This window comes from Sulfitobacter sp. M05 (assembly GCF_029285175.1).
In the GTDB taxonomy this organism is placed as follows: domain Bacteria; phylum Pseudomonadota; class Alphaproteobacteria; order Rhodobacterales; family Rhodobacteraceae; genus Sulfitobacter.
On sequence record NZ_JABEDH010000005.1, the window covers coordinates 107719 to 164731 of the forward strand.

Annotated in this window: 56 protein-coding genes and 1 tRNA gene (1 of these 57 cut by a window edge); 43 read left to right on the forward strand and 14 right to left on the reverse strand. The window is 57.2% G+C overall.

Annotation, left to right across the window (positions count from 1 at the left end; all coding sequences use genetic code 11):
- From HKX44_RS17125 to recO, 7 genes are all read left to right on the forward strand, one after another.
- Positions 1-168 carry the final stretch of a pyridoxine 5'-phosphate synthase gene (locus tag HKX44_RS17125; protein WP_276152585.1) on the forward strand. 594 nt of this gene lie to the left of the window's left edge, so the window shows 168 of its 762 coding nt (coding positions 595-762); the start codon falls outside the window, past its left edge; the stop codon is at positions 166-168.
- Complete coding sequence (gene acpS, locus HKX44_RS17130) at positions 168-578, forward strand: holo-ACP synthase (RefSeq protein WP_276152586.1); 411 nt, start codon at positions 168-170, stop codon at positions 576-578. Before HKX44_RS17125 ends, acpS begins: the two co-directional genes overlap by 1 nt.
- Positions 579-669: 91 nt before the next feature.
- Positions 670-1506, forward strand: coding sequence for a signal peptidase I (gene lepB, locus HKX44_RS17135; protein ID WP_276152587.1), 837 nt, complete (start codon positions 670-672; stop codon positions 1504-1506).
- Complete coding sequence (gene rnc, locus HKX44_RS17140; protein WP_276152588.1) at positions 1503-2189, forward strand: ribonuclease III; 687 nt, start codon at positions 1503-1505, stop codon at positions 2187-2189. The genes lepB and rnc overlap by 4 nt, the downstream gene beginning before the upstream one ends.
- A complete protein-coding gene (era, locus tag HKX44_RS17145; protein WP_276152589.1) occupies positions 2186-3112 on the forward strand; it encodes a GTPase Era in 927 nt (308 codons plus the stop codon). Before rnc ends, era begins: the two co-directional genes overlap by 4 nt.
- Before the next feature lie 64 nt (positions 3113-3176).
- Entirely contained in the window at positions 3177-3506 is a 330-nt protein-coding gene (locus HKX44_RS17150; protein WP_276152590.1) for a DUF1491 family protein, read from the forward strand.
- Positions 3506-4240, forward strand: coding sequence for a DNA repair protein RecO (recO, locus tag HKX44_RS17155; protein ID WP_276152640.1), 735 nt, complete (start codon positions 3506-3508; stop codon positions 4238-4240). Before HKX44_RS17150 ends, recO begins: the two co-directional genes overlap by 1 nt.
- Positions 4241-4301: 61 nt before the next feature.
- Here the strand turns inward: recO and HKX44_RS17160 are convergent, their stop codons facing one another.
- From HKX44_RS17160 to HKX44_RS17170, 3 genes are all read right to left on the reverse strand, one after another.
- Positions 4302-4709, reverse strand: coding sequence for an META domain-containing protein (locus HKX44_RS17160; RefSeq protein ID WP_276152591.1), 408 nt, complete (start codon positions 4707-4709; stop codon positions 4302-4304).
- Between the two features lie 4 nt (positions 4710-4713).
- On the reverse strand, positions 4714-5244 hold the full coding sequence (locus HKX44_RS17165) for a TetR/AcrR family transcriptional regulator (protein ID WP_276152592.1): 531 nt from the start codon (positions 5242-5244) through the stop codon (positions 4714-4716).
- 62 nt (positions 5245-5306) lie between these two features.
- Positions 5307-6995, reverse strand: coding sequence for an acyl-CoA dehydrogenase family protein (locus HKX44_RS17170; RefSeq protein WP_276152593.1), 1689 nt, complete (start codon positions 6993-6995; stop codon positions 5307-5309).
- A 144-nt stretch (positions 6996-7139) separates the two neighbouring features.
- Between HKX44_RS17170 and HKX44_RS17175 the strand changes: the two genes are divergently transcribed.
- Complete coding sequence (locus tag HKX44_RS17175; protein ID WP_276152594.1) at positions 7140-7904, forward strand: sulfite exporter TauE/SafE family protein; 765 nt, start codon at positions 7140-7142, stop codon at positions 7902-7904.
- A gap of 4 nt (positions 7905-7908) precedes the next feature.
- On the opposite strand, the gene HKX44_RS17180 is transcribed toward HKX44_RS17175, so the two are convergent.
- On the reverse strand, positions 7909-8268 hold the full coding sequence (locus tag HKX44_RS17180; RefSeq protein WP_276152595.1) for a helix-turn-helix transcriptional regulator: 360 nt from the start codon (positions 8266-8268) through the stop codon (positions 7909-7911).
- Between the two features lie 153 nt (positions 8269-8421).
- Between HKX44_RS17180 and HKX44_RS17185 the strand changes: the two genes are divergently transcribed.
- Positions 8422-9363 (forward strand): LysR family transcriptional regulator, encoded by a 942-nt coding sequence (locus HKX44_RS17185; protein WP_276152596.1) that lies wholly within the window; start codon positions 8422-8424, stop codon positions 9361-9363.
- A 100-nt stretch (positions 9364-9463) separates the two neighbouring features.
- On the forward strand, positions 9464-10180 hold the full coding sequence (locus HKX44_RS17190; RefSeq protein WP_276152597.1) for a hypothetical protein: 717 nt from the start codon (positions 9464-9466) through the stop codon (positions 10178-10180).
- Positions 10181-10240: 60 nt separating this feature from the next.
- Here the strand turns inward: HKX44_RS17190 and HKX44_RS17195 are convergent, their stop codons facing one another.
- The gene (locus HKX44_RS17195) at positions 10241-11839 is read right to left on the reverse strand and encodes a phosphoenolpyruvate carboxykinase (RefSeq protein WP_276152598.1); all 1599 of its coding nucleotides are present in this window, start codon (positions 11837-11839) and stop codon (positions 10241-10243) included.
- A gap of 360 nt (positions 11840-12199) precedes the next feature.
- On the opposite strand from HKX44_RS17195, the gene HKX44_RS17200 reads away from it, so the two are divergent.
- From HKX44_RS17200 to HKX44_RS17230, 7 genes are read left to right on the forward strand one after another with little or no spacing between them, the layout of a single operon-like run.
- Positions 12200-12901, forward strand: a complete 702-nt coding sequence (locus HKX44_RS17200; RefSeq protein ID WP_025043520.1) for a response regulator transcription factor — start codon at positions 12200-12202, stop codon at positions 12899-12901.
- A gap of 33 nt (positions 12902-12934) precedes the next feature.
- Positions 12935-14626, forward strand: coding sequence for a sensor histidine kinase (locus HKX44_RS17205; RefSeq protein WP_276152599.1), 1692 nt, complete (start codon positions 12935-12937; stop codon positions 14624-14626).
- Positions 14627-14629: 3 nt separating this feature from the next.
- Positions 14630-15067: a serine kinase gene (locus HKX44_RS17210; RefSeq protein ID WP_276152600.1), complete on the forward strand. Its 438-nt coding sequence runs from the start codon at positions 14630-14632 to the stop codon at positions 15065-15067.
- Positions 15064-15981: an RNase adapter RapZ gene (gene rapZ / locus HKX44_RS17215; protein ID WP_276152601.1), complete on the forward strand. Its 918-nt coding sequence runs from the start codon at positions 15064-15066 to the stop codon at positions 15979-15981. The genes HKX44_RS17210 and rapZ overlap by 4 nt, the downstream gene beginning before the upstream one ends.
- Positions 15978-16370, forward strand: coding sequence for a PTS fructose transporter subunit IIA (locus HKX44_RS17220; RefSeq protein ID WP_276152602.1), 393 nt, complete (start codon positions 15978-15980; stop codon positions 16368-16370). The genes rapZ and HKX44_RS17220 overlap by 4 nt, the downstream gene beginning before the upstream one ends.
- A 12-nt stretch (positions 16371-16382) precedes the next feature.
- Positions 16383-16652, forward strand: coding sequence for an HPr family phosphocarrier protein (locus tag HKX44_RS17225; RefSeq protein ID WP_276152603.1), 270 nt, complete (start codon positions 16383-16385; stop codon positions 16650-16652).
- A 51-nt stretch (positions 16653-16703) separates the two neighbouring features.
- Positions 16704-17576 carry a lysophospholipid acyltransferase family protein gene (locus HKX44_RS17230; protein ID WP_276152641.1) on the forward strand — a complete coding sequence of 291 codons (873 nt, stop codon included), beginning with the start codon at positions 16704-16706 and terminating at the stop codon, positions 17574-17576.
- A gap of 327 nt (positions 17577-17903) precedes the next feature.
- On the opposite strand, the gene HKX44_RS17235 is transcribed toward HKX44_RS17230, so the two are convergent.
- Positions 17904-18779 carry a 3-hydroxybutyryl-CoA dehydrogenase gene (locus tag HKX44_RS17235; RefSeq protein ID WP_276152604.1) on the reverse strand — a complete coding sequence of 292 codons (876 nt, stop codon included), beginning with the start codon at positions 18777-18779 and terminating at the stop codon, positions 17904-17906.
- A gap of 156 nt (positions 18780-18935) precedes the next feature.
- Between HKX44_RS17235 and HKX44_RS17240 the strand changes: the two genes are divergently transcribed.
- Positions 18936-19766, forward strand: a complete 831-nt coding sequence (locus HKX44_RS17240; RefSeq protein WP_276152605.1) for a DUF6473 family protein — start codon at positions 18936-18938, stop codon at positions 19764-19766.
- A 689-nt stretch (positions 19767-20455) separates the two neighbouring features.
- Here the strand turns inward: HKX44_RS17240 and HKX44_RS17245 are convergent.
- The 6 genes from HKX44_RS17245 to HKX44_RS17270 all read right to left on the reverse strand — a co-directional run bounded on the left by HKX44_RS17245 (position 20456) and on the right by HKX44_RS17270 (position 24675).
- Positions 20456-21382, reverse strand: coding sequence for an FAD-binding protein (locus HKX44_RS17245; protein WP_276152606.1), 927 nt, complete (start codon positions 21380-21382; stop codon positions 20456-20458).
- Positions 21382-22140: an electron transfer flavoprotein subunit beta/FixA family protein gene (locus HKX44_RS17250; RefSeq protein ID WP_276152607.1), complete on the reverse strand. Its 759-nt coding sequence runs from the start codon at positions 22138-22140 to the stop codon at positions 21382-21384. The genes HKX44_RS17245 and HKX44_RS17250 overlap by 1 nt, the downstream gene beginning before the upstream one ends.
- Positions 22141-22296: 156 nt before the next feature.
- On the reverse strand, positions 22297-22869 hold the full coding sequence (locus HKX44_RS17255) for a cob(I)yrinic acid a,c-diamide adenosyltransferase (protein WP_276152642.1): 573 nt from the start codon (positions 22867-22869) through the stop codon (positions 22297-22299).
- The gene (locus HKX44_RS17260) at positions 22869-23075 is read right to left on the reverse strand and encodes a twin transmembrane helix small protein (RefSeq protein WP_276152608.1); all 207 of its coding nucleotides are present in this window, start codon (positions 23073-23075) and stop codon (positions 22869-22871) included. The genes HKX44_RS17255 and HKX44_RS17260 overlap by 1 nt, the downstream gene beginning before the upstream one ends.
- Positions 23076-23134: 59 nt before the next feature.
- Positions 23135-23974 carry an SDR family NAD(P)-dependent oxidoreductase gene (locus HKX44_RS17265; RefSeq protein ID WP_276152609.1) on the reverse strand — a complete coding sequence of 280 codons (840 nt, stop codon included), beginning with the start codon at positions 23972-23974 and terminating at the stop codon, positions 23135-23137.
- Between the two features lie 74 nt (positions 23975-24048).
- A complete protein-coding gene (locus tag HKX44_RS17270) occupies positions 24049-24675 on the reverse strand; it encodes an SH3 domain-containing protein (protein WP_276152610.1) in 627 nt (208 codons plus the stop codon).
- Between the two features lie 195 nt (positions 24676-24870).
- Between HKX44_RS17270 and HKX44_RS17275 the strand changes: the two genes are divergently transcribed.
- The 7 genes from HKX44_RS17275 to HKX44_RS17305 all read left to right on the forward strand — a co-directional run bounded on the left by HKX44_RS17275 (position 24871) and on the right by HKX44_RS17305 (position 32621).
- Complete coding sequence (locus HKX44_RS17275) at positions 24871-27189, forward strand: DNA topoisomerase IV subunit A (protein ID WP_276152611.1); 2319 nt, start codon at positions 24871-24873, stop codon at positions 27187-27189.
- A gap of 11 nt (positions 27190-27200) precedes the next feature.
- Positions 27201-28553, forward strand: a complete 1353-nt coding sequence (locus tag HKX44_RS17280; RefSeq protein ID WP_276152612.1) for a DUF898 family protein — start codon at positions 27201-27203, stop codon at positions 28551-28553.
- On the forward strand, positions 28550-29644 hold the full coding sequence (locus tag HKX44_RS17285; RefSeq protein ID WP_276152613.1) for a M48 family metallopeptidase: 1095 nt from the start codon (positions 28550-28552) through the stop codon (positions 29642-29644). Before HKX44_RS17280 ends, HKX44_RS17285 begins: the two co-directional genes overlap by 4 nt.
- 96 nt (positions 29645-29740) lie before the next feature.
- On the forward strand, positions 29741-30307 hold the full coding sequence (locus HKX44_RS17290; protein ID WP_276153733.1) for a hypothetical protein: 567 nt from the start codon (positions 29741-29743) through the stop codon (positions 30305-30307).
- Between the two features lie 133 nt (positions 30308-30440).
- Positions 30441-31616 (forward strand): elongation factor Tu, encoded by a 1176-nt coding sequence (gene tuf / locus HKX44_RS17295; RefSeq protein ID WP_276152615.1) that lies wholly within the window; start codon positions 30441-30443, stop codon positions 31614-31616.
- 192 nt (positions 31617-31808) lie between these two features.
- The gene (locus HKX44_RS17300) at positions 31809-32351 is read left to right on the forward strand and encodes a hypothetical protein (RefSeq protein ID WP_276152616.1); all 543 of its coding nucleotides are present in this window, start codon (positions 31809-31811) and stop codon (positions 32349-32351) included.
- 194 nt (positions 32352-32545) lie between these two features.
- Positions 32546-32621 (forward strand) — tRNA-Trp (locus HKX44_RS17305).
- A 30-nt stretch (positions 32622-32651) separates the two neighbouring features.
- On the opposite strand, the gene HKX44_RS17310 is transcribed toward HKX44_RS17305, so the two are convergent.
- Positions 32652-33353 carry a YafY family protein gene (locus tag HKX44_RS17310; protein WP_276152617.1) on the reverse strand — a complete coding sequence of 234 codons (702 nt, stop codon included), beginning with the start codon at positions 33351-33353 and terminating at the stop codon, positions 32652-32654.
- Positions 33354-33456: 103 nt separating this feature from the next.
- Here HKX44_RS17310 and HKX44_RS17315 point away from each other — a divergent pair, with 103 nt between their 5' ends.
- The 14 genes from HKX44_RS17315 to HKX44_RS17380 all read left to right on the forward strand — a co-directional run bounded on the left by HKX44_RS17315 (position 33457) and on the right by HKX44_RS17380 (position 51391).
- Positions 33457-34296: a DMT family transporter gene (locus HKX44_RS17315; protein ID WP_276152618.1), complete on the forward strand. Its 840-nt coding sequence runs from the start codon at positions 33457-33459 to the stop codon at positions 34294-34296.
- Positions 34297-34350: 54 nt separating this feature from the next.
- Positions 34351-35112, forward strand: coding sequence for a hypothetical protein (locus tag HKX44_RS17320; protein WP_276152619.1), 762 nt, complete (start codon positions 34351-34353; stop codon positions 35110-35112).
- An 89-nt stretch (positions 35113-35201) separates the two neighbouring features.
- Positions 35202-35399: a preprotein translocase subunit SecE gene (gene secE / locus HKX44_RS17325; protein WP_276152620.1), complete on the forward strand. Its 198-nt coding sequence runs from the start codon at positions 35202-35204 to the stop codon at positions 35397-35399.
- Positions 35400-35596: 197 nt separating this feature from the next.
- Complete coding sequence (nusG, locus tag HKX44_RS17330) at positions 35597-36130, forward strand: transcription termination/antitermination protein NusG (RefSeq protein ID WP_276152621.1); 534 nt, start codon at positions 35597-35599, stop codon at positions 36128-36130.
- A 155-nt stretch (positions 36131-36285) separates the two neighbouring features.
- Positions 36286-37011: a sterol desaturase family protein gene (locus HKX44_RS17335; RefSeq protein WP_276152622.1), complete on the forward strand. Its 726-nt coding sequence runs from the start codon at positions 36286-36288 to the stop codon at positions 37009-37011.
- 211 nt (positions 37012-37222) lie between these two features.
- Entirely contained in the window at positions 37223-37648 is a 426-nt protein-coding gene (gene rplK / locus HKX44_RS17340; RefSeq protein ID WP_276152623.1) for a 50S ribosomal protein L11, read from the forward strand.
- A gap of 1 nt (position 37649) precedes the next feature.
- Entirely contained in the window at positions 37650-38348 is a 699-nt protein-coding gene (gene rplA, locus HKX44_RS17345; protein ID WP_276152624.1) for a 50S ribosomal protein L1, read from the forward strand.
- 182 nt (positions 38349-38530) lie between these two features.
- Positions 38531-39412 (forward strand): glycosyltransferase family 2 protein, encoded by an 882-nt coding sequence (locus tag HKX44_RS17350; RefSeq protein WP_276153237.1) that lies wholly within the window; start codon positions 38531-38533, stop codon positions 39410-39412.
- 384 nt (positions 39413-39796) lie between these two features.
- On the forward strand, positions 39797-40309 hold the full coding sequence (rplJ, locus tag HKX44_RS17355) for a 50S ribosomal protein L10 (protein WP_276152626.1): 513 nt from the start codon (positions 39797-39799) through the stop codon (positions 40307-40309).
- Positions 40310-40381: 72 nt separating this feature from the next.
- On the forward strand, positions 40382-40753 hold the full coding sequence (gene rplL, locus HKX44_RS17360; protein ID WP_093917763.1) for a 50S ribosomal protein L7/L12: 372 nt from the start codon (positions 40382-40384) through the stop codon (positions 40751-40753).
- Positions 40754-41020: 267 nt separating this feature from the next.
- Positions 41021-45160, forward strand: a complete 4140-nt coding sequence (gene rpoB, locus HKX44_RS17365) for a DNA-directed RNA polymerase subunit beta (RefSeq protein ID WP_276152627.1) — start codon at positions 41021-41023, stop codon at positions 45158-45160.
- Positions 45161-45254: 94 nt separating this feature from the next.
- Positions 45255-49502 carry a DNA-directed RNA polymerase subunit beta' gene (rpoC, locus tag HKX44_RS17370; protein WP_276152628.1) on the forward strand — a complete coding sequence of 1416 codons (4248 nt, stop codon included), beginning with the start codon at positions 45255-45257 and terminating at the stop codon, positions 49500-49502.
- 188 nt (positions 49503-49690) lie between these two features.
- A complete protein-coding gene (locus HKX44_RS17375; RefSeq protein ID WP_276152629.1) occupies positions 49691-50503 on the forward strand; it encodes a glycosyltransferase in 813 nt (270 codons plus the stop codon).
- 18 nt (positions 50504-50521) lie between these two features.
- Positions 50522-51391 carry a DMT family transporter gene (locus HKX44_RS17380; protein WP_276152630.1) on the forward strand — a complete coding sequence of 290 codons (870 nt, stop codon included), beginning with the start codon at positions 50522-50524 and terminating at the stop codon, positions 51389-51391.
- Here HKX44_RS17380 and HKX44_RS17385 read toward each other — a convergent pair.
- Positions 51377-52195, reverse strand: a complete 819-nt coding sequence (locus HKX44_RS17385) for a putative rhamnosyl transferase (RefSeq protein WP_276152631.1) — start codon at positions 52193-52195, stop codon at positions 51377-51379. The genes HKX44_RS17380 and HKX44_RS17385 overlap by 15 nt on opposite strands.
- Before the next feature lie 325 nt (positions 52196-52520).
- On the opposite strand from HKX44_RS17385, the gene rpsL reads away from it, so the two are divergent.
- From rpsL to tuf (HKX44_RS17405), 4 genes are all read left to right on the forward strand, one after another.
- The gene (gene rpsL / locus HKX44_RS17390) at positions 52521-52892 is read left to right on the forward strand and encodes a 30S ribosomal protein S12 (protein WP_025043561.1); all 372 of its coding nucleotides are present in this window, start codon (positions 52521-52523) and stop codon (positions 52890-52892) included.
- Positions 52893-52976: 84 nt separating this feature from the next.
- Entirely contained in the window at positions 52977-53447 is a 471-nt protein-coding gene (gene rpsG, locus HKX44_RS17395) for a 30S ribosomal protein S7 (protein WP_276152632.1), read from the forward strand.
- Positions 53448-53520: 73 nt separating this feature from the next.
- Positions 53521-55641 (forward strand): elongation factor G, encoded by a 2121-nt coding sequence (gene fusA / locus HKX44_RS17400; protein ID WP_276152633.1) that lies wholly within the window; start codon positions 53521-53523, stop codon positions 55639-55641.
- A 102-nt stretch (positions 55642-55743) separates the two neighbouring features.
- Positions 55744-56919: an elongation factor Tu gene (gene tuf, locus HKX44_RS17405; protein ID WP_276152615.1), complete on the forward strand. Its 1176-nt coding sequence runs from the start codon at positions 55744-55746 to the stop codon at positions 56917-56919.
- Positions 56920-57013: the final 94 nt, after the last annotated feature.

A 57013-nucleotide genomic window follows, 5' to 3' on the forward strand; every position in this document is an offset into this window, starting at 1 on the left:
CACGGGCTGACCTATGACACGGTGTCGCCCATCGCCGCTTTCCCTGATGTGCGCGAACTGAACATCGGGCATTTCCTGATTGGCGAGGCGATTTTTCTGGGGCTGGAACCCGCGATTGTCAAAATGCGCGCGTTGATGGATGCCGCACGGGCGGATGCGGCTGGTTGATGATCCTTGGCATTGGCACTGATTTGGCAAATATCGACCGGATCCAGGGCACCCTGGACCGGTTCGGGGACCGGTTTCGCGACCGTGTTTTTACCCCGGTGGAGCAGGCCAAGGCCGAAAGGCGTAAGGATGTCGCGGGCACCTATGCCAAACGCTGGGCCGCCAAGGAGGCATGTTCCAAGGCCTTGGGCACCGGTCTGCGCATGGGAATATCATGGCGGGACATGGCGGTCAGCAACCTGAAGACAGGTCAGCCGGTGATGGAAGTCACCGGTTGGGCCGCCGAACGTCTTGCCAGTATGACACCCGCAGGCCACGCGACGGTGATCCATGTGACCCTGACCGATGATCACCCATGGGCACAGGCCTTTGTTGTGATCGAGGCGCGCCCGCTGTCAGATGGCGAATAATCCACCCGTAACGGGCTGTCACTGCGCCCATTGCTTGACAGTACCGCCGCCCGCCCTCATGTAACCCCAAATCGCATAAAAGGGACGCCGCATGGCCGACAAGGAAAAATCCGGCAACGCCTTTGTCGAGACCATCAAAACAATCGTTTACGCGCTGGTCATCGCCGGTGTGTTTCGCACCCTGTTCTTTCAACCGTTCTGGATCCCTTCCGGGTCGATGAAAGAAACCCTGCTGATCGGGGATTTCCTCTTTGTGAACAAGATGGCCTATGGCTATTCTTATGCGTCCTGTCCGTCGTTGATGCTGCCCAATCTCGGCATCGAAGTGGATGCCCGTGATGTCTGCGGCAGCTTTGACGGCGACAACACCCGTCTATTGGGCGGCACGCCGGAACGCGGTGATGTTGTGGTGTTCCGCCATCCGGTCTCGGGGCGTGACTATATCAAACGTCTGATTGGTTTGCCCGGCGACACGGTGCAGGTGAAACAGGGGCTGGTCTATCTGAACGGTGAACCGGTCACGGTCGAAGACGCTGGCGTGTTTGAGGAAAAAATGACCGCGCAAGGCCCGCAACGCCTGCGCCCGCGCTGTGAAAACGGCCCTGTCGGCGAAGGCGGATCTTGTCAGAAGTCGCGCCAGATCGAAACCCTGCCCAATGGCGTCTCTCATCCGATCCTTAACATAGGCAATCAGCAATCCGACAATACTGGCGTCTATTCCGTACCGGCGGGCCACTATTTCTTTATGGGTGACAACCGCGACAATTCCGCAGACAGCCGTTTGGCCCAGCAGGTTGGCGGTGTCGGTTTCGTCCCTTACGAAAACCTGATTGGGCGTGCCGACCGGATCATGTTCAGCTCGGCCGGACGTTCGATGCTGTTTTTCTGGACATGGCGCGGTGACCGTTTTTTCAAAGGGGTTGAATGAAGCTGAGCGGCGATCTTCGGGCCTTTCAGGGCCGTATCGGGCATGAATTCTCCGATCCCGCGCTTCTGGTTCGTGCGGTGACTCACGCCTCGATGTCATCCGCCAACCGCGACGACAACCAACGGCTTGAATTTCTGGGGGATCGTGTTCTGGGGCTGGTGATGGCCGAGGCATTGCTGGCCGGTGACCGGCAGGCCACCGAAGGACAGCTTGCCCCGCGCTTTAACGCGTTGGTGCGCAAGGAAACCTGCGCCGATGTCGCCCGCGAGATTGATCTTGGACAGGTGCTGAAACTGGGCCGGTCGGAAATGATCTCCGGCGGGCGGCGCAAGCAGGCGCTGCTTGGCGATGCAATTGAAGCGGTAATCGCAGCGGTCTATCAGGACGCCGGTTTCGAAGCCTCCCGTGACTTGATTCTGCGGCTCTGGGGCAACCGGATCAATACCGTAAAAGATGATGCACGCGACGCAAAAACTGCATTGCAGGAGTGGGCACAGGCCCGCAAATTTGCCCCGCCGAAATATGTCGAAGTTGCCCGGTCCGGACCTGATCACGCACCGGTGTTTACGATTGCGGCGCGACTTGAAAACGGAGCCGAGGCACAGGCCACCGCCGCTTCGAAACGCAGCGCCGAACAGGCCGCCGCAACCTCGCTTTTGGCGCAACTGGAGAACAACAAATGAGCAGCCCTGACACCGCAGGACAAAGCGCCGGATTTATCGCCCTGATCGGGGAGCCGAACGCCGGCAAATCCACACTGTTGAACCGGATGGTTGGGGCCAAAGTGTCGATTGTGACTCATAAGGTGCAAACCACCCGCGCCCGCATCCGCGGCGTCGCCATGGAGGGCAATGCGCAGTTGGTCTTTGTTGACACACCGGGCCTGTTCCAACCGCGCCGCCGGCTGGACCGCGCGATGGTTGCCGCCGCATGGGGCGGGGCATCGGACGCTGATATCGTGGTGCTGTTGATCGAAGCGCACCGCGGCGTGACTGAAGGGGTGGAACGGATCCTTGAAGGGTTGGCCGAGGTCGGGCAGGGCCGCAAGGTGGCTTTGGCGATCAACAAGATTGACCGTGTCGAGGCACCGGTGCTGCTGGGGCTGACCCAGAAGCTGAACGAACTCTACCCCTTTGCCGAGACATTTATGATCTCTGCCGAAAAAGGCCATGGTGTGGACCTGCTGCGCAAATGGCTGGCAGGCGAATTGCCCGCGGGGCCATGGCTCTATCCTGAAGACCAGATCGCCGATCTGCCGATGCGGATGATTGCAGCGGAGATGACCCGCGAGAAACTTACCCTGCGGCTGCACCAGGAATTGCCCTATCAGTTGACGGTGGAAACCGAAAACTGGGAAGAGCGCCCGGATGGATCAGCCCGGGTGGATCAATTGGTCTATGTGGTGCGGGATGGTCACAAGGGGATCGTGCTGGGCAATAAGGGCGAGACGATCAAGGCCGTGGGTAAAGCCGCCCGCGAAGAGCTGGAAGCGTTTTTAGGTCGACGTATTCATCTGTTTTTGCAGGTAAAAGTGCGTACGAATTGGCTGGAAGAGGCCGAGCGTTATACTGAGATGGGGCTGGATTTCAAAGACGGGAATACCTGATCGGGCCTCGCGTCTGCCGGGGGACCCGAAGTGAGTTTAAAGGCAAGATGAAGGGGATACCGTTGTGCCAAGATTGACCGCACGGTTCTGGGTCGATGCCTATCTGGCCCGCTTGTCAGTGTATGATATCCCTGCGTTTGTTGTGGCCCATGGTGATGATACCGGCGGCGCAGTGCTGGTGAAACTTGCGACGCTGGACGGGCAGGCGGTGGTGTTCCAGCGTTCTTTTGATCTGATGAGCGGCACCCGCCAATGGGTCGAGCTGCACAAGGGTGATGAGCCCGATGTGGACGAGGCCATCAGCCGGCAGCGCGGGTTTGATCCGGACCTCTGGGTGATCGAAGTTGAGGACCGACAGGGGCGTCACCTGCTGGATCAAGATGGTCTAGAATGATGGAGTGGCGTGATCAGGGGATTCTTCTTCGGACGCGCCGCCATGGTGAAACCTCTGTTATCATCGAAGTGTTCACGCCTGAACACGGGCGACATGCGGGGATCGTGCGGGGCGGCACCAGCCGCAAGATTGCGCCAATTCTACAGCCCGGGGCGCAGCTTGACCTGATCTGGCGCGCCCGCCTTGAGGATCACATCGGCAGTTTCACGGTCGAACCTTTACGCAGTCGTGCGGCCACCGCCATGGCCAACCGCCAGACCTTGGCAGGGTTGAACACGGTGACGGCTTTGCTGTGTTTTTGTCTGCCGGAACGTGAACCGCATCTGCCGCTTTACGCCCGCACCGAAGCTTTGCTGGATTTGCTGGGGATATGGGAGGTCTGGCCATTGGCCTATCTACAGTGGGAAATGGCGCTGTTGGAGGAAATGGGCTACGGGCTTGATCTGGGCAGTTGCGCGGTGACCGGGGCAACCGAGGGGTTGGTCTATGTTTCGCCGAAATCGGGGCGGGCCGTCTCGGCGGCAGGGGCTGGTGAATGGGCCGACAGGCTGTTGCCTTTACCGGGCGTGTTGCGTGGCTGTGGGGATGCATCGGATGCGGATATTGCGCAGGGGCTGCATACCACCGGTTATTTCCTCAGTGCCCACCTGGCTGCCGATCTTGGCAACAAGCCCTTGCCGGAAGCGCGGGCGCGTTTTGTCGATGGGTTTAATGCGCCCGGCCTTAGACCGTAAGCATCTCGCATCCTCACTGTCCCGAAAACACGCAGCCTGGCAGGGTATTGGGGAGGCATGTTTAAGGTCGGGCGTTCCCGTCGTGGTGCCTGAACACCATCAGCGGGCGTTCTTCATCTGACAGCGTCAGGGTGCTGCCTTTGATCACCGCGACATTCACCGCACCAAGGGCTTGAAAAAATGCCTGTTCGGCTTGCAGATCGGGACAGGCCCGACGGGTGGCAGCGATTGGACCAATGTCGATCCATGGATAGGGGGCGGTGTTGTGGCTGTGATAGCGGTTGCACGGGGCTGTACCGGCGATCCGGTTGCGGCTGGGAAAAGTCAGGGTGGCGGTTGCATCAAAGGCCTGCCCGTTCAGGGTGCGCAGGTGCCATTCATGGCCCGCCCCGCCATAGCTGCGCAGGGTCTCATCTTTCTGGAAAATGGTCAGGGACAGGATGATGGCAAGGATGATATGTCCCGGCATGGCGTTAATCCAACGCCAGAATGGTGTCGACCAACGTGCCGAACGGGCCACCATCAGGGGGGGTGCCGGACGTGCCGTCCAACAGCGGTAGCCCGATCAATGTGGCCTGTAGGGCGCGGGCGAAATCGGGGTTGCCAAGACCCAGCGTTGTCAACAACCGCCCCAGCAGGTGCAGCCGCTCGGTGTCGACATCTGCCAGAACCTGTGCTGTCTGATCATTACTTTGCGCCCATGCCCGCAGTTTCGGCTCAACCGGATCGGCCAATACGCTTTGGCCGAAATCGCGCAGCCGTTTTTCGGCTTCGCCGGATGCACTCACGGCATCCATCACCTGTTGCAGAGCGCGGGCCTGCCAAGTGTCCAATAGTGCTGCGTGAAATGCAGGAACGTCTTTGAAATGCCAGTAGAATGACCCTTTGGTGCTGCCAAGGGCCCGCGCCAGAGGTTCCGCCGCCAGCGCAGCAGGGCCCGAGGCCACAAGGGCGTCAAAACCGGCAGAAACCCATTTATCAGGGGAGAGGCGCGATTTGGTCATAGGGATCCGTATCGCCGCGCTGACAGGAGGGCAAGTGCAGGCCCTCCTGTCGGCAGACGGGTCTAGCCAAGGAGGCGACGTGCAATCACCTGTGCCTGAATTTCTGCCGCGCCTTCAAAGATATTCAGAATGCGGGCATCGCAAAGGACACGGCTGATCTTGTATTCCAGCGCAAAACCGTTGCCGCCGTGAATTTGCAGACCATTGTCCGCTGCGGCCCATGCAACGCGTGCCCCCAACAGTTTCGCCATGCCGGCCTCGACGTCACAGCGGCGGCCCTCGTCTTTCTCGAAAGCCGAGAAATAGGTGAGCTGACGAGCAACCATCAATTCAACCGCCATCATCGCGATCTTTGAAGAAACGCGCGGGAAGTTGATCAGCGCCTTACCGAACTGTTTGCGGTCCTGTGCATATTGCATCGACAGGTCCAGCGCGGATTGCGCCACCCCGATGGCACGGGCCGCGGTCTGGATGCGGGCGGATTCAAAGGTTTCCATCAATTGCTTGAAACCTTTGCCCTCTTCGCCGCCCAGCAGGTTCTCACCTTTGACGTTGAAACCGTCAAAGCCCAGTTCGTATTCCTTCATGCCGCGATAGCCCAGCACCTCGATCTCGCCACCGGTCATGCCCTCCGTCGGGAAGGGGTTGGCGTCATCACCGGGGGTCTTTTCTGCCAGAAACATCGACAGGCCCTTGTAGTCGGTCGTCGTGGGGTCGGTGCGGGCCAGTAGGGTCATCACATGTGTGCGCGCCGCATGGGTGATCCATGTTTTGTTTCCGGTGATTTTGTAATCATCGCCATCCTTAACTGCACGCGTGCGCAGCGAGCCAAGGTCGGAACCGGTGTTCGGCTCGGTGAAAACCGCCGTCGGCAGGGTTTCGGCGCTCGCGATGCGCGGTAACCATTTTTCTTTTTGTTCCTGCGTGCCGCCAGCAATAATCAGCTCGGCTGCAATTTCTGACCGGGTGCCCAGTGATCCGACGCCGATATATCCGCGCGACAGCTCTTCCGAGACCACACACATCGACGCTTTGGACAGACCGAATCCCCCGAATTCTTCCGGGATGGTCAGGCCGAACACACCCATTTCGGCCAACTCGTTGATCACCTCCATCGGGATCAACTCGTCTTTCAGGTGCCATTCATGGGCGAAGGGCTCGACCTTTTCGACCGCGTAGCGGCGGAACTGCTCGCGGATCATCTCAAGCTCTTCATCCAGGCCCGTGGTTCCGACAGTGATGTTTGCCGCTTGCTCCTGCATCAGCTCGACAAGCCGGGTGCGTGCCGCCTGAGTGTTGCCGCCTTGGGTCAGCGTCTGGATTGCGGGTTCCATCAGGCCGCGCATGTCGTCTTGCGACAGGCCCATATCCTGAAGCCGCAGAACCTCGCCCTGGTTCATCTGGATGCCGCCGTAGATCTGCCAAAGGTATTCACCAAAGGCGATCTGGTGGATCAGCTGTTCGGTCTCGCCGAACTTGCCGTCTTTCTCCAGCGTTTCGGCCCATGTCTGCATCTGGCGCAGGGACTGCGCATATGTGGCCAGCCACGCAAGGCCGTGGGCTGCTGTCTGATGTGCTTCGATCAGACCCGCCGAGACGCGCCCGTCCTTGCTGACCAATGCGCGCACGCTTGTTTTGGCCTTTTCCAGCAGGGCCTCAACCGGGGGCACCGCTGCCGCGCTCAAACCGAGCAGATCGTTCAGCAGGACCGGTGCCTGCTCCATTGCCATGTCCTGACCGTCATGTGCCATCGTGTCGTTCCCCTTATTGCTGCATTGCAAATAGCGCCTTCGCAGGTGCAGCACAACAAAGATACGTTTTGCTGCGTCATTTTGTTCGAAAGTTTCGCAGTGAATTTCGAGGTGCAGCAAAAAACTGAGGTGTTAAGGAGGGGCATGGAATCCACTTTTCCCTTTTTGACAACAATCGCCCTGCTGCTGGCTCTTTGTATCGCTTTTGTGGCGGGATTCGTCAAAGGTGTGGTCGGTTTCGCGCAGCCGCTGATTCTAATTTCGGGCCTGACCTTGTTCCTGCCGCCTGAAATTGCGCTGGCAGGGCTGATCATTCCGACGTTGGTGACCAATGCCATGCAATCCCTGCGCCATGGGCCACAGGCGGCATGGGCATCGGTCAAGGCCTACCGTGTGTTCTTGATATCCGGGGGCATCACGCTGGTGATTGCGGCGCAATTGGTGCGTGTGGTGCCCGAAGATGTGTTGCTGATAGCGATTGGTGTGCCGGCCTTTGCCTATGCTGCGCTGCAATTGGCCGGTATCGGGTTCTCACTGGCCCGCCGCCATGCCGCCATAGAGGCGTTGGTGGGGGGGCTCGCCGGGGTGATCGGCGGGCTGTCCGGTGTATGGGGGCCGCCCACGGTGATGTACCTGACGGCGCTTGGTACCCCCAAAGCGGACCAGCTACGGGTGCAGGGGGTGATTTATGGAGCAGGGGCCGTGGCGCTGTTCGGTGCGCATCTGACGTCCGGCGTGTTACGCGCCGAGACGATCCCCTTTTCCATATTGCTTATCCTACCTGCCGTTCTGGGCATGTGGGCAGGAGGCAGGGTGGTCGACCGTATTGATCAGGCGGTGTTCAAGCGGGCGACGCTGTTTGTGCTGTTGCTCGCCGGGGCCAACCTGATCAGGCGGGCCGTGTTCTAGGGGGTCAGCTGCGGCGGGCGACGGTAACCCCTGAAACGTCCTCGATGAAGGTCACGATACGTGATTTGACGTCTTCGTCTTTGATGGCTGCCAGAGCTGTGACAATCTCCATGCCAGCGTCCTTTACAGGGGCTTCATTGGTATTGTCGTGAAGGCCATCGAAGAAGAACGATGGCGGCACGTCCAGGATTTGGGCCAGTTCGAATAGCCGGCTTGCTGCGACGCGATTTGATCCGATTTCGTATTTCTGGATCTGCTGAAAAGACAGGTTGAGCTTTCGCGCGACGTCAGTCTGCGACAGCCGTCTAAGTGTCCTGATCTGTTTGAGCTTACGACCAACGTGGATATCGACAGGGTGTGACATATAGTGAACCTCAGGTTGTACAATCTGAAACTGTAGTCCCCCGATCCGCTCTCATATTCAATTGCATACATTTTCCCGTCAGAAGTGAATTTATCGGACAAAGATGGAGTATTTTTGTTGCTATAGTGGATGATTTGTTTACCAATCCGCTGCATGAATCATTCATCATCAATCAAAAGCTCGGGCGCGGACCGGGCCTCGGATGTGCCGCCAGCGCTGTTGTTCGAAATGATCCGTTCGTTTGTGACGCTTGCGGCAACCCTGAACCTCAGCCATGCGGTCAAGGAATTGGACAGTACCCGCCAGACCGTGCGCCGACATATCGCCCAACTGGAAGCCGCTATGGGCGCGCCATTGTTTCTCGTTGAGGAGCGGCGCTATAGCCTGACGTCTTTGGGGCAAAGTGTCCTGCCGGATGCGCAGGATATTCTGGCGCGCGGTAAAATCTGGTTGAGCGGTCAGTCCCGGACCGTTGGCGTGTTGCAGCGCTTGCAGGCGAATGTCGGCGATTGGGATTTCTATCAACAACAGCAACCGCTGGGCAAAGTGTGGAGCGATCCGTCATTACTGCTCCGAGAGACTTTGCGGGCCTGGACAATGGCTTGTGGCGAAATCGAAAGCCGGTGGTTTTCTCACGTGCGGCCTTACCTGATTATTTACCGTCAGTCCGATATCGGATGGATCTGTGTCGAATTCGGGGAAAAGTCGGTTTATGTAAAATGGTTTGGGCTGGATTACGCGCGTTCCAGTATTGGCCGCCCGATCAGTCAATTACCTGCCGGTATCGAATTCTCGAATTTGATTTATGAAGCCTTCGAAGAAGTGCAAGCCGCGCAAGTGCCACGCCTTGATCACGTCTTTACCCGAATGCCGCGGGGCGGTTCGGATGATTTGGCCCCAGTTGCCTATCAACGCTTGATTTTTAGCGGTTCGTTTCCTGACGGATCACCGGCGGTGATGTCATTGGTATTGCCGGTGCAAGAGGTAAATATTGCGGATTTGGATCCGAAAAATGACTTCGTTCTGGACGCAGTAGAACAATTCGAATTCCCGCCCGAAGAGGCCGTTTTTGAAAAGTTATTGGATGATAAATAATCCATCCATATGTTAATTTTGACGATATGATGTCAAAAGTCGGGTAATTGTTGGGCAATTGAATTAACCTTTCATCAGCATTTGTGAAAGGATCGAAACAATGACTCTTCAATTCCCCCGCGACGCAGCACCATTTATCGCAACGAGCCGCGACATATTGCGTGCGCATGGCATTGAGGTAACCATAGGTAGTAATTTCGAGGAATACAGTGCGATCATCAAAACCGAGCGCAAGGTGCAGAACCTCGGTGCGCCATTCGACTATGAGCAGTTCGACCTGAAGGAGAATCACGCGTTCTGGCTGACCGGGCGCAACGCCGAGGGTGACTTAATTCACACACAAGCGGCCAAACGGGTGCCGCTGAAAGGCAAGACGCTGGCCGGATATCTGCTGAACCACTTCCGTGATTTTCCGCCGCCGATCCCCGGCGTCGACTTCGAACGCTCGCGGTACCGTGCGACCCCGGGAGCGCATCGCATTCTGGGTAATGTGGTCTATCATGGCGAGGTCTGGATGGCCCCCGAAGAGGGGCGGTATCGCGGCTCTGGCCTGTCCACGGTTCTGGCGCGCACAGGGCTCTACGAGGTTATGCGCCGCTGGAATGCTGACTACATCTATGGCTTCATGCTGCGTCAGGTGGCCTTCAAGGGCTTCGCAGAGCGCATGGGGTACATGCACAACGAGCCGGGCACGCTGCACTGGCATGTCGCCGGGCGTGATCACCCACTTGAGGCCTTCCTGACCTATCTCAGTCAGGAAGAGGCGCGCTATCTGCTGGATATCCCGGTCGAAGACGTGATGTTTCAGGCAGCATAGTAAAAACGAAAACGGGGCCGTTGAGAAATCAACAGCCCCGTTTGCTTTGGTGTGATGGTCTTAGCCGATTGCGGCTGATTTCACATCATCGTCGATGAACGGCATGAAAGGCGCAAAGTTCTCAGAGAACATGCTGACCAGTTTGGCCGCCTGACGGTCATAGGCTTCTGGATTGTCCCAGGTGCGGCGTGGATCAAGCAGGATGTCGGCGACACCGTCCACGGAGACCGGTACTTCGAACCCGAAATTCGCGTCCTTGCGATAGGTTACCTCTGCCAGATCACCCTCAAGGGCGGCGGTCAACAGGGCGCGGGTTGCCTTGATCGGCATCCGGCTGCCTGTGCCATAGGCCCCGCCGGTCCAGCCGGTGTTGACCAGCCAGCAGGTTGCGCCATGCTGGGCAATCTTTTCGCGCAGCAGGTTGCCATAGACTTCAGGACGGCGTGGCATGAAAGGCGCGCCAAAGCAGGTCGAGAATGTTGGCTCGGGCTCGGTCACGCCGCGCTCTGTGCCGGCAACCTTGGAGGTAAAGCCGGACAGGAAGTGATACATCGCCTGTGCCGGTGTAAGTCGCGCGATGGGGGGCAAGACGCCAAAGGCATCGCAGGTCAGCATGATGATGTTCTTGGGGTGACCGCCAACCGCTTTTTCCGATGCGTTGGAAATGTAGTGCAGCGGGTAGGCGCAGCGCATGTTTGCGGTCAGGCTGTCGTCGTCAAAATCCAGCTCTTTGGTTTCTGGATCAAACACCATGTTCTCGATCACGGTGCCGAACTTGCTGGTGGTGTCGTAAATTTCCGGCTCAGCCTCGCGGCTCAGGTTGATTGTTTTGGCATAACAGCCACCCTCAAAGTTGAATGTGCCGTTGTCGGACCAGCCGTGTTCGTCATCGCCGATCAGGGTGCGGTTAGGGTCCGCCGACAGGGTCGTCTTGCCGGTGCCGGACAGGCCAAAGAACACGGCCGTATCAACCGGATTGCCCGTGGCGTGGTTGGCAGAGCAATGCATCGGCATGATGCCCTTTTCTGGCAACAGGTAGTTCAGCAGGCTAAAGACCGACTTCTTGTTCTCGCCAGCGTATTCGGTGCCGCCGATCAGGATCATCTTGCGGTCAAAGTTCATCGCGATCACGGTTTCGGACCGGCAATCGTGTTTTGCCGGGTCTGCCTGAAAGCTGGGGCAGTTGATCACGGTGAAATCCGCAGTGAAATCGTCAAGGTCTTCGCGTTCCGGGCGTCGCAACATTGTACGGATGAACAGCCCGTGCCACGCCAGTTCGGTAACCATGCGGACGTTGATGGCATGACGCGGGTCGGCCCCACCAACCAGATCCTGCACAAAATACTCTTTGCCCTGCATATGCGCGATCATGTCAGTATAAAGGGCGTCAAACCCTTCGGGAGACATTTCGGCGTTGTTTTCCCACCAGATCGTGTCAGTCACGCTGGGTGTCTTTACAACATGTTTGTCCTTCGGAGAGCGGCCAGTGAACTTGCCGGTTGTGACCAGAAAGGCACCACCGTTACCAAGTGTCCCTTCGCCACGCTTCAGCGCGGTCTCGACCAGCGCTGGCTCCATCAGGTTATAATAGACATCGCCCAGCCCTGTGATCTGTTGATCTTCAAGGCGGAACTGCGGGTTTACCCGTCCAAATGTCATGCAAATTCTCCTGTAGGCGCATAATATGACGGCACAGAGCAGACGTGAGCGCCCGACCCGGCCGCGACCCTTGCGGGCCATATCGCGCCTCTTAGCACGAGGGTTTGCGCAATGAACAGACGAGCGGAGGGAGTTAGCGCCATCATGCCAAACTTTGCCGTCAGAGCGCGACGTCACGGCAATCTTGCATGTCGAATCCGGTGAAAAGTGCGGCAATTTAGCCATTCCTAACCAAATTATGGCGGAAATGTGTCCGGCAAGCAGAGTGATTCGAAGTTAGAGATTGATTCGGGAGGGAAAAATGACGATCAATGTCACAAAACAAAAAAGCAAATATTGAGCAGTACAAGGAAACAGGCAATGTCAAAAATTGCATTGGTGGATGACGACAGGAATATCCTGACGTCCGTATCGATGACTCTTGAAGCCGAAGGTTTCGAGGTGGAAACTTACAACGATGGTCAGGCCGCGCTGGACGCGTTCAACAAAAAGCTGCCCGACATGGCCGTGCTGGACATCAAGATGCCGCGCATGGACGGAATGGATTTGTTGCAGCGCCTGCGCCAGAAAACCGCAATGCCGGTGATCTTTCTGACGTCCAAGGATGACGAGATTGACGAGGTGCTGGGGCTGCGGATGGGCGCGGACGATTACGTCAAGAAGCCGTTTAGTCAGCGTTTGCTGGTCGAGCGTATCCGCGCATTGCTGCGCCGTCAGGACGCGGTCGAGACCGGCGAGGTCGGGGATACCGAAGAAACCAAAGTGATGGACCGCGGTGATCTCAAGATGGACCCCCTGCGCCATGCGGTGACATGGAAGGGCAAGGACGTTTCCCTGACCGTCACTGAATTCCTGTTGTTGCAGGCGCTTGCCCAACGTCCCGGTTTTGTTAAGTCGCGCGACCAGTTGATGGACGTTGCCTATGACGATCAGGTCTATGTGGATGACCGCACCATCGACAGCCATATCAAGCGTCTGCGCAAGAAGATGCGCACAGCGGATGATGAGTTCTCCGCAATTGAGACGCTTTATGGTATCGGTTACAGATACAACGAAGAGTGATCTGATCCGGTGGCGATTGCCGAAAGGAATTTTGTGCGTGATCTAAGCACACCAGCGCGGGATGGCGATGTTGTTCTGGGCGACGATTGGGTCGCGCCGGACAATACCGGTTCCGATGAAATGCGCGTCCGCCGGGAACGGCGGGGGTGGTTTTCGCTGCGTGGCTCGCCGCTCACGCGCAAGATCATTACCTTTAACCTGATTGCATTGAATATTCTCGTGGCGGGTATTCTCTATCTGAATTCGTCACGCGATTCCCTGGCCGTACAACGGGCGGCGGGGCTGGTCTCCGAAGCGGAGCTTATCGCGGATGTGATTGAGGCCGGGCTGCCAAAGGACGCAGCCGTTGATCTGGCCACCGGCGTTGACGTCGCCGCCGTTCTTGATGGCATTGATTTGCGCAGTGGCATTGATGTTTTTGTGTATGACACATCCGAAACCCTGCTGGCCCGATCCAAGGGAGAGCTTGCCCTTGGATCATGGGACGATCCCGGTTCCCACGGCCGCACTGTCCTTACCGACGGGCTGAACTGGATTTGGGAACAGCTTACCGGTCTGATCGGCGCGTCAGAGCCACGCACTGTCCTGCCGCTGACCGAGCAATTCAAGCCGTTGGTCGCCAAAAGCCTGCAAAGTGGTCCGCGCATCGAGGAAACACTTGATGGCGAAGGGGGCACCCTTTTCACCGTGATGACCCCGATCACCCAGAACGGCACCAGCATCGGTGTGGTTGCGATTGCCTCGGCTGCTGGCGAAATCGACAAACTTGTGCGCGGCGAACGCGAACGTGTATTGCAGATGTTTGTCATCGCAACCCTTGTTTCTGTGGGGCTCAGCCTTGTCTTGGCCTCGACCATCGCCAACCCGCTGGCCGATCTTGCCGCTGCCGCTGAGCTGGGCCGTGACAAGGATGCCCGCAAGGTGAACCCGGGCCGTATCCGTATCCCCGATCTGACCGCCCGTCCTGATGAAATCGGGCGTCTGTCCGGGGCTCTGCGCGGCATGGTGTCCGCGCTTTACAACCGGATCGACGGCAACGAACAATTTGCCGCTGACGTGTCTCACGAGATCAAAAACCCGCTGGCCTCGCTGCGCTCTGCGGTGGGGACGTTGCGCATGGTGAAACGCGACGACCAACGCGAAAAACTGTTGGATGTCATCGACCACGATGTGCGCCGCCTAGACCGCCTAGTCAGCGATATTTCCAACGCGTCACGGCTTGATGCCGAGTTGGTGAAGGAAGAAGAAGAAGAATTCGACCTGCTGAATATGGTGGCAAACCTTGGCCAGTATCTGGGGGAAGATGCCAGAAAAAAAGGTATCGATTTCATCACCGATTTGCCTGAGGAGCCGATTACTGTGCTGGGCTTGGAGGCGCGTCTGGCGCAGGTGTTTGTCAACTTGATCACCAATGCGATTTCCTTTTGCGAAGACGGTGATGCGATCCGCGTTTGGGCGCGTAAACGGGAAAACCGTGTCCTTGTGGTAGTCGAGGACACCGGCCCCGGCATTCCCGAACAATCCTTAGCCAAGGTGTTCAAACGGTTCTATTCCCAACGCCCGGATGAGCATTTCGGCAATAACTCGGGCCTTGGTCTGGCGATTTCGAAACAGATCGTAGAGGCCCATGGCGGCGTGATTTGGGCCGAAAATATTCGCCCCACCGAGGCCGACATCACCTCTGATCCGCTTGGCGCGCGGTTTGTGGTCGGCCTGCCTACCTGAGGCATGTCGATACAGGCCCCTTCAACCACAATTCATGCAACCAGCGTCTGTCTGGACGGGCGCGCCCTGTTGATCTGCGGCGACAGTGGCACGGGCAAGTCGGCGCTGGCCCTGCAATTGGTCGCCCTCGGGGCCAAACTGCTTGCGGACGACCGCACCACACTTGACCTTGTCGATAACAGGCTACACGCCCGCTGCCCGCCCGCCATTTCGGGACTGATCGAGGCGCGGGGCGTTGGAATACTGCGTCTTCCAGCGGCAGACCCGGCCGCGGTGACGCTGGCCGTCGATCTGAACAGATCCGAAACCGCGCGCCTGCCCGCCCCCCACAGCACCAGCTTTCTGGGTACTGCGCTGCCCTGCCTCTGGGGCGCTTCCGGGTCACATTTTCCGGCTGCCGTCTTGCATTGCCTGCGCCATGGGATAAGTCACAATGTATGAGCGATTTCACGCCTTCATCCACCGCCCCGTTTCCCTTGCCGAAACGCCGCATCGTGCTGGTGACCGGCCCCTCGGGCGCGGGCCGTTCCTCGTCTCTCAAGGTGCTTGAGGACGCCGGTTTCGAAGCCATCGACAACCTGCCAATTCGTCTCTTGCCTGCCTTGCTGGACGGCGCGGGGCAGGAACGCTCAGTTGCGCTGGGTATTGACGCGCGAACCCGGGATTTCTCGTCCAGTGCGCTGATTGATCTTCTGGGCCAACTCGCCGCCCGCGACGACCTAAGCGCTGAACTGCTCTACCTTGATTGTGCGGCGGATGTTCTGTTACGGCGTTTTTCGGAAACCCGTCGCAGACACCCTTTGGCCGGGGGCGGGCCGCCGGTTGTGGGGATTGAGCGCGAACAAGATCTGCTGCGTCCCCTGCGCGCCCGCGCGGATGTATTGATCGACACCACCGGTTTGACCATTCACGAACTGCGCAACGAGGTCGAACATTGGTTCTCCCCCGGCGGGCAACACTTTCTTACCATTTCCGTGCAATCCTTCTCTTATAAACGCGGGCTGCCGCGGTCGATTGACATGGTCTATGACTGCCGTTTCTTGCGAAATCCCTATTGGGAACCTGCGCTGCGTGCGGCCAACGGACTGGACCCACGCGTGGCGACCTATGTCGGACAGGACCCCCGGTTTGATGCTTTTGCGGATCAGGTTTTCGGGCTCAGTGAACTTTTGTTGCCGGCCTATAAACAGGAAGGCAAATCCAATATTTCCATTGCCTTCGGTTGCACGGGCGGGCAACACCGGTCTGTGACATTGGCAGAAGATCACGCAAAGCGGCTTGCACAGTTGGGCTGGCAGGTGTCAATAAGGCATCGAGAGCTTGATCGGCAGAACGAAGTGAAGGCACAGATGTGATTGGTATCGTGATTGTTGCACATGGCGGTTTAGCGCAGGAATATCTTGCGGCGATTGAACATGTTGTGGGGTCGCAAAACGGTATGCGGGCCATTGCCATCCAGGCCGACCATGACCGCGCCGTCAAACAGGACGAGATATGCGGCGCTGCTGATGCCGTTGATCAAGGGGCTGGTGTGGTCATCGTCACCGATCTTTTCGGCGGCTCCCCTTCCAACCTATCCTTGCGGGCCTGCCAGCCAGACAACCGGCGTATCATTTACGGTGCAAATCTGCCGATGCTGATCAAACTGGCAAAGTCACGCCAGATGGACGTGCCCGACGCCGTGCGCGCCGCTCTTGAGGCGGGTAAGAAATACATCGACAGCCAGAATGTCAGCACCTCCTAAAGGCACGATTAAATGACCCAGATTTCCCTAGAGATTGTAAACATCAAGGGCCTGCACGCGCGGGCCTCGGCCAAATTGGTCGAAGTGGTGGAGGCATTTGATGCCCGTGCCGAGGTCAGCAAGGATGGCATGTCTGCATCAGGTGACAGCATCATGGGGCTTTTAATGTTGGCAGCGGCCTGCGGAAGCACTATTGAAGTTGTCACTTCCGGCCCGGATGAGGTGCCTCTGGCCGAGGCATTGACCGCGCTGGTGGCAGATAAGTTCGGCGAGGGCGACTGACGTCCGCATATGGACCTGTAAAGGGTGACTGTCTTGGCAAATGACGTACAGCTGGTAACGGATGACACAGGTGTCGCGCAGACAGGAACCGATGCGGCGGCGGTGAAATACGACCGCAGCAGCCTGTCTTATGCCTCTACTTTCGATGATCCCATCAAAGCGCGCATCATCAGCGCCATTGAGCTGCTGACTGGCAAGCTGACGATCCTGCGGCTGGTGCGCAAGTTCGAACGCGACGGTGCCCCCACCGGGCAGGCCTTCTGGCGGGGCGCACTGGACACCATGGGTATTGACCTTACTACACCACAGGCCCAGCTGGATCGCATCCCAAAAGAAGGCCCCGTCGTTGTGGTCGCCAACCATCCGCATGGCATGGTGGACGGGATGATATTCGCTGACCTGATTGGCCGTGTGCGCCCGGATTATCGCATCCTGACACGCTCCCTGCTGACCTCCATCGACGAGGTCGCAGGCAGTTTTATGATTCCGGTGCCCTTTCCCCATGACCCCGACGCGCAACGCAAAGGCGTTGAAATGCGGGCCAATGCGATGAAACACCTTAAGGAGGGCGGTGTTGTCGCGCTGTTCCCCTCCGGGGTTGTTGCGGCCTCGGACACATGGTGGGGCTCGGCCGTCGAAGCGGAATGGAACGTCTTCACCGCCAAGATGATCCGCCGCTCTGGGGCCACCGTGGTGCCGATGAAATTCCCCGGGCAAAACAGCCGCGCTTATCAGATTGCCAATAAGCTCAGCCCGATGTTGCGTCAGGGCCTGTTGCTGCACGAGATTGTCCACGCCTGCAACAAACCTCAGGGGCCGATCGTTGGCCACCCGATACCGCAGTCCGAGATCGAAGAGCGGGCCAATGATCCGCGCGGCTTTATGGCTTGGTTGCGGGCGCATACCTTGGGGCTGAAAGATTAAAGCGTCCAGCCTTTAACCAGAAGTATTTCATAGCACCAATGCCCCGAGAACACGCAGCGTGGCAGGATCATGGGGGCCTGACCTTAAACCAGCCACCAGTCTCCCCTCTTTTTGGCCTTAAATACTGTCCGCACTCACCAACGCCCACCGCTCGCCTGCGTGGGCCGAATTCTCGCGCGCCTCATCCCCGCGACCTTAACCTTAATGGTGACCTGCCAGTTTTCCGTCAGGCATGGCGTTTTCGAACATTGGTGAGGCGCGATGCATCAGGTCTAGGGCCAGACGCATTGGGGAATGCTTCCGGCCTTAGATATTTCGATACCCACGTTAGCGGGTCGGAACCGGCACGTCCCCACGGTAGTCGTAAAAACCGCGCTGTGATTTGCGCCCCAGCCAGCCGGCCTCGACGTATTTAGTCAACAACGGGCAGGGCCGGTACTTGGTATCTGCAAGACCGTCGTGCAACACATTCATAATCGCCAGACAGGTATCCAACCCGATGAAATCCGCCAGTTCCAGCGGTCCCATTGGATGGTTCGCACCCAGCTTCAATGAACTGTCGATTGACTGAACGTTCCCCACGCCCTCATACAGCGTATAGACCGCTTCGTTGATCATCGGCATCAGAATCCGGTTTACGATAAAGGCGGGAAAGTCCTCGGCAGAGGCGGATGTCTTGCCCAGTCTTTCCACCACATTCTTGCAAGCGTCAAACGTCGGTGCATCAGTTGCGATGCCGCGGATCAATTCGACCAGTTGCATCACCGGCACGGGGTTCATGAAGTGGAACCCCATGAATTTCTCGGGCCGGTCGGTGCGGCTGGCCAGGCGGGTGATTGAAATCGAAGAGGTGTTCGATGTTAAAATCGTTTCCGGCTTAAGATGCGGGATCAGATCTTCAAAAATCGCCTGTTTGATGGTCTCGCGCTCGGTGGCGGCCTCGATGATCAAATCGTTGGGGCCCAGCTCGGTCAGCACAGTTGTCGTGGCAATCCGCCCCATGGCTGCTTTCATCTCGTCTTCGGAAATCTTGCCCCGTCCGACCTGCCGCGACAGGTTGCCCTCAATTGTATTGACCGCCGCTTTCAGGGCATCCGCACTGATGTCGTTCATCGTTACGTCATATCCCGCCAGTGCCATCACATGGGCAATCCCGTTACCCATTTGTCCTGCGCCCACGATGCCGATTGTCTGAATATCCATCAGAAGTCCTTTCAAGAGTTACGCCACAATAGGGGCTGGAAGGGGCGGGCTGCAAGGGCGCGAATTGCCGAGAATTAAAAGCAAAATCATCGCTTAACATTATCGCAAGCTGCACAGGCCACTGTGAGCCTCGGGTGAATAAAAAAGGTGGGTGAAATGACCTATGATGTATTGGGGGCTGCGCCTCTCGACTATCTGCCGTGCCGTTATGGCGCGTCAAAACTTCTGTTTCGGGGGCCAAAGCGCGATCTGAAACTTCCCTATCTGGCCTTTGTCGGGGCCACGGAAACATACGGAAAATTTCTCGACAAACCGTTTCCCGCGCTTGTTGAGGAGACGCTGGGGGTGAACTGTGCCAACTTTGGCCAGATCAACGCGGGCATTGATGCCTTTACCGCCGATCCTTTTGTCATGGATGCCGCGACAGAGGCGCAAATCGCTGTGGTGCAGGTGATGGGGGCGCAAAACATGACCAACCGGTTTTATGCGGTGCATCCGCGCCGCAATGATCGCCTCGTCAGCGCCTCAACCTTGCTTCGCACGATTTACCGCGAGGTGGATTTTGCGGATTTCCATTTCAACAAACATTTGCTGAAATGCCTGATGGAAGTTTCACCGGAACGCTTTCAAACCGTTCGCGAAGAATTGCAACAGGCGTGGCTGGCGCGGATGCGCCTGATGCTTAAACGTGTTGCGGGCAAGTCTATTCTCTTGTGGTTCTCCGACCATGCGCCGCTGGAAAGTGGTGCTACGCCCGATGACATTGGCCGTGACCCGCTGTTCGTGACCCGTGAAATGATGGATGAAATCACACCACTGGCGACCGAAGTGATCGAAGTTGTCGCCACAGACACGGCGCTGGCGCAGGGCACGCAGGGCATGATTTTTGACGAGATGGACGTGATGGCTGCCTCCGAAATGCTGGGCCCGCTGGCCCACCAACAAGCGGCGGACGCTTTGATCGAGGTCATCGGCAAGCTGCGGTAACTGTCAACCATCAGATGCGTTTGACCTGTGCGGCAAGTGCCTGCCTTCCCCAGGAACCGGCTATGGTGCGAAATGCACCGGATGGCCGGTTCCGCAGGACAGACCTACATCCAATAGTTAACTTATGCCGTAAATCTTGATCTTGTAATTAGGAAGGCAAGTACGCAACCAAGAGCGCAGACGAATACTCTAAAATATGGGGATGCAGGTTCGAACGCTGAGAAAACGCTAGTTATGAAAACAAGGCCGAAAACGCGACCAGACTGCAAAAGCTTTCAAGGTAGGGTGCCTCTTTTGCTGGAGGCAGTTTGAATTGCCTTAGTTTCCATTTCCAAAATAGCCTTGCTACCAAACACCAGAGCGCAAGCCACCAGGCAATCGCGAAGAGAGATGACCTAGGACAAAGCAAGGTTGTCAGAAGCTCAAATTTGCAATTTCTTGAAGTGAGGCTTGATGCTTAATAAATCCCCATTCGAAATCTAAGGATTCTGGATTGAGAATGGGAACACTATTGGTTTCAATGATTTGCCCTTTTTCAATTTTTTCACGACACATCCCGTCAGGGACGTTCAGGTCATAAAACTTATCGCGCTATGGATGCGCGGCGTTGCGCATACGTGGGCTTGGTCAATGCAAAAGGCCCGCCATTGCGGGCGGGCCTTTCGAAATTCCAGATTGGACAGAAGCGCTTAAAGCTTGTCCATCAGCTCGGGCACGGCCTCGAAGAGGTCGGCAACCAGTCCAAAGTCGGCAACCTGAAAAATCGGAGCCTCTTCGTCTTTGTTGATCGCGACGATAACCTTACTGTCTTTCATGCCGGCAAGGTGCTGGATCGCACCGGAAATACCAACAGCGACATACAGGTCAGGCGCAACAACTTTACCGGTCTGGCCGACCTGCCAGTCGTTCGGGGCGTAACCAGAATCAACCGCCGCACGGGACGCGCCAACCGCCGCGCCCAGTTTGTCCGCCAGCTTTTCGATCAGCGCAAAGTCCTCTTCGGAGCCGACACCGCGACCACCGGAAACAACAACACCGGCTGATGTCAGCTCGGGGCGGTCGGATTCGGCAACCTTGTCTTCAATCCATGAGGACAGGCCCGGATCGCCAGCTGCACCAACAGTTTCAACCGAGGCAGAACCGCCTTCGCCAGCGGCATCAAAAGATGCACCGCGGAAAGTGATTACTTTCTTGGCGTCAGTGGATTTCACGGTCTGAACCGCGTTACCGGCATAGATCGGACGCTCAAAGGTGTTGCCATCCACAACGCCGGAAGCGTCAGAGATGATCATCACATCCAACAGCGCAGCAACACGGGGCATGACGTTCTTTGCATCTGTGGTCGCAGGGGCCACGATGTGTTCATAGTCATCCGCCAGTGAAACGATCAGCGCCGCTGTCGCTTCGGCCAAACGGTGGCCCAGTGCCGCATCTTCGGCAACCAGAACTTTGCTGACGCCGTCAATCTTGGCCGCCGCTTCACCCGCCGCAGCGGCAGAGCCGCCCGCCGCAAGTACGGTCACGTCGCCCAATGCCTTGGCTGCGGTTACGGCCTTGGCCGTTGCATCCATGGACAGTTCGCCATCGGTTACTTCTGCAAGGAGTAGAACAGCCATTACACAGCCCCCGCTTCTTTAAGTTTCGAAACCAGCTCGTCGACGGAGCCCACCATGATGCCGGCGGCACGCTCTGCGGGTTCAACCGTTTTAACGATTTCCAGACGGTTCGCGATATCAACGCCATAATCTGCCGGTGTCTTCTCATCCATCGGCTTTTTCTTGGCCTTCATGATGTTGGGCAGGGAGGCATAACGTGGCTCGTTCAGACGCAGGTCAACAGTGATGACCGTAGGCATGGAAACCTCGATGGTCTGCAAACCGCCGTCAACTTCACGTGTTACCTTGGCCTTGTCGCCCGCAATCTCTACCTCAGAGGCAAAGGTCGCCTGCGACCACCCCATCAGCGCCGACAGCATCTGGCCGGTGGCGTTCATGTCGTTGTCGATCGCCTGCTTACCGGTCAGAACCAGACCGGGCTGCTCTTCGTCAACAATCGCCTTAAGGATCTTGGCTACGGCCAAAGGCTCGATGTCGTTGTGAACGTCATCTGTCGCAACAACCAGAATTGCACGGTCCGCACCCATCGCCAAAGCGGTCCGCAGGGTTTCCTGCGACTGTTTGACACCGATGGAAACCACGACGATTTCATCAACCTGGCCGGCTTCTTTCAGGCGGATCGCCTGTTCGACGGAAATCTCGTCAAACGGGTTCATCGACATTTTTACGTTGGCAAGATCAACACCCGATCCGTCCGCTTTGACGCGCACTTTCACGTTGTAATCAATCACGCGTTTGACAGGTACAAGCACCTTCATGAGCGTTCTCTCCTTGGTTACTGCGCGGCCCGTGTGGCCGTGCGATTCAAATTCTCTCGTGCAGGTTTAGCGAAAGCGTTTAGGGCGAAACAGGGAAAAATTACCTTACAGGCAACTAAGAACGCGGCGTTTTTCGCTGTTAGCGCTGCCACCCCTTTAGCGGTTGGCCCCCGGCACCCAAAGAACATCGTCTTTGCCGCCGTTGTTGGCCATTCGGGCCGCGACAAAAAACCAGTCACTCAGCCGATTCAGGTATTTTACCGCCACCGGATTGATCTCTTCGTGGTCGGCCAAAAGCACCGCCAGCCGCTCCGCGCGTCGGGCGACGGTGCGGCACACATGCAGATGGGCGGCCAGCGCCGTCCCGCCCGGCAAGATAAAGCTGCGCAGCGGATCGAGGGAGGCGTTCATCACATCAATCTCGGCTTCAAGCCGGTCCACCTGTGCGCTGGCAAGTCTCAAGGGCGGATATTCCGCATCCTTATCAGCGGCCATATCGGGACGGCACAGGTCCGCGCCCAGATCGAACAGGTCGTTCTGAATGCGAGACAGGGCCGCATCGGTTTCCTCCGTCGCTTCCAGCCGTGCCACACCGACAAAACAGTTCAGCTCGTCGCTGGTGCCGTAGGCGTCGACCCGCGCGTCGTGCTTGGCCACGCGTGCGCCATTGCCAAGGGCGGTTGTGCCACTGTCACCGGTACGTGTGTAAATCTTGTTCAGGACAACCATTAACCCCATCCTCCCCGCAGCCAGACAAAGACCGCAATCAGCAAAACCGCGACAAACTGCGCCGCAATCCGATAGCGCATTAACTTGTTGGCGTTCTTTTTGTTAAAGGCACCGCCACTGGCAAATCCACCCAGCCCCATCATCAAAACGACAACCACAACCAGCACCGCCAGCACGATTACAATAAAGAGTGGATCATCGGTCATCGGATTTTCCTTTGCGTGTTTTCATTGATGTAGCCGCCGCAGCGCACAACGCAAGCTTTTCAGCGGCTCAGAACCCAATCGAGCGCGCGGGTGGGCAGGATACGACGCAGCATACCAGACAGATAGGTCGGCAGTGTGACGTAATAGCGCGGGCGCGGGCGTGCGCTTTCGACCGCGTGGATCAACCGTTTTGTGACGGCATCGGGGGGCAATTCAAACCGGTCCGGCCCGGATGATTCGTATAAGCGTTTGAGCAGCGTGTTTTCATATTGCGTGGCGCGCGCTGAGTTTTTCCAATCCACCCAGCGTTCGAAATGCGGGATCGAATTGACCCTGATTTTTGACGTTACCGGGCCGGGTTCGATCAGGCAGATATGCACACCGGTGCCGCGCATCTCGATTCGTAGCGTATCTGTCAGCCCCTCCAGGGCAAACTTGGTGGCGTTATAGGCCCCGCGCCACGGCATGGTGACAAAGCCCAACACCGAGGAACATTGCACGATTCGCCCGCCGCCCTGTGCCCGCATGACCGGGATCACCGCACGGGTCAGGCTGTGCCAGCCGAAAAAGTTGGCATTGAATATCTCGCGCAGCGCATCCGTCGGCAGGTCCTCAACCGCGCCGGGTAATCCATGCGCACCGTTGTTGAACAGGGCATCCAACGTGCCCCCCGTGGCCGCCAGAACCTCGGCCAGAGCCGCATGGATGCTCGCCTCGTCTGTGTAATCGAGCAATGGCGCTTCGAACCCTTCCGCTTGCAGGCGGGCGCAGTCTTGGGGCTGGCGGCAGGCGGCAAACACCCGCCAGCCTCGGGCACGCATTCCATGCGCGGCATCATAACCGATGCCGCTGGAACAACCGGTGATCAGAATCGACTTGGCAAGGGGGGTGTCAGACATGAAAAAAAGCCTCCGGTTCAGGAGGCTTTCATCGCGTGCAATGTGCAGGATAGCAAGATGAATGGGGCCTGAGCCTAGCCGCTGGTCAGAAGGAACTCGGCCATCCAGCCGCCTTTGCCCCCATCAAGGGGTTCAAAGCGGACCCAGCCGTTGCCGTCATTCTGGATGATCTTCACAGCGTCGCCCTGAACCAGTCGGGACACGACGCCAAAGTCGGTGCCGGGCCCACCGCGAACGTTTACCCGGCTGCCTGTTACTGTACGGATGTCCGCGCCAGCATCGGCTGACACGTTTTGCAGGGTTGCGACGCCATCTGTAGGATCAATCAGGCTGGGGATGATCGCGGGTGTATCAGCCGAAGAGGTTACAAGGCTGGCGTTCTGGGGCACAAGGCTGGCGTCGTCTGCGACGAACCCTGTGGTTTGCGCCTCGGCAACATCGCTCAAAGATGTCAGGTTCAACGCCACACGTGTGACGCTGTTCTCCAATGGCGGATCGGTGTCCACGACGACCTTCGGCGCGGCGGCAACAACCACGGGTTCAGGCTGCACATAGATTTTCTTCTGGTTCGTCAGGGGAGAGGATTCGGATGCTTCCAGCCGCGCTTGTTTGATCGCGCTGGCGTCGAAATCGGACCCGCCGCTCATTTCATAAAAACTCCAGCCCAGAAAGCCGAAAGAAACCAGAATAAATCGTACCATCGCAACATCCCCATGTTTGTTCCCGTCGAGAGTGTAACATGCAATCCCGTCAATAGTTGCAATACATTGAAATATTTCCGGCTGCGCGGGGGAAAGTCGAAAAACTTCTCCCCCGTGTCTTTCGTGCCGCGTTGCAGCGTAATCCGGTCAAACGACCGCTTGCTGTGACCCGAAGGCCCGGCTACAAAACCCGCCATGTCAGATGTCACCGATCCCCCCGAGACCGACCCCAAAAATGTCTCCGAGCCACTGCGCCTTGCGCTGGGCGAACGCTATCTGACCTATGCTTTATCGACGATCATGCACCGCGCGCTGCCTGATGCGCGCGACGGGTTGAAACCGGTCCACCGCCGTATCCTCTATGCCATGCGCGAACTGCGTCTGGCCTCCAGTGGGGGATTCCGTAAATCGGCCAAGATTTCCGGCGATGTGATGGGGAACTATCACCCGCATGGCGATGCCGCGATTTACGACGCCATGGCGCGTCTGGCGCAGGACTTTAACGTCCGTTACCCGCTGGTCGACGGGCAGGGGAATTTTGGCAATATCGACGGCGATAACCCCGCCGCCAGCCGGTATACCGAGGCGCGGATGACCGCCGTGGCCGAGGCGATGCTGGAGGGGCTCAACGAAAACGCCGTTGATTTTCGCGAGAACTATGACGGGACGCTGACTGAGCCGGTTGTCCTGCCGGCACAGTTTCCGAATCTGCTGGCCAACGGGTCAACCGGCATCGCTGTGGGCATGGCGACCAATATTCCGCCGCATAACATTGCCGAACTTTGCGACGCCTGCATCCACATGATCAAAGTGCCCGATTGCCGGGATGAGACCCTGTTGAACTATGTGCCGGGCCCGGACTTTCCGACCGGCGGCGTGATTGTGGAACCAAAGGAAAATATCGCGACGGCCTATGCCACCGGCAAGGGTGGCTTCCGGCTGCGCTGCCGTTGGGAGGTGGAGGATCTGGGCCGGGGGCAGTGGCAAATCGTTGTCACCGAAATTCCTTATCAGGTGCAGAAATCCAAGCTAATCGAGAAAATTGCGGAACTGATTCAGGTCAAGAAGATACCGATTCTGGCTGATGTGCGCGACGAATCAGCCGAAGACCTGCGGATGGTGATTGAACCACGGTCCAAGAACGTCGACCCCGAGGTTCTGATGGGGATGCTGTTTCGCAATTGTGACCTTGAGGTGCGGTTCTCGCTGAACATGAACGTGTTGATCGATGGGGTAACCCCCAAGGTCTGCTCGATGAAGGAAGTGCTGCGCGCGTTTCTGGATCACCGCCGCGAGGTTTTGCAGCGCCGGTCAACCCACCGGATGGAGAAAATCGACCACCGCCTTGAGGTGTTGGAGGGCTTTATCATTGCTTTCCTCAACCTTGATCGCGTGATCGACATCATCCGTTATGACGAAGACCCCAAGGCCGCGCTGATGCGCGAGGATTGGGGGCGTGACCACGTGCGGGCGATGACCGAGGCGGATTATGTATCGCCGCCGGCGGGGGACGGCGAGCTGTCGGAGGTGCAGACCGATGCGATTCTGAACATGCGCCTGCGTTCCTTGCGCCGTCTCGAAGAGCTGGAGCTGATGCGCGAACAATCTGCACTGATGGAAGAGCGCGCCGGTCTTGAGGACTTGCTGGAAAGCGAAGACCTGCAATGGCAGACCATCAGCGACCAATTGCGGGCGACGAAAAAGCAATTCGGCAAGGACTGGATCATCGACGGTGTGCGGTGTGGCGACCGGCGCACAACCTTTGCCGAGGCCGGCGTGATCGAGGATGTGCCGCTTGAGGCGATGATTGATCGTGAACCGATCACGATTGTCTGCTCTGAAATGGGCTGGATTCGCGCGATGACGGGCCACATTGACCTGAATCGCGAGCTGAAATTCAAAGATGGTGACGGGCCGGGGTATATTTTCCACGCGGAAACCACTGATCGTTTGCTGGTCTTTGGTTCAAACGGGCGGTTTTACACTCTGTCGGCATCGACCCTGCCGGGTGGGCGCGGCATGGGGGAACCTGTGCGCCTGATGGTTGATTTGCCCAACGAGGCCCAGATCGTGGCTTTGTTCATCCACCAACCGGATCGCAAGCTGTTGCTCGCCTCTTCGGCGGGGGATGGTTTTGTGGTGCCCGAGAATGACGTGGTGGCGCAGACCCGATCAGGCAAACAGATATTGAACGTACGCGGCGACACAACGGCGCAGGTGTGCAAGCCCGTGCAAGGTGATGCTGTGGCTACGGTTGGGGAAAACCGCAAGGTGCTTGTCTTCCCACTGGAAGAACTGCCGGAAATGGGCCGCGGCAAGGGCGTGCGTTTGCAGAAATACAAGGACGGCGGATTGTCGGACGCGACCAGCTTTGTCCTTGCCGACGGCCTCAGCTGGCTTGACCCGGCGGGCCGCACCCGCACCGAGGTCGACCTAAGCGAATGGACCGGCAAACGGGCCGGTACCGGACGGATGGCCCCGCGTGGTTTCCCGCGTGACAACAAGTTCACCTGACCGGAGCGCGGATGAGCGATACGCCAATTCTTAACAGTCCCTGGCAGGCCGCGCCACAACCACAAGGTGTCCCCGTGGGGACATCTGCGGAAAACGGGATAGCTGTTGAGTTTAGTGGCAAACGCGGCGCGCTGTTCTGGCTGGCCTTGAAAACCGGCTTCTTCACAATCTTAACACTTGGCTTCTATCGCTTCTGGATGAAGACGCGGCTGCGGCGCTGGTACTGGTCGGCGATCCGGCCCGGCGGCCATGCGATGGAATACACCGGCGACCCGATGGAAAAACTGTTGGGGTTCTTCATCGCGGTGGTGATCCTCACGTTCTACATTGGCATCCTGAACCTGCTGCTGATGTTCATCAGCTTCTCGGTCTTTAACTCCTCTGTGATCGGGTATCTGCTGAGCTTTGCAGGGGTGATCCCGATCTGGTTCTATGCCCGCTATCGCGCGCGGCGTTACGTGCTGGCGCGCACCCGTTGGCGCGGAGTGCGGTTCGGGCTTGAAAAGGGTGCATGGGGGTTTGCCCTCCGCGCCCTGTGGTACTGGTTCTTGACGATCATCACAGCGGGCATCTTGTGGCCGCGCATGACCTTTCTGTTGGAGAAATACAAAACCGACCGGACGTTTTTCGGGTCGGCCAGACTGGTGCAGGGCGGACGTTGGCAGATGCTTTACCGCGCAGCATTGCCTTTGCTGGTCAGTCTGTTGGTGATGGCAGGCGCGGCTTTCTGGACCTTGCAGGTCGATCCGGTTTTTGACGGTGTGGAGATCGACGGCGAGGCGCTGGCGAACGAGATCGAGGAACTGGCCGCCGGAGATTGGTCTGGATTTGATCTGAACCGGCCTGAGCGCTTGTTGTTATTACCGCTGGCGCTGGCGGGCATTCTGTTTGGCATGATCTATTATAACTGGGCCAGCAAACGGATGATGGCCAACCACAAATCCGCCAATGGCATTCAATTTGCCTCCGCTCTCAGTGGGATGCGTGTCACCTTGATCTATGTTTTGGGCAATTTCATCGCCTATCTGATGCTGCTGCTGGGCATTGTCGCGCTGGTGTTTCTGGCGGCGGCGCTGTTCTCGGGCGGGTTCACGGTTTTCGAAGAAATACCGGGGGCAGCGCTGATGGCCGGTCTGCCGCGCTGGCTGTCGCTGGTTCTTTTGGCGGGGCTATACCTGTCGTTTTTCCTGCTTTGGGGTGTGCTGTATAATACTTTCGTCACCTTTCCCCTGATGCGCCATATGGCACGCACCACCAGCCTGCCTGTGGTTGTCGGCTTGCCGTTGATCAGCCAGCGCGCGCGGGATGAATTCGCCGAAGCCGAAGGCTTTGCCGAGGCGCTTGATCTGGGGGCGGCGATATGAGTTTGGGTTTTGATGGTCTGGGCGCGGCCTATTTCGACGGTGACAGCCCGGTGGCGCAGAATGTGTCGATGCATATTGCCGCAGGTATTTTGCAGATCGGCTTGGACGATGGCGTGATCCTGCGCTGGCCAGTGGAGGAGGTGCGCCAACTGCCTGATAGCGCGGGCGGCGATGTCGTGACCCTGCGCCGCACCACCGATCCGCTGGCGCGGCTTTGTGTGACGGATCAGAACCTGTTGAAACATTTGCCCGAACGCCACCGGGCTGCGCCGCCCAAGGGACGGGGGCGGCTGGCGGCTTGGGCCATCGCCGCTGTGGCCGCTGTTGGCGTGCAGATATTCGTATTGGTGCCCTTGCTGGCGGATAATCTGGCGGGTTTCATTCCCCCCGCAGGCGAGCGCGCGCTGGGCGAGGCGACCTTTGGCCAGATCCGCGAAGCCATGGACGAGACCGGCCTGAACCCGTTGCAAATCTGCGAGGGCCCTGAAGGGCGCGCCGCGCTGGAGGCCTTGGTGCAGCGTCTGAACCCCGACAGCGAGATGCGCCATGACATATCCTTGTCGGTGCTGGATCACGACATGGTGAATGCCTTTGCGCTGCCGGGTGGGTTTGTCGTGCTGTTTCGTGGCTTGATCGAGGCGGCGGAAGGGCCGGATGAGCTTGCATCGGTCCTGGCCCATGAGATTGGCCATGTGGTCAGCCGTGACCCGACGCGTCACGCCTTGCGCTCGGCGGGGTCTATCGGGATTTTAGGCTTGCTGTTTGGCGATTTCGCGGGCGGGGCGGCGGTATTGTTTCTGACGGAGCGCTTGATATCGGCGCAATATTCGCAGGCTGCGGAAACGGCGGCGGATGAATTCGCCCATCGGATGCTGGCGCAGGCCGGGATCAACCCGGGTGCGCTCGGCGATATGTTTGCCACGATGCGGGAAGAGGGCGGAGATGCGAACGGGGTGATTGCGCATCTCCTCAGCCATCCGGCGCTGGACGCACGGATCAAAGCGGCCCATGCGCAGGTCGATGCCGGCGCGGTGTACACCCCTTCTATGTCAAAGGCAGACTGGGCCGCGGTGCAGGCAATTTGTAATTAGGGGCAACCCTTACCGGCGCTGGTGCTGTCAACGGATTGCACGCTGCCCGGTGCTGCGGTATCGCTGAACCGGATCAAATTCGGGGGCTTTCGCCAAATGACACGTGTTTTTGCAATTTTGACCAGCCTTGTCTTGCTGGCTGCCTGCAACGGGGCGCGGGATCTGGGCGACGCGCCGGTGCCCTTGGGCGATTTCAAACTGGTGCATAATATTGCTGTGGCCCCCAAGGCGTTTAAAGGGCCGCTCAGCCGGGAGGTCAGCGAAGCAGAGCTGACCAAGGCGCTGACCGATGCCACCGCCGAGCGGTTCGGGCGGTATGACGGCGCACGCGGCTATCATTTCGGGATGAGTATTGAGGGCTATGTGCTGGCACAGCCGGGCATCCCCTTGGTGTTCGCGCCAAAATCGATTCTGGTGATCAATCTGACGGTCTGGGACGATGCCAAAAACCTCAAACTGACGCCAAAGCCGCATCAATTCACGGTGTTGGAATCATTTGATCAGGGCCCGGTTGTCGGGTCTGGCTATACCAAATCCGCGCAGGAACAGCTGAAGAACCTCAGCCAAAACGCAGCGAAGCAGATTGAGACCTATCTTGTGAAGCAAAACAAGGAAAAAGGCTGGTTCAATGGCAGCGAAGAAACAGTCGCGGTCACGGAATAACGGCTGCGTTGAAACACGCTTGATTTTACCGGCCAGACCCAATACATCGCCCGCCATAACGCATGTCAGAATTCTCTGGCAGATTCCATATCGGGCCCGCGTGGCCCCTCAATAAACAAAGGGTGCTACCACCATGGCAAAGGAAAAGTTTGAACGTAACAAACCGCACGTCAACATCGGCACAATCGGCCACGTTGACCACGGCAAGACCACACTGACGGCTGCGATCACCAAGTATTTCGGTGACTTCAAAGCCTACGACCAGATCGACGGCGCGCCCGAAGAAAAAGCACGCGGCATCACCATCTCAACCGCCCACGTGGAATACGAGACAGAGACACGCCACTATGCGCACGTCGACTGCCCCGGCCACGCCGACTATGTTAAGAACATGATCACCGGTGCGGCGCAGATGGACGGCGCGATCCTGGTTGTGAACGCGGCCGACGGCCCGATGCCACAGACTCGCGAGCACATCCTGCTTGGCCGTCAGGTTGGCATCCCGTACATGGTTGTTTACATGAACAAAGTTGACCAGGTTGACGACGAAGAGTTGTTGGAACTGGTTGAAATGGAAATCCGTGAACTGTTGTCCTCTTATGAGTACCCAGGCGACGACATTCCTGTGATCCCTGGTTCCGCTCTGGCGGCGATGGAAGGCAACAAGCCAGAAATCGGTGAAGAATCCATTAAGAAACTGATGACGGCGGTTGACGAATATATCCCGACACCAGCACGTGCTGTTGACCAGCCGTTCCTGATGCCAGTGGAAGACGTATTCTCGATCTCTGGCCGTGGTACAGTTGTGACCGGTCGTGTTGAGCGCGGCGTGATCAACGTGGGTGATTCAATCGAGATCGTTGGTATTCGCGACACGAAAACAACAACTTGCACGGGCGTTGAAATGTTCCGCAAGCTGCTGGATCGTGGTGAGGCCGGTGATAACGTTGGTGTTCTGCTGCGCGGTATCGACCGTGACGGCGTTGAGCGTGGTCAGGTTCTCTGCGCGCCCAAGTCTGTGAACCCGCACACCAAGTTCGAGGCAGAAGCCTATATTCTGACCAAAGAAGAAGGTGGCCGTCACACGCCATTCTTCGCGAACTACCGTCCACAGTTCTACTTCCGTACCACAGACGTCACCGGTACCGTTGCACTGCCAGAAGGCACTGAAATGGTTATGCCTGGCGACAACCTGAAGTTCGACGTTGAGCTGATCGCACCCATCGCGATGGAGCAGGGCCTGCGTTTCGCGATCCGCGAAGGTGGCCGTACCGTTGGCGCGGGCGTTGTGTCCAAGATCACTGAGTAATCAACAGCGCCAATGCGTTGTTGACGGTGCCGGCAGCCGGTGCCGAAGAAAACAGAAGGCCGCTCCAAATGGGGCGGCCTTTTGCGTTGCGGGGGAGGGGGACAGGGGGGCAGTGGCGGATGATTCCCCGAAACAACAAAATCGTGAGCAAAGAAAACTGACAACCCCGCCGCGACGCGCTAGGGTTTGGCCATGAAACTTAAAACACACTTATTGCTGCCGCTTGTTGCCATGATCATGGTGTTCATCCCGCTGTGGGGGATGGCCGCCGAAATCGACCGGTTCGAGGGAACCTTTACCGGTCAGGCCGAATTCACCGTAAACGGCGCGGCGCAAAAACGCGATATGAGTACCACCATAAAGGCGCAAAACGATGGGTTTGTCCTAAGCTGGACCTCGGTGACCTTTCGCAGTGACGGGCGCACCAAAGAAGCGACCTATACCATCCAGTTTGTGCCCTCTGCGCGGGATAATATCTTTCAATCCGCGATGAAAAAGAACCTTTTTGGCAAAGCCACACCGCTGGACCCGTTGCAGGGCGAACCCTTTGTCTGGGCGCGGTTCGAGGGGGATATGTTTTCGGTGTTTTCCCTGTTTATCAACGAGACCGGCGATTACGAGGTGCAGGAATTCCACCGTAGCCTTGCCGAAGGCGGGCTGGACCTTTTGTTCCGCCGATTCCGCAACGGGACGCTTGATCGCGAGATAAAAACCCTGCTGTTGCGGCAGGATTAATGGGGCCTGACCCAAGGGGCAGAGGCAGGCATGGTGGTGCGTGAATTCACCGTTGCTGCGCGGCAAAAAGAGTTGGCGCGTAACATAACGCAGGCAAACCGCAGAGAAACGCGCAAACAGATTCAAAATCCGCAAGCTTTCTGCGATCTGCTCTTGATCGTTGTTCGAATTACGACTACCCCGTGGGTCGGCATAGGGGTTTAGCTCAGTTGGTAGAGCATCGGTCTCCAAAACCGAGGGTCGTGGGTTCGAGTCCCTCAGCCCCTGCCATTTTCCAGAATACTTGTTGGTTTCCTGATTCTAGCGGGCGGGCGTCTGGTGGAATTCTTTTGTCAGCACGGTGTCGGGCTTTTCGGTAGCTTCCCAGTCAGCGAGCAGGGCGTCGCTTTGACCGGTGAATCTGTCGTCTTGCAATGACCAGCCCTGCACGCGGTCCAGCCGGAAATGGCGCAGGGCCCGGCGCAGTTCACACCATGCGACGATGGTGACGGCATCGACATAATAGATCAGGGCCAAGGGCCAGATCGTCCGATGTGATGTTTGGCCTGCGGCATCCTGATAGTTCAGCGTTACCTTTTGTTCGTCACGGATGGCGGCACGCAAAGTGCTAAGGTTGATGGTCTGGATTTCGTCCAATCCCCAGCTTGAGCTGATCAAACGTTGCGTGCCGGGCGCCGCTTCATTGAGTTTACGCGCCGCACGCCCTGCGGCGCGCCAGAGACTGACATCACCTGTGCGGGCAATCAGGCTGAGGCCGACGGCAATTGCCTCGGCTTCCTCGACATCCAGATTGAGCGGCGGCAGGTCGTAGCCTTTGCGCATGACATACCCAATGCCGGCCTCGCCATAGATCGGGGTCTGCATAGCCTGAAGCGTGGCGATATCGCGGTAGATCGTGCGTTTGGAGACCTCAAGCATGTCGGCGATTTGCTGGGCGCGCAGGGGGGCTTTGGCCGCGCGCAGCAGTTGGATGATCTCGAACAGGCGGGCAGATTTCGACATGCGGGACCTTTGATATTTTGTCATCCCTACCTTAACGCTGCTGACATCTAGTTGTCAGCAGTGGTGTCGTATCTGAGCGGTGGAAACCGAACAGGAGATGAGGATGGACAGCAGGCGAACCGGTGTTGTGTTGGTGGTGATTTCCGCCTTTGTGTTCAGCACAGCAGGTATTTTCACCAAGAGTATTCCCGTCGCAGCATGGGATATCATTTTTTGGCGCGGGGTTTCTGCCGCGGGGTTCACCCTTGTCTATCTGGCGGCGCGGGGCATGTTTGTGCAGGAGGTTCAACAGTTCGGCAGGCCCGCTTTGGCGGTGACTTTGATGATGGGCGCGGGGACCGCAGCGTTCATTCCGGCATTTAAGTTAAGCCATGTGGCCAATGTTGCCTTGATCTATGGGGCTGCGCCATTTTTTGCCGCCGCCCTGGCGTGGGTCTGGCTGCGGGAACTGCCCAGCCGGACGGTGATCGTGGCAAGCGGTGTCGCCTTTTGCGGTGTCATCCTGATCGTTGCCAGTTCGCTGGGCGGTCTGGCGCTGCGGGGCGATCTGTTGGCGTTGTTTATGACGCTGATGATGGCGGCGACCATGGTGGTTTACCGTGCCTATCCGCAGACCACCGCGGCCTTGCCGGCGGCGCTTTCGTCGGTGGTGTTATTGCCGCTCTCCTATTGGTGGGGCGATCCCTTTGCGGTGCCCTTGGCGCAACTGCCGTGGCTGGTGTTGTTTGGTCTGGTGTTTGCGCTGGCTTCGGTCACCCTGTCCGAAGGGGCGCGGCGGTTGCCGCCTGCCGAAACGGCCTTGCTGTCGATCCTAGAGATGCCGCTGGCCCCGCTTCTTGCTTTTGTGCTTTTGGCAGAGCGGGTGCCTCCACAGGTGATCCTTGGCGGGGGTATTATTCTGTTGGCGGTGATATGGTCGCAAACGCGGGGAGGGGGCCGTTAACCCTGTCCCTGCCACGCCCCGGATTTGCCATAATCCTGCCTACGGACTGTCCAGATGCCCTGCTATGCCAAAGCGGCAAAGGGCAAGGTAACAGTTACGATGAAAGAAATGCACAGCGATCCGCAGGAAAATGCCACGGGGCAGGGTGGTACGCATCACGAAGGGGCAGAATTGGACCCCAAGGCGCTTGCAGCGATTCGTGATCTCCTTGTCTCGGAAACCGCAACTGAGGCCGAGGTCCCAACACCTGAGTTGCCCGATCCTGCCCCTGTGCGTCACACAAACACTGCCGGACTGGCCCGCCTGCCGGACATTGCGCCGGCACCTGTGTCGCCGCAGCGGGCCACTGCGAAACGCGCAGCAAAGCGCAAACCGGCCAAGCGCCCCGCAAAAGGCCCGGGTCTCTTTCGCCGAATGATATCATCTTGTGTCGGCTACCGGCCATCAACCAAGGTTGTGCTCTGGGCCGGCTTTGCCCTGTTGCTATTCCTGCGCCCTGTTCTGGTGATTGGTCTGTCCTTGCTGGCGGCGTTGGTGATGATCGGCGTTTTTCTTGTGGTGGGGTATGATAGGTTCTGGCGCGGTGCGATGAGGGCTGCATGTTGGTACGCAAGCCGCCACCCCGACCGTGCCGCCGCGATGCACGAGAAACTGGATGCATTTGCCCTGAAATGGGATGCGGTGCTGGACCGATTTCCCGAGGGTTCAGTGGATGGTCTGTATCTGCCCGATTTCGACAGCATGGTCACCGCTGACGCCCGCCATGACGCGACGATGGAACGCCGGTTTGCCGATATGGCGGAGAACGAAGGCTGAGCCAGCCGCAGGAGGCGACTTGATGCAGGCTTGAAACCCTGCGCCACAGCCGCTAGATGCCCATAAGCGCGTTTTTCAAGGACACTCACATGGCGATGACCAATCCACTTCAGTTCATCCAGCAGGCCCGTGCCGAGGTTGGCAAGGTCGTTTGGCCCACCCGCCGCGAGGTGATGCTGACCACAGTGATGGTTTTCATCCTTGCTGCGCTGACGGCCGTATTCTTTGCCATCGTTGATATTCTTATCCGCGGCGGGCTGAACGGCGTTCTGGGGATGTTCGGCTAGGCCGCTCTATCTGCGGGTGTTGCTCAAAAATACCATGCACAGGCTTGAATCCCAATCCGGCAAGGGTTATTGCCATTTTCAGACCTGATGAGGCGTGCGGCGAATCGAGCCCGCGCGCCCTTTTTTATTCAGGTATTCACGGATCAGATGGTAGGGCTACGGGCCTGAGCATCGCAATGACAGGGACATAGTTTCAGATGGCAAAACGTTGGTATTCGGTCAGTGTCCTGTCCAACTTTGAAAAGAAGATCGCCGAGCAAATCCGCACCACAGCGGAAGAGCAGGGTCTTGAGGATCAGATCGACGAAGTGCTGGTTCCCACCGAAGAGGTGATCGAGGTGCGTCGCGGTAAGAAAGTGACGACCGAGCGCCGCTTTATGCCGGGCTACGTTCTGGTGCATATGGAAATGTCAGATCAGGGCTATCACCTGATTAACTCGATCAACCGCGTTACCGGCTTTCTGGGGCCACAGGGCCGTCCAATGCCAATGCGTGATGCCGAAGTTCAGGCGATCCTTGGCCGCGTCCAAGAGGGCGAGGAAGCACCACGCACGTTGATCCACTTTGAAGTGGGTGAGCGCGTTAAGGTTGGCGATGGTCCGTTCGAAGACTTTGACGGTATGATCGAAGAAGTCGATGACGAGAACCAGCGCTTGAAAGTCTCCGTATCGATCTTTGGCCGTGAAACGCCGGTCGAACTGGAATTCACCCAGGTTATCAAACAGACGTAAGTGTGGCGGCGGGGGCATCTCCGCCCTACGGCTTTCGCGGCCCCGCGCTGACGCTGGGGCCGGTTTGAAATTCACATTCTCTCGTGGCACTCTGAACGTTGACCGACGTTCTTTCCGGCAAACTGGTCTGTTGCCCGCCGTCACGAGGACCGCAGATGATGCGACTTAGACTGATGTTTTCCCATGCAAGTGTCCGGGCAATGGGGCTTGCAGCCGTTATTGGCTGCGGGTTTCTGATCCTGCATGCACCGTGGTGGGCATGGTTGCTGGTGCCGCTTGGCATTGGTGCCCAGATGCTGAACGAATACAGTCTTCACAGGTTTATCTTTCACTTGCCGCCACCGGAACGGCAGTGGGCCTTTGATATGTTGTATCAGGCGCATTACGGGCATCACGATTTCCCGACCAATCACGGATTGTTTTTTGTGCCGGTTTGGGTGGCGCTGCCTGTGCTTGCTGTTAACTTCTGTTTGGTTTGGGCGTTGGCGACAGTGCTTGGCATACCTGCCGCCTTTGATATCGCCGTGGCTATTGTCATGGTGGGCGGGGTGTCGACGTTCCTGACCTATGAATGGTTTCACATGACGGCGCATCTGACGGTGCCGAAAACACGGGTTGAACGCCATGTGACAACCTTGCACAACCAGCACCACTTTCGCGATTTTTCCAAGTGGTTCCATGTTTCTCCGGGTGGAGAAGTGATTGACCGCATGATGTATACGGCGATTGATCGGGATGCCCTGAAGGCACAGCAGCGGATCGAGTTCATTCGCACCCTTGGTCTTTCGCCGGATGATCCGCGGCTGATCAGCGCGCGGGCGCGATTTGCCGGCAAGTACGGCTTGTCCCCGACCGAGCTGGCACAGGCCGCCGCTTCCTGAGGTTCGTACCGTGAGGGAGGGCGGCCCTGTCAGTGCCCACATCCGTTGATCGACGCCCTTGCAATATCGCCCGCGCCCCTATAACCCGCAGCAATCGCCCGCAAAGGCGATTCACCACCGTGGGAGGCGCGCGTGCCGCGGCACGCAGACCAGACCACGCAACACATGGCCCCGCGGTCGCGACCTAGGGGCGTTGAAAAGGAGAAGGCCAATGGCCAAGAAACTCGTCGGTACGATGAAGTTGCAAGTTAAAGCGGGTCAAGCAAACCCGTCCCCACCCGTCGGTCCAGCATTGGGTCAGCGCGGCATCAACATCATGGAATTCTGTAAAGCGTTCAACGCCAAGACAGCGGACCTGGAGCCCGGTGCCCCTTGCCCGACCGTGATCAGCTATTATCAGGACAAGTCCTTTACCATGGACATCAAGACGCCTCCTGCGTCCTACTACCTGAAAAAAGCCGCCAAGATTAACTCTGGCGCCAAGCTGCCGAGCCGCGAAACCGTTGGCACAGTGACCGCTAAGCAGGTGCGTGAAATCGCCGAAGCAAAAATGGCTGACCTGTCCGCAAACGACGTGGATCAGGCGATGAAGATCATTCTGGGCTCTGCCCGGTCTATGGGCATTGAGGTGAAGTAAGATGGCAAAATTTGGAAAACGCACACGCGCGGCCCGCGAAGCATTTGCCGGCAAAGAGAACGTAACAGTTGAAGAAGCTGTGGCGCTGATCAAAGGCAACTCGAAGGTCAAGTTTGACGAGACCATCGAAATCGCCATGAACCTTGGTGTTGACCCACGTCACGCAGACCAGATGGTCCGCGGCGTTGTTGGCCTGCCAAACGGCACCGGTAAAACCATGCGTGTTGCAGTATTCGCACGTGGCCCAAAGGCCGAAGAAGCGACAGCAGCAGGTGCCGATATCGTTGGCGCAGAAGACCTGATGGAAATCGTGCAGTCCGGCAAGATCGAATTTGATCGTTGCATCGCGACACCTGACATGATGCCAATCGTTGGTCGTCTGGGTAAAGTTCTTGGCCCGCGCAACCTGATGCCGAACCCAAAAGTGGGCACGGTGACCATGGACGTAGCGGACGCTGTGAAAGCGGCCAAAGGCGGCGAAGTTCAGTTTAAGGCTGAAAAAGGCGGCGTTGTGCATGCCGGTGTTGGCAAACTGTCCTTTGACGAGGGCAAGCTGGTTGAAAACATCCGTGCCTTTGTTGGTGCGGTTGCCAAGGCCAAGCCTGCTGGCTCCAAGGGCACCTACATGAAGCAGATCAACCTCAGCTCTACCATGGGCCCGGGCGTATCTGTTTCTGTGGACAACGCGATCACTGAATAAGCGTTAGCGACATTTGATTGGGAAAGGGCGGTGAAGCATTCACCGCCCTTTTTCTTTTTGCCCCTCCGTTTTCGCCGCATGGGCTTGGCGCCACGGTGGCGGGCAAAAGCGGCGGGGGGCGGCCAATTGACTTGTCCGGGGAAATCATCCCCCCTAACAAGATGGGGAAGGTGGAGGGTGCCGTGACAGACAGGCTGACTGCGATTGTAACGATTTGTCGGGACGACCATTTCTATCTGAAACGGTTTGTCGCCTATTACGGTGGCCTGTTCGGGCGCGAGAACCTTTATATCGTCAGCCATGGTGACGAGCCGGAAGTGCGCGCCCTTGCGCAGGGCTGTAATGTGATCCCGATACCGGACACGCAAGCGAATAATTTCACCATCCTGAAGTCCCGCACGATGAATCATATCAAGGATGGGCTGCGCCAGTGGTTCAAACATGTGATCGTGGTGGATGTGGACGAATTTCTGGTGGTGGATCCGGCGGCAGGTATGAACCTGCGCGAATGGCTGGATCAGGCCAAGGGCAACACGATCTATACCGCTATGGGGATGGAGATTGTGCATCTGCGCGACCGTGAACCTGAGGGGGTTGAGAGCGGCATCATCGGGCCGCGTATGTTTGCGCAGATTGATTTGCATTATGCCAAGCCCTGCATCGTGTCGCGGGGGGGCAAGCTGGCGCGGGGCGGGCATTACGCGGCTTACCGCAGGCTGAACATGCCGGATTTCCTGTATCTGTTTCACATGAAATACTGCGATTTCGGGGTGTTTCAGGATACGCTGAACCGGCGCAGCGCCTTTGTCGAGGAGCAGGCCCAACATGGTGATGGCAAGGTGCGCTCGAATCCGCAGTGGTTTGCCAAAAACCGCGATGATGAGGCGGTCTTTGCCAAATTTTCCCAGCGTCCGGTGGTGCAGGGGCTGGACCTGAGCCATGTGCGTCAAGGGATGCATGATACATGGCGCAAGCGCACAGAAACGCTGTGGCATTTTACCCATACGAAATATGACGAGATTTACCAGTTGCCGGACAGGTTCGCCGGGGTGGATGGGGAGTGAATTTTCTCCTGCGTGGTGTTGTCGTTTCCTGTGGTGATGCCTGAGCTGGTGCGCTGGCCGCCCCGATATCTCAAGATTTCGTGAGAATTGAGCGGGCAGTCGGGTTTCAGGGGTTGGAAATCCTCATCCGAACAGTTAATTCAGCCTTCAAGCACAAAAGCGCGATTCGTCGCGCTTTTGTGCTTTTCGTCCGAGACGGTGGGTGCTGGCGCTTTTTTCCAGCATAATTCCTGCCTGAGACGGGAAAAGGTAATTTCTTCGGATCGCCCGAGACGGCTCTCCGCAGTGACGCACCCGGCCCCCGTAAGGACCCGAATGTCGGGACAATCTATGTTCCGGCAAAACTGAGCCGGAGGGGTAACCCTCCCTTACTGGAGTGAAACTGTGGATAGAGCACAAAAAGAACAGTTGGTCGACGAGCTCGGCCAAATCTTTGAAAGCTCTGGCGTCGTTGTGGTATCTCACTACGTCGGTTTGACAGTTGCTGAAATGCAGGATCTTCGGGCGCGCGCACGTGCGGCTGATGCATCTGTGCGTGTTGCCAAGAACAGGCTCGCCAAAATCGCCCTTGAAGGGAAGCCATGCGAAAGCATCGCGGACCTTCTTGAGGGGATGACCGTTCTGACCTTTTCTGAGGATCCTGTGGCTGCGGCCAAGGTTGCTCAGGAGTTCGCCAAGGAGAACCAAAAGTTCGTTATCCTTGGTGGTGCAATGGGTGAGAACGCTCTGGACGTCGCCGGTGTTGAATCCGTGTCCAAGATGCCTTCGCGGGAGGAGCTTATCTCCACCATCGCGGGCATGCTGGGCGCACCTGCATCCAACATCGCCGGGGCCATTGGCGCACCTGCAAGCAACATCGCATCCATTTTGTCCACCATCGAGGACAAAGCTGCGTAAAGCATATCGTCAAGCTGGCGTGTTGAAACAACACGTTGGAACACACATATTGTTAACGGAAAGAGCTAAAACATGGCTGATCTGAAAAAACTGGCAGAAGACATTGTTGGTCTGACACTGCTTGAAGCACAAGAACTGAAAACCATCCTCAAAGACGAGTATGGCATCGAACCAGCCGCCGGTGGCGCTGTAATGATGGCTGGCCCAGCAGACGCTGGCGGCGCCGCAGAAGAGAAAACTGAATTTGACGTCGTTCTGAAGAACGCCGGCGCTTCCAAGATCAACGTGATCAAAGAAGTCCGCGGCATCACCGGTCTGGGCCTGAAAGAAGCCAAAGACCTGGTTGAAGCCGGTGGCAAAATCAAAGAAGGCGTCGATAAAGCCGAAGCCGAAGACGTAAAAGCCAAGCTGGAAGCAGCTGGCGCAGAAGTCGAACTGGCGTAAGCTGGTGGGTTTCACCCATCCTGCGTAGGGTGGGTGAAACCCACGCGTTCGCGCGTAAAACATTGGCTGGATGGGGAGATTTCCCTGTCCAGCCAAACCTGTCTTGAAGGGTGCTTTGGTTGAAAAGCCTCCTTCTGGAAAGGTCCATAGGTCGGAAGGTGTGCGGTGGGACGCATGCCAGCATAGACCGGATTGATCCGCTCTGTTGGACGCGTCACGGCCCCGGTGGCGGCGTTCAGGCAAGAGATACGAAAGGTATTACGACACATGGCACAATCCTTCCTTGGCCAGAAGCGTCTCCGTAAATATTATGGCAAAATCCGCGAAGTGCTGGACATGCCGAACCTTATCGAGGTTCAGAAATCTTCCTACGACCTGTTCCTGAACTCTGGTGACGCTGAGACGCCCACCGATGGCGATGGCATTCAGGGTGTGTTCCAGTCGGTTTTCCCGATCAAGGACTTCAACGAAACCTCCGTGCTTGAGTACGTCAAGTACGAGCTGGAAAAGCCGAAATACGACGTTGAGGAATGTCAGCAGCGTGACATGACTTATAGCGCGCCGTTGAAGGTGACCCTGCGTCTGATCGTGTTTGAAGTAGACGAAGACACAGGCGCAAAGTCTGTTAAGGACATCAAAGAGCAGGACGTGTTCATGGGCGATATGCCCCTGATGACACCGAACGGGACGTTCATTGTGAACGGCACCGAACGTGTGATCGTGTCCCAGATGCACCGTTCCCCCGGGGTGTTCTTTGACCACGACAAGGGCAAAACACACAGCTCTGGTAAGCTGTTGTTCGCCTGCCGCATTATTCCCTACCGAGGTTCGTGGCTGGATTTCGAATTCGACGCCAAAGACATCGTTTTTGCGCGGATTGACCGCCGTCGTAAGCTGCCTGTTACCACGCTGCTTTATGCGCTGGGGCTGGATCAGGAATCCATCATGGATGCCTATTACAACACGGTGACCTACAAGCTGAACAAGAAGTCCGGCTGGGTTGCGCCGTTCTTCCCGGATCGTGTGCGGGGTACACGTCCGACCTATGATATCGTCGATGCAAAATCCGGCGAGATCCTGTTTGAGCAGGGCAAGAAAGCCACGCCTCGCGCGGTCAAGCAATTGATCGACGCCGGTGAAGTGACTGAACTGTTGCTGCCCTTTGACCACATTCAGGGCAAATTTGTTGCCAAGGACATCATCAACGAGGAAACTGGCGCGATCTATGTCGAGGCCGGTGACGAGTTGACGCTGGAGTATGACAAAGACGGCGATCTGATCGGCGGTACAGCCAAAGAGCTGATCGAAGCGGGTATCACCGAGATTCCGTTGCTGGACATCGATAACGTCAATGTCGGCCCTTACATGCGTAACACCATGGCCAACGACAAGAACATGAACCGGGACACCGCGCTCATGGATATCTATCGTGTTATGCGCCCGGGCGAGCCGCCCACCGTTGAAGCCGCGTCAAATCTGTTTGACACGTTGTTCTTTGACAGCGAGCGTTATGACCTGTCCGCTGTTGGTCGTGTGAAAATGAACATGCGTCTGGACCTGGATGCGGAAGACACGCAGCGCACCCTGCGCCGCGAAGACATCGTATCCTGCATCAAGGCGCTGGTTGACCTGCGTGACGGTCGCGGCGACATCGACGACATTGACCACCTTGGTAACCGTCGCGTGCGTTCCGTTGGCGAACTGATGGAAAACCAGTACCGCGTTGGCCTGTTGCGCATGGAACGTGCGATCAAAGAGCGGATGTCTTCCGTCGAGATCGACACAGTGATGCCGCAGGATTTGATCAATGCCAAACCTGCTGCCGCAGCGGTACGTGAATTCTTTGGCTCATCGCAGCTGTCGCAGTTCATGGACCAAACCAACCCGCTGTCCGAGGTTACGCACAAGCGTCGCCTTTCCGCGCTTGGACCTGGGGGTCTGACCCGCGAACGTGCCGGTTTTGAAGTCCGAGACGTTCACCCGACCCACTATGGCCGGATGTGTCCGATTGAAACGCCGGAAGGCCCGAACATTGGTCTGATCAACTCGCTGGCGACATTTGCCCGCGTGAACAAATACGGCTTTATCGAAACGCCTTACCGCGTTGTGAAAGACAGCAAGGTGACCGATGAGGTTCACTATATGTCTGCCACAGAGGAAATGCGTCATACCGTGGCGCAGGCGAACGCGTCGCTGGATGGCGAGGGCAAATTCACCAACGAGATGGTGAACACACGCCGCTCGGGTGACTATACGCTGGCCCCAACGGAAAGCGTTGATTTGATCGACGTTTCCCCAAAGCAGCTGGTCTCGGTTGCGGCCTCGTTGATCCCGTTCCTTGAAAACGATGACGCCAACCGCGCCTTGATGGGGTCGAACATGCAACGTCAGGCGGTGCCATTGCTGCAAGCGGAAGCGCCGCTTGTTGGGACCGGCATCGAGGAAGTTGTGGCACGGGATTCCGGTGCGGCTTACATGGCAAAACGTGGTGGTATCATCGACCAGGTCGATGCATCCCGTATCGTTCTGCGTGCCACCGAAGATCTTGAGCTGGGCGACGCGGGTGTGGACATCTACCGTATGCGCAAATTCCAGCGGTCAAACCAGAACACCTGTATCAACCAGCGTCCGCTGGTGAAGGTGGGCGAAGTGGTGACCAAAGGTCAGGTGATTGCGGATGGTCCGTCGACTGACATGGGTGAACTGGCCCTTGGTAAAAACGTGGTTGTCGCGTTTATGCCTTGGAACGGCTACAACTATGAAGACTCCATCCTGATTTCCGAGCGGATTTCACGGGACGACGTCTTTACCTCGATCCACATCGAAGAGTTTGAGGTTGCGGCGCGTGACACCAAGCTTGGACCAGAAGAAATTACCCGCGACATCCCGAACGTCGGTGAAGAAGCGCTGCGCAACCTCGACGAGGCGGGCATCGTTTACATCGGTGCGGATGTTGAGCCGGGCGATATTCTGGTGGGTAAGATCACGCCAAAAGGCGAAAGCCCGATGACACCGGAAGAGAAACTGCTGCGGGCGATCTTTGGCGAAAAAGCCTCTGACGTGCGTGACACTTCCCTGCGGGTGAAACCGGGTGACTTTGGTACGGTTGTCGAAGTGCGTGTCTTTAACCGCCACGGTGTGGAAAAAGACGAACGTGCGCTTCAGATCGAGCGTGAAGAAGTCGAGCGTCTGGCACGTGACCGTGACGACGAACTGGGCATTCTGGATCGCAACATCTATGCGCGTCTGCGCGGTATGATCCTTGGAAAAGTTGCGGTGAAGGGGCCGAAAGGCGTCGCATCGAACAGCCAGATCACCGAAACCATGCTGGATGACGTCCTGACCCGTGGTCAGTGGTGGCAGTTGGCGCTGGAAGACGAGGATGACGCGAAAATCGTCGAAGCCCTGAACGAGCAGTACGAGATCCAGAAGCGGACCTTGGATGCACGTTTCGAGGACAAGGTCGAGAAAGTGCGCCGTGGCGACGATCTGCCTCCGGGTGTGATGAAGATGGTCAAAGTCTTCGTCGCGGTGAAGCGCAAGCTGCAGCCGGGCGACAAGATGGCGGGCCGTCACGGGAACAAAGGTGTTATTTCCAAGGTTGTACCGATGGAAGACATGCCGTTCCTCGAAGATGGTACGCCGGTCGACTTCTGTTTGAACCCGCTGGGTGTTCCCAGCCGGATGAACGTTGGTCAGATTTTGGAAACCCACATGGGTTGGGCCGCACGTGGTCTGGGCCTGAACATCGACGAAGCGATGCAGGAATATAAGCGCTCCGGCGATTTGACCCCTGTGCGTGAAGCGATGAACATCGCCTATGGCGCGGACGTTTATGCCGAAGGTATCGAAGGCATGGACGAGGAAGCGCTGCTGGATGCGGCGTCCAACGTCACACGCGGTGTGCCAATTGCGACACCGGTCTTTGACGGTGCCAAAGAGGCAGATGTGAACGACGCGCTGGTCCGTGCTGGGTTCTCTTCTTCTGGTCAGTCGGTGCTGTTTGATGGCCGCACAGGCGAGCAGTTTGCCCGCCCTGTGACCGTGGGTGTCAAATACCTGCTGAAACTGCACCACCTTGTGGATGACAAAATCCACGCGCGTTCTACCGGTCCATACTCGCTGGTTACCCAGCAGCCATTGGGCGGTAAAGCGCAGTTCGGTGGTCAGCGCTTTGGTGAGATGGAGGTCTGGGCACTGGAAGCTTACGGCGCTGCATACACCTTGCAGGAAATGCTGACTGTGAAATCCGATGACGTGGCTGGCCGGACGAAAGTCTATGAAAGCATCGTCAAGGGCGAGGACAACTTTGAAGCGGGTATCCCAGAGAGCTTTAACGTTCTCGTGAAAGAAGTCCGCGGCCTCGGCCTGAATATGGAACTCCTGGATGCGGAGGAAGATGAGTGAACCAACGACCGGAATTTTTTGAAAATTCCGGTCCGTTTTCTTCAAAAGAAAACGGTTCCGTCTCTCCCAATGCTCCCAATTCAAGGAATTGAAAATGAACCAGGAACTGACAAACAACCCGTTTAACCCCGTCACGCCGATGAAGACGTTTGACGAGATCAAGGTATCTCTGGCTTCGCCAGAACGTATCCTGTCGTGGTCTTTCGGTGAGATCAAAAAGCCCGAAACCATTAACTATCGTACGTTCAAGCCAGAGCGTGACGGTCTGTTCTGTGCGCGTATCTTTGGCCCGATCAAAGACTATGAATGTCTGTGCGGCAAATATAAGCGCATGAAATATCGCGGCGTTGTCTGCGAAAAATGCGGTGTGGAAGTCACGCTGCAAAAGGTCCGTCGTGAGCGCATGGGCCACATCGAACTGGCGTCGCCCGTTGCGCACATCTGGTTCCTGAAATCGCTGCCCTCCCGCATCGGCCTGATGCTGGACATGACGCTGCGCGATCTGGAACGTGTGCTGTATTTCGAAAACTACGTGGTTATCGAACCCGGTCTGACGGACCTTACCTATGGTCAGATGATGACCGAGGAAGAGTACATGGACGCGCAGGATGCTTATGGCATGGACGCGTTCACCGCCAACATCGGTGCCGAAGCGATCCGCGAAATGCTGGCCGCGATCGACCTTGAAGCAGAGGCCGACCAGCTGCGCGAAGAGCTGAAAGAAGCCACAGGCGAATTGAAGCCCAAGAAGATCATCAAGCGTTTGAAGGTGGTTGAGTCCTTCCTTGAATCCGGTAACCGCCCCGAGTGGATGGTTCTGACCGTGATCCCTGTGATCCCGCCAGAACTGCGCCCGCTGGTGCCACTGGACGGTGGTCGTTTCGCGACGTCTGACCTCAACGACCTTTACCGTCGTGTGATCAACCGGAACAACCGTTTGAAGCGTCTGATCGAGCTGCGCGCACCTGACATCATCGTACGTAACGAAAAGCGGATGTTGCAGGAATCTGTTGATGCGCTGTTCGACAATGGCCGTCGTGGTCGTGTGATCACCGGTGCCAACAAGCGTCCGTTGAAATCACTGTCCGACATGCTGAAAGGTAAGCAGGGCCGTTTCCGTCAGAACCTTTTGGGTAAACGCGTCGACTTTTCTGGCCGTTCGGTCATTGTGACCGGCCCAGAGCTGAAACTGCATCAATGTGGTTTGCCGAAAAAGATGGCGCTGGAGCTGTTCAAGCCGTTTATCTATTCGCGGCTTGAGGCCAAAGGTCTGTCTTCCACGGTGAAGCAGGCCAAGAAGCTGGTGGAAAAAGAACGTCCCGAAGTTTGGGATATCCTCGACGAGGTCATCCGCGAACACCCTGTCATGCTGAACCGTGCGCCCACGCTACACCGTCTTGGCATTCAGGCGTTCGAGCCGGTCTTGATCGAAGGTAAGGCGATCCAGCTGCACCCGCTGGTGTGTTCAGCCTTTAACGCGGACTTTGACGGTGACCAGATGGCGGTTCACGTGCCGCTGTCGCTTGAGGCACAGCTTGAAGCGCGTGTTCTGATGATGTCCACGAACAACGTTCTGTCACCTGCAAACGGTGCGCCGATCATTGTTCCGTCACAGGATATGATTTTGGGCCTGTATTACACCACGCTGGAACGCGAAGGTATGAAGGGCGAGGGCAAGGTATTTGGCACCGTGGACGAGGTGCAGCACGCACTGGACGCGGGCGAGGTACACTTGCACACCAAGATCAAGGCACGGATCAAGCAGATCGACAGCGAAGGCAACGAAGTGCTGATGCGCTTTGACACCACGCCGGGCCGTGTGCGTTTGGGGGCATTGCTGCCGCTGAATGCAAAGGCCCCGTTTGATCTGGTCAACCGTTTGCTGCGTAAGAAAGAAGTGCAGCAGGTTATTGATACGGTCTACCGTTACTGTGGTCAGAAAGAATCCGTTATCTTCTGTGATCACATCATGACGATGGGTTTCCGCGAAGCGTTCAAGGCCGGTATTTCGTTTGGTAAAGACGACATGCTGATCCCGGACAGCAAGTGGCCACTGGTTGAAGAAACACGCGAGCAGGTGCGCGATTTTGAACAGCAGTACATGGACGGCCTGATCACACAGGGCGAAAAGTACAACAAAGTTGTCGATGCATGGTCGAAGTGTAACGATAAGGTCACCGACGCGATGATGGGGTCGATTTCCGACACCACCTATGGCGAAAACGGGTCCGAAAATGAACCGAACTCGGTGTACATGATGGCCCACTCCGGTGCGCGTGGTTCTGTAACCCAGATGAAACAGCTGGGCGGGATGCGTGGTCTGATGGCCAAGCCGAATGGCGACATCATCGAGACACCGATCATCTCGAACTTTAAGGAAGGTCTGACCGTTCTTGAATACTTCAACTCTACCCACGGTGCCCGTAAGGGTCTGTCGGATACGGCTTTGAAGACTGCGAACTCCGGTTACCTGACCCGTCGTCTGGTGGATGTTGCACAGGACTGCATCGTACGTATGCACGACTGTGGCACCGAAGCGGCGATTACTGCGGAAGCAGCTGTTAATGACGGTGAAGTTGTCTCCTCTCTGGCCGAGCGTCTGCTGGGTCGTGTCGCGGCGGACGATATCGTCAAGCCGGGTACGGATGAGGTGATTGTGCCGGCTGGTGGTCTGATCGACGAGCGTATGGCCGATCTGATCGACGAACATGCGGTGCAGGTTGCACGCATCCGTTCGCCGCTGACCTGTGAAGCGGAAGAGGGTGTTTGCGCCACATGTTACGGTCGTGACCTTGCCCGTGGTACATTGGTGAACCAAGGCGAAGCGGTGGGCATCATTGCGGCGCAGTCAATTGGTGAACCAGGTACACAGCTGACAATGCGGACCTTCCACATTGGTGGTGTTGCTCAGGGTGGACAGCAGTCCTTCCTCGAGGCCAGCCAAGAAGGTAAAATCGTGTTCGAAAACGCACAGACCCTTGAGAATGCCGCAGGGCAGATCATGGTTATGGGCCGGAACATGAAGATGCTGATTGTCGGCGAAGATGGTGCAGAGCGTGCCAGCCACAAGATCGGCTATGGTACCACGCTGTTCGTCAAGGACGGTGACACGGTTGCCCGTGGCGACAAGCTGTTCGAATGGGATCCGTACACATTGCCGATCATCGCGGAGAAATCCGGTATGACCAAATTCGTCGACCTTGTGTCGGGGATTGCGGTTAAGGATGAAACCGATGATGCGACCGGTATGACACAGAAGATCGTGATCGACTGGCGTGCAGCGACCAAGGGCAACGAATTGAAGCCTGAAGTCTTGCTGGTGGGTGAAGATGGCGAGCCATTGCGCAATGATGCGGGCAACCCGGTGACCTATCCGATGTCCGTTGACGCGATCCTGTCCGTTGAGGATCAGACCGAAATCAAGGCTGGTGACATCGTTGCGCGTATCCCGCGTGAAGGTGCCAAGACCAAGGATATTACCGGTGGTCTGCCACGGGTTGCGGAACTCTTTGAGGCACGTCGCCCCAAGGATCACGCGATCATTGCAGAGATCGACGGTTATGTCCGCTTTGGTAAGGACTATAAGAACAAGCGTCGTATCGCGATCGAGTCCGCCGATGATCCGGATTACAAGGTCGAGTACATGGTGCCCAAGGGCAAGCACATCCCGGTTGCGGAAGGTGATTTTGTCCAGAAGGGTGACTACATCATGGACGGCAATCCGGCGCCGCATGACATCCTTGCGATTATGGGTGTTGAGGCCTTGGCCGACTATATGATCGACGAAGTTCAGGACGTGTATCGTTTGCAGGGCGTTAAGATCAACGACAAGCACATCGAAGTGATCGTGCGTCAGATGCTGCAAAAGTGGGAAGTTCAGGAATCTGGCGACACCACGCTGTTGAAAGGCGAACACGTCGACAAGCAGGAATTCGATCAGGCTAACGAAAAGGCTGCATCGAAGGGCGGTCGTCTGGCGAAAGGCGAACCGATCCTGCTGGGGATTACGAAAGCGTCCTTGCAGACACGTTCGTTCATCTCTGCGGCGTCGTTCCAGGAAACCACGCGGGTTCTTACCGAAGCTTCGGTACAGGGCAAGCGCGACAAACTGGTCGGTCTGAAAGAGAACGTCATTGTGGGCCGTCTGATCCCTGCCGGGACCGGTGGTGCGACCATGCAGATGCGTAAAGTGGCAAGTGATCGTGACAATGTTGTCATCGAAGCGCGCCGTGAAGAAGCGGAAGCAGCGGCGGCACTGGCGGCACCTGTGGTCGAGGACAATGACATCGTCGGTGGCGATGTGTTCAGCTCGCCAACCTTTGACGAGGAAAGCCGCGATTAATCTCGCGACTGACCTTTAAGTGATAAAAACCCCCGCAGTTGCAAAGCTGCGGGGGCTTTTTTGTCGGATGCGGGAACGGGCTGCCCGTATTTGCGACGCCGCCCCCTTGCTGGACCTGCAGGGCATTTACCCCCCTTTAGCCGTGCGGATGTTTGCCCTAGGTTAAGGTCAAAACAGCAGGGCGAAACGTGGCGCAAATTCCCAAGGTACAAATCAAAGGTCTGATGCGGTTTTCCTACCTGTCCGAGAACGGGTTTGCCAAATCGGGGCAGGGCGTGGAGGCTATGCGTGACATGCTCTATGATCCGGCCCGGCTTGACCGCCGGTTCAGGCTATTTGAAAAGCTGGCGTTCCACACCATGGCCTTGCAGGAAGACACCGGTTTTTCCTGTGCTGTGCTGATCGGCGACAGCTTTCCTGACAAGGCACGGGCGCGGCTTGAGGGGATCATCAGAGATTTCACGCCGATGCAGATCGTCGCCCTGCCACCGATGGTCCATATTCAGGCGGTGAAGCGGGCGTTTAATGCCTTGGCCGACGATCCCGCCGCAACTCATATCGCCACGTTCCGGCAGGATGATGATGATGCGATGCACCGTACCACAGTGGGACGGATCAGGGCCGTGGCTGACAATATGTTGGCGGTGCGCGAAGACAAGAAGCCCTTTGTGATTGCCTTTAATCGGGGGCTCTATCTGGATCCAAAAAGCGAGACACCAATCACAGAATGGTACGAACGCGCGCCTTTGGGCATTGGTCTGGCAATGGTGACGCCCAAAGGCGACCATGCGACGGTATTTCGACGCAATCATCGCAATCTGGTCGAATACTACGACTGTTATTCCGAGGTGGCCCGCCCGATGTGGATCAGATCGGTACATGGGGACAATGATTCAACGGCCCAGCCACAGGGCAGGGCGGGTGCCCTGCGGCCACGTGGGGTGCGGCGGGTCTTGGCGGATGGCTTCGGGCTGACGCCGGAAATGCTGGATGAACTATAGCATGTCTGGGGGAACGCAATGTCAGTAAACCTTGCCGGGGCGCTGTTGATGATGGCCTCGATGGCCTGTTTTGTCCTGAACGACACGTTGCTGAAAATGACCGGCGGGGCGGTGCCGCTGTTCCAGCTGTTGTTTGTGCGCAGTGTGATCACCTGCGGGTTGATCTTTGCCACCAAGGGACGCTTGGGCGCGTTGCATTTCGCGATCAAGCGGCGTGACTGGGTGATCATGCTGGTGCGGGCCGTCACCGAGGTCACCATTTCGTATTTCTTCCTGACGGCGCTGTTCAACATGCCGCTGGCCAATTTGACGGCGATCTTACAGGGCGTCCCGCTGGCGGTGACACTGGCCAGTGCGGTCATCCTGCGCGAGGCGGTGGGGTGGCGGCGCAGCCTGGCGATTGCTGTGGGATTCTGCGGTGTATTGCTGATTGTGCGACCGGGGGCAGAGGGTTTTAACATTTGGTCGATCTATGCAGTTATCGCCATGTTGGGGGTGACACTGCGCGATCTGGTGACACGCCAGCTGTCGCCGGATGTACCGTCTATGACAGTGACGCTGGTGACGGCAGTGACGGTCATGGTGGGGGCCGGGCTGGCGTCGCTGTCTACCCCGTGGGTTCCTATCGCGGGGGCGTCGTGGGCGCTGATTGTGGCATCGGCGTTTTGTATTCTGGGTGGATACTACTTTTCCATTCAGGTGATGCGCAGCGGGGATGTGTCCTTTACCGCGCCGTTCCGGTATTCGGGGCTGGTCTGGGCGCTGATCCTTGGCTGGTTTGTATTTGGCGAGTGGCCCCATGTCTTGACCTTGATCGGGGCGGCCATCGTGGTGGGCACCGGCGTGTTCAGCTTTTACCGCGAGCGCAGGGTTTCAGGTATCAGATAGGGCGGCAAAGGCGCGGGCAACCGCTTCTGTATCAATCGCATAGGTGGCTTTGAAATGGGCCTTTCCGGCGGCGTCCAGCGGCGACAGGCGCGGTGATTTGACGCCGGGTTTTTGCCGGGAATCATTATGGTCGTTGTGTCCGCGGATCAGCATGTCCTGCCCTGAAAAAGTGACGGTGGGCATCTTTTGTCCCACCTTCATATGGGCAAAGTTCATCACGCTAAGGCGCAGGTCGGGCTGAAACATCAAGGCAAGTGCGGCGGTGGTATAGGGCGTGTTGGTGGGTGCCACATCAAGGCCACGTGCAGAGGGGCGGGCGATGAATCCCTGATTGAAATCAATGGCGATATGGCGGTGTTTGGCGGCCATGGGCAGAACATCACGGGCCGCTTCGCGCAGGCGTTCGACGTAGGTGCAGGCAACCGCGTCATCATCATCCATACGAAACTGCAAACAGGCATCGCCGTCAAAGCGACGGACCTTGTTCATTGCATCCTGCATGATTTTGCGATGCGGGCCGGGGGGATAGGCACGTATCACCGCTTGGGGCATATGTTCGACGGCGGCTTGTAAACGGTCAAGGTAGGGCGCGGGCAAGCTGTCCCCGATGACGATCAACAGGGTAAAGTCATCGTCGGACTGTGCCATCAGTGGCGGCAATGTCATTGTCTCGAAGGTGGCAAAACGCTCGGCCATACGGGCCGGTGCATAGAGGTAGTCCATGCGTTCGCGCAGGGTCGAATGTTCCACTTGAAAGCCGCCGTCACCGGGGTATGAAAAGCGGCAGATGCCGATGGTTTGCATTGGGAAAGGCCCCTTGATTGTCTGCAAACACCATTGCAGCCGACCCGCAGCCGCGCAAGCGCCTGCACGCTGTTGACACCCCGTAACCCATCGCCTATACGCCCGCTATCTCGGTCGTGGGGATTTTCCCGCCAATCGAAATCATAACTTAAGTGGTCAAGATCCGGTCTAATGCTGACCCGATCCTCTGTTGCCCCACCGCCTCGCTTTCCTCGGTACGGATGCGTTGCGGTGTTTTCGCTTTGTCATTCGATAAAGCGCAGAATTTGTAACCGCTGTGGGCCTCGCCCATCGCACGATGTAGACAGAACGGGGATAATCCGGAATGCCAACGATCCAACAGCTGATCCGCAAGCCGCGCCAGCCGAAACGTAAGACTTCTAAATCCATGCACCTCGAGCAGTGCCCGCAAAAGCGCGGCGTATGCACACGTGTATATACCACCACACCAAAGAAACCGAACTCCGCGATGCGGAAAGTTGCGAAGGTGCGCCTGACCAACGGTTTCGAAGTGATTTCCTATATCCCGGGTGAAAGCCACAACCTTCAGGAGCACTCTGTGGTTCTGATCCGCGGCGGTCGTGTAAAAGACCTTCCCGGTGTGCGTTACCACATCCTGCGCGGTGTTCTGGATACTCAGGGCGTTAAAGACCGGAAGCAGCGCCGCTCCAAATACGGTGCGAAGCGTCCTAAGTAAGTCAAGGACGGGGGCAACCCCGTTTCACCAACCGTTTGTATGGTGGGGCTGCGGCCTCACCCCCGCTAAGAGGAAGACAATTATATGTCACGCCGCCACGCCGCTGAAAAACGCGAAGTACTGCCAGACGCCAAATATGGCGATCTGGTTCTGACGAAATTCATGAACAACCTGATGATCGACGGCAAAAAGTCTGTTGCCGAAAGCATCGTTTACAACGCCATGACCCGCGTTGAAGACAAGATCAAGCGCGCACCAATCGAAGTGTTTCACGAAGCGCTGGAAAACATCCAGCCTTCCGTCGAAGTACGTTCACGCCGCGTTGGTGGTGCCACCTATCAGGTGCCTGTCGAAGTGCGCCCCGAGCGCCGTCAGGCGCTGGCCATCCGCTGGTTGATCAAAGCCGCACGTGCGCGCAACGAGAACACCATGGAAGAGCGCCTTGCCGGCGAGCTTTTGGATGCTGTTCAGTCCCGCGGTACTGCTGTTAAAAAGCGTGAAGACACGCACAAGATGGCCGATGCGAACAAAGCATTCAGCCACTACCGCTGGTAAAATTTCTGGATTAGGGGCTCGGATTCGCCGGGCCCTTGACCTTTTCAAAGCATATTCCTGAGGAAGCTTTAAAATGGCACGCGACTATCCCCTCGAACTGTATCGCAACTTTGGTATCATCGCGCATATCGACGCGGGTAAGACCACATGTTCCGAACGTATCCTGTATTACACGGGCAAAGAGCATAACATCGGCGAAGTGCACGATGGTGCGGCAACAATGGACTGGATGGAGCAGGAGCAGGAACGGGGTATTACAATTACTTCCGCTGCGACAACGACATTCTGGGAGCGCACCGAAGACGGCCTGACACCGGATTCCCCCAAGCACCGCATGAACATCATTGATACACCGGGCCACGTTGACTTCACTATCGAAGTTGAGCGTTCCTTGGCCGTTCTCGATGGTGCGGTTACCGTTCTTGACGGTAACGCCGGTGTTGAGCCGCAGACAGAAACCGTTTGGCGCCAGGCCGACCGCTACAAAGTTCCACGTATTGTTTTCGTAAACAAAATGGACAAAATCGGCGCGGACTTCTTTAACTGTGTTGCACAGATCGAAGACCGTACCGGCGCGACTGCTGTGCCAATCGGTGTGCCAATTGGTGCCGAGACCGAGCTTGAAGGTCTTGTTGACCTCGTCACCATGGTTGAGTGGGTTTACGAAGGTGAAGACCTTGGCGCGACATGGGAAAAACGCCCAATCCGCGCAGAGCTTCAGGACATGGCCAACGAATGGCGTGGCAAAATGATCGAAGCCGCGGTTGAAATGGACGACGACGCCATGGAAGCCTACCTGATGGACGGCACAGAGCCTGACGTCGACACGCTGCGCAAATTGCTGCGTAAAGGTACATTGGCGCTGGCATTCGTTCCTGTTCTGGGCGGTTCCGCGTTCAAGAACAAAGGTGTTCAGCCGCTGCTTAACGCTGTTGTTGACTATCTGCCGAGCCCGCTCGACGTTGTTGACTACATGGGCTTTAAGCCAGGCGACGAAGAAGAAGTACGTGACATCCCGCGTCGTGCGGATGATGACATGGCCTTCTCTGGTCTTGCCTTCAAAATCATGAACGACCCCTTCGTGGGCTCGCTGACCTTCACACGCATCTACTCTGGTGTTCTGAACAAAGGCGACACGCTTTTGAACTCCACCAAAGGTAAAAAAGAGCGCGTTGGTCGTATGATGATGATGCACGCCATCGACCGTGAAGAAATCACCGAAGCATTTGCGGGTGACATCATCGCGCTGGCCGGTCTGAAAGACACTACAACCGGTGACACGCTTTGCGCCGTCAACGATCCTGTGGTTCTGGAAACAATGACCTTCCCTGATCCGGTTATCGAGATTGCGGTTGAGCCAAAGACCAAAGCCGACCAGGAAAAAATGTCTACGGGTCTGGCCCGTCTGGCAGCCGAGGATCCATCCTTCCGTGTTGAGACCGACCTTGAATCAGGTCAGACCATCATGAAGGGCATGGGCGAACTTCACCTCGACATTCTGGTTGACCGTCTGAAGCGCGAATTCAAAGTGGAAGCCAACATTGGTGCGCCACAGGTTGCCTATCGTGAGACCATCTCTCGTGAAGCTGAAATCGTTTACACCCACAAGAAACAGTCGGGTGGTTCGGGTCAGTTCGCGGAAGTGAAAATGATCATCACTCCGACAGAGCCGGGCGAAGGTTACTCGTTTGAGTCCCGCGTTGTTGGTGGTTCGGTTCCCAAGGAATACATCCCGGGTGTTGAAAAGGGTATCAAATCTGTCATGGACTCCGGTCCGCTGGCGGGCTTCCCTGTGATCGACTTCAAAGTGGCGTTGATCGAAGGTAAATTCCACGACGTTGACTCCTCGGTTCTGGCGTTTGAAATCGCGGCCCGTATGGGTATGCGTGAAGGCATGAAGAAAGCCGGCGCGAAACTGCTCGAGCCTGTGATGAAAGTCGAAGTGATCACACCGGAAGAATACACCGGCGGCATCATCGGCGATCTGACATCACGTCGTGGTCAAGTACAGGGTCAGGATACTCGCGGTAACGCGATTGCCATCGACGCATTTGTGCCACTGGCGAACATGTTCGGCTACATCAACACATTGCGGTCGATGTCTTCAGGTCGTGCGAACTTCTCTATGCAGTTCGATCACTACGAAGGCGTGCCACAGGCAATCTCTGACGAGATTCAGGCAAAGTTTGCCTAACAGGCCACATTAATAATCGGGGCGGCGGGGAGAACCCCGCCCTACCCACACTGTAGGGCGGGGTTCCCCCCGCCACCCAACCAACCAGAAGGAGCCAGCACCATGGCAAAGGAAAAGTTTGAACGTAACAAACCGCACGTCAACATCGGCACAATCGGCCACGTTGACCACGGCAAGACCACACTGACGGCTGCGATCACCAAGTATTTCGGTGACTTCAAAGCCTACGACCAGATCGACGGCGCGCCCGAAGAAAAAGCACGCGGCATCACCATCTCAACCGCCCACGTGGAATACGAGACAGAGACACGCCACTATGCGCACGTCGACTGCCCCGGCCACGCCGACTATGTTAAGAACATGATCACCGGTGCGGCGCAGATGGACGGCGCGATCCTGGTTGTGAACGCGGCCGACGGCCCGATGCCACAGACTCGCGAGCACATCCTGCTTGGCCGTCAGGTTGGCATCCCGTACATGGTTGTTTACATGAACAAAGTTGACCAGGTTGACGACGAAGAGTTGTTGGAACTGGTTGAAATGGAAATCCGTGAACTGTTGTCCTCTTATGAGTACCCAGGCGACGACATTCCTGTGATCCCTGGTTCCGCTCTGGCGGCGATGGAAGGCAACAAGCCAGAAATCGGTGAAGAATCCATTAAGAAACTGATGACGGCGGTTGACGAATATATCCCGACACCAGCACGTGCTGTTGACCAGCCGTTCCTGATGCCAGTGGAAGACGTATTCTCGATCTCTGGCCGTGGTACAGTTGTGACCGGTCGTGTTGAGCGCGGCGTGATCAACGTGGGTGATTCAATCGAGATCGTTGGTATTCGCGACACGAAAACAACAACTTGCACGGGCGTTGAAATGTTCCGCAAGCTGCTGGATCGTGGTGAGGCCGGTGATAACGTTGGTGTTCTGCTGCGCGGTATCGACCGTGACGGCGTTGAGCGTGGTCAGGTTCTCTGCGCGCCCAAGTCTGTGAACCCGCACACCAAGTTCGAGGCAGAAGCCTATATTCTGACCAAAGAAGAAGGTGGCCGTCACACGCCATTCTTCGCGAACTACCGTCCACAGTTCTACTTCCGTACCACAGACGTCACCGGTACCGTTGCACTGCCAGAAGGCACTGAAATGGTTATGCCTGGCGACAACCTGAAGTTCGACGTTGAGCTGATCGCACCCATCGCGATGGAGCAGGGCCTGCGTTTCGCGATCCGCGAAGGTGGCCGTACCGTTGGCGCGGGCGTTGTGTCCAAGATCACTGAGTAATCAACAGCGCCAATGCGTTGTTGACGGTGCCGGCAGCCGGTGCCGAAGAAAACAGAAGGCCGCTCCAAATGGGGCGGCCTTTTGCGTTGCGGGG

Excerpts from the sequence above, each read along its gene's own strand:
- HKX44_RS17170 (WP_276152593.1), bottom strand. The coding sequence starts at position 6,995 with ATGGCACATGACGGTCAGGACATGGCAATGGAGCAGGCACCGGTCCTG.
- HKX44_RS17255 (WP_276152642.1), bottom strand. The coding sequence starts at position 22,869 with ATGGTTGTCCTGAACAAGATTTACACACGTACCGGTGACAGTGGCACA.
- HKX44_RS17290 (WP_276153733.1), top strand. The coding sequence starts at position 29,741 with ATGACACGTGTTTTTGCAATTTTGACCAGCCTTGTCTTGCTGGCTGCC.
- rpsG (WP_276152632.1), top strand. The coding sequence starts at position 52,977 with ATGTCACGCCGCCACGCCGCTGAAAAACGCGAAGTACTGCCAGACGCC.
- rpoC (WP_276152628.1), top strand. The coding sequence starts at position 45,255 with ATGAACCAGGAACTGACAAACAACCCGTTTAACCCCGTCACGCCGATG.
- tuf (WP_276152615.1), top strand. The coding sequence starts at position 55,744 with ATGGCAAAGGAAAAGTTTGAACGTAACAAACCGCACGTCAACATCGGC.
- HKX44_RS17270 (WP_276152610.1), bottom strand. The coding sequence starts at position 24,675 with ATGGTACGATTTATTCTGGTTTCTTTCGGCTTTCTGGGCTGGAGTTTT.
- rnc (WP_276152588.1), top strand. The coding sequence starts at position 1,503 with ATGAAGCTGAGCGGCGATCTTCGGGCCTTTCAGGGCCGTATCGGGCAT.
- HKX44_RS17260 (WP_276152608.1), bottom strand. The coding sequence starts at position 23,075 with ATGACCGATGATCCACTCTTTATTGTAATCGTGCTGGCGGTGCTGGTT.
- rplL (WP_093917763.1), top strand. The coding sequence starts at position 40,382 with ATGGCTGATCTGAAAAAACTGGCAGAAGACATTGTTGGTCTGACACTG.
- rplA (WP_276152624.1), top strand. The coding sequence starts at position 37,650 with ATGGCAAAATTTGGAAAACGCACACGCGCGGCCCGCGAAGCATTTGCC.
- rpoB (WP_276152627.1), top strand. The coding sequence starts at position 41,021 with ATGGCACAATCCTTCCTTGGCCAGAAGCGTCTCCGTAAATATTATGGC.
- HKX44_RS17190 (WP_276152597.1), top strand. The coding sequence starts at position 9,464 with ATGACTCTTCAATTCCCCCGCGACGCAGCACCATTTATCGCAACGAGC.
- HKX44_RS17280 (WP_276152612.1), top strand. The coding sequence starts at position 27,201 with ATGAGCGATACGCCAATTCTTAACAGTCCCTGGCAGGCCGCGCCACAA.
- HKX44_RS17210 (WP_276152600.1), top strand. The coding sequence starts at position 14,630 with ATGTCGATACAGGCCCCTTCAACCACAATTCATGCAACCAGCGTCTGT.
- HKX44_RS17240 (WP_276152605.1), top strand. The coding sequence starts at position 18,936 with ATGACCTATGATGTATTGGGGGCTGCGCCTCTCGACTATCTGCCGTGC.
- rplK (WP_276152623.1), top strand. The coding sequence starts at position 37,223 with ATGGCCAAGAAACTCGTCGGTACGATGAAGTTGCAAGTTAAAGCGGGT.
- recO (WP_276152640.1), top strand. The coding sequence starts at position 3,506 with ATGGAGTGGCGTGATCAGGGGATTCTTCTTCGGACGCGCCGCCATGGT.
- HKX44_RS17300 (WP_276152616.1), top strand. The coding sequence starts at position 31,809 with ATGAAACTTAAAACACACTTATTGCTGCCGCTTGTTGCCATGATCATG.
- HKX44_RS17180 (WP_276152595.1), bottom strand. The coding sequence starts at position 8,268 with ATGTCACACCCTGTCGATATCCACGTTGGTCGTAAGCTCAAACAGATC.
- HKX44_RS17320 (WP_276152619.1), top strand. The coding sequence starts at position 34,351 with ATGCCCTGCTATGCCAAAGCGGCAAAGGGCAAGGTAACAGTTACGATG.
- HKX44_RS17235 (WP_276152604.1), bottom strand. The coding sequence starts at position 18,779 with ATGGATATTCAGACAATCGGCATCGTGGGCGCAGGACAAATGGGTAAC.
- HKX44_RS17225 (WP_276152603.1), top strand. The coding sequence starts at position 16,383 with ATGACCCAGATTTCCCTAGAGATTGTAAACATCAAGGGCCTGCACGCG.
- HKX44_RS17165 (WP_276152592.1), bottom strand. The coding sequence starts at position 5,244 with ATGACCAAATCGCGCCTCTCCCCTGATAAATGGGTTTCTGCCGGTTTT.
- HKX44_RS17245 (WP_276152606.1), bottom strand. The coding sequence starts at position 21,382 with ATGGCTGTTCTACTCCTTGCAGAAGTAACCGATGGCGAACTGTCCATG.
- HKX44_RS17275 (WP_276152611.1), top strand. The coding sequence starts at position 24,871 with ATGTCAGATGTCACCGATCCCCCCGAGACCGACCCCAAAAATGTCTCC.
- HKX44_RS17185 (WP_276152596.1), top strand. The coding sequence starts at position 8,422 with ATGAATCATTCATCATCAATCAAAAGCTCGGGCGCGGACCGGGCCTCG.
- rapZ (WP_276152601.1), top strand. The coding sequence starts at position 15,064 with ATGAGCGATTTCACGCCTTCATCCACCGCCCCGTTTCCCTTGCCGAAA.
- acpS (WP_276152586.1), top strand. The coding sequence starts at position 168 with ATGATCCTTGGCATTGGCACTGATTTGGCAAATATCGACCGGATCCAG.
- HKX44_RS17310 (WP_276152617.1), bottom strand. The coding sequence starts at position 33,353 with ATGTCGAAATCTGCCCGCCTGTTCGAGATCATCCAACTGCTGCGCGCG.
- HKX44_RS17195 (WP_276152598.1), bottom strand. The coding sequence starts at position 11,839 with ATGACATTTGGACGGGTAAACCCGCAGTTCCGCCTTGAAGATCAACAG.
- HKX44_RS17285 (WP_276152613.1), top strand. The coding sequence starts at position 28,550 with ATGAGTTTGGGTTTTGATGGTCTGGGCGCGGCCTATTTCGACGGTGAC.
- HKX44_RS17200 (WP_025043520.1), top strand. The coding sequence starts at position 12,200 with ATGTCAAAAATTGCATTGGTGGATGACGACAGGAATATCCTGACGTCC.
- rpsL (WP_025043561.1), top strand. The coding sequence starts at position 52,521 with ATGCCAACGATCCAACAGCTGATCCGCAAGCCGCGCCAGCCGAAACGT.
- HKX44_RS17335 (WP_276152622.1), top strand. The coding sequence starts at position 36,286 with ATGATGCGACTTAGACTGATGTTTTCCCATGCAAGTGTCCGGGCAATG.
- HKX44_RS17265 (WP_276152609.1), bottom strand. The coding sequence starts at position 23,974 with ATGTCTGACACCCCCCTTGCCAAGTCGATTCTGATCACCGGTTGTTCC.
- fusA (WP_276152633.1), top strand. The coding sequence starts at position 53,521 with ATGGCACGCGACTATCCCCTCGAACTGTATCGCAACTTTGGTATCATC.
- HKX44_RS17315 (WP_276152618.1), top strand. The coding sequence starts at position 33,457 with ATGGACAGCAGGCGAACCGGTGTTGTGTTGGTGGTGATTTCCGCCTTT.
- nusG (WP_276152621.1), top strand. The coding sequence starts at position 35,597 with ATGGCAAAACGTTGGTATTCGGTCAGTGTCCTGTCCAACTTTGAAAAG.
- HKX44_RS17385 (WP_276152631.1), bottom strand. The coding sequence starts at position 52,195 with ATGCAAACCATCGGCATCTGCCGCTTTTCATACCCCGGTGACGGCGGC.
- tuf (WP_276152615.1), top strand. The coding sequence starts at position 30,441 with ATGGCAAAGGAAAAGTTTGAACGTAACAAACCGCACGTCAACATCGGC.
- HKX44_RS17175 (WP_276152594.1), top strand. The coding sequence starts at position 7,140 with ATGGAATCCACTTTTCCCTTTTTGACAACAATCGCCCTGCTGCTGGCT.
- era (WP_276152589.1), top strand. The coding sequence starts at position 2,186 with ATGAGCAGCCCTGACACCGCAGGACAAAGCGCCGGATTTATCGCCCTG.
- HKX44_RS17160 (WP_276152591.1), bottom strand. The coding sequence starts at position 4,709 with ATGCCGGGACATATCATCCTTGCCATCATCCTGTCCCTGACCATTTTC.
- HKX44_RS17380 (WP_276152630.1), top strand. The coding sequence starts at position 50,522 with ATGTCAGTAAACCTTGCCGGGGCGCTGTTGATGATGGCCTCGATGGCC.
- HKX44_RS17250 (WP_276152607.1), bottom strand. The coding sequence starts at position 22,140 with ATGAAGGTGCTTGTACCTGTCAAACGCGTGATTGATTACAACGTGAAA.
- secE (WP_276152620.1), top strand. The coding sequence starts at position 35,202 with ATGGCGATGACCAATCCACTTCAGTTCATCCAGCAGGCCCGTGCCGAG.
- lepB (WP_276152587.1), top strand. The coding sequence starts at position 670 with ATGGCCGACAAGGAAAAATCCGGCAACGCCTTTGTCGAGACCATCAAA.